Genomic DNA, 55,734 nt, shown 5'->3' with positions numbered 1-55,734 from the left:
CAATTTTCTCGCTCTACTGGAGCGGAAGATTTGTCACCACGGACCTGAGTGTGTGTATGGATTCACGCTTCGACAAGATCATGCAAAAGGCATTGAATGAGAAAGTGTCTATCGAAGCGGTTTGATTGTTTCAGGTGAATCGAATTTTGGCGGGGCATGAGGATCTGATTCAAGTGCGCGGGCTAGTGCGTTGAAAACAGATTCAAATTTGCTGGTCGGGGGAGGTGGTCATTTCAGGTGAATCGAAATTTCCTCGCGCAATCTGGTGTGAGTGCGCGAGGTTGTTTCAGGTGAAATGATCAGGAATGAGCTGCAACAGCAGCGCGGATTTTCTCTGCGTTTGCTTTGAGCTTCTCGCTGTCTTCCATCTCGCCGGTGTGTGGGCGCAGGGAGATGCCTTCGGTGCGTGGGATGACGTGGAAGTGGGTGTGGAACACCATCTGTCCGCCAGCGCCTTCGTTGAACTGGTGAATGGTGATGCCATCAGCATCAAATGCCTGCTTGAGCACGCGTGCCATTTTCTGCGCAGTCTTTACAACTGCGGTCAGTTCGGCTTCTTCGATATCGAGGATGTTGCGGGAACCCTTCTTAGGAAGAACCAGTACGTGGCCATCTGCGCGTGGCATGATATCCATGATAACAATGGTGTTTTCGTCTTCGTAGACCTTCTCGGAAGGCAGTTCGCCGCGCAAGATCTTGGCGAAGATGTTCTGGTCATCGTAGGACGGGCTGGTCATCTTGATATCCTCTGAACTGGAACATGCTTGCGTTCATTTGCATTCACGCGCCATGTTCCTAATTTTGCTTTAGTGCGTATTCTTATCCGCAAACCGGAGCCACTTTTCGGGAATACGCTCTATCATTTTACCGGTGTATCCGTTGTGAGCGAAATGGCTCACTGGTCCTTGCCGGTAGTTAATCCGATTCATTGACCAAGATCACTGGAGAATCAATGTGTGGTTTGGGTGGAGTTGTTGAGAACCTGATCGTACTTAAGAAACTGATTCAAGTTTGGAAGGATTCATGAGTCTCTTCAGAGTCTTGAATCGATGTCTTGAAGTAGGTTCTAGCTGCCCTGCTGGCGGAACGGGCCGTGTTCCGACAGGATTTTCTGTTCGTGCAGAACGGCTTGGCGTTCCTGTTCCAGATAGTCTGCGACTGCATTCCTTAAAGAAGGGTGTGCAATCCAATGGGCGGAGTAGGTGAGGCTCGGCATGTAGCCGCGTGCCAGTTTGTGGCTGCCCTGCGCACCAGCCTCAACCCGCTGCAGACCGCGAGACAGGGCGAACTCGATGGCCTGATAATAGCAGATCTCAAAGTGCAGGCAGGGGTGGTTTTCGATACAGCCCCAGTTGCGACCATAGAGCGTGTTGCCGCCGATCATGTTGAGCGCGCCGGCAATATAACGGCCTTCGCGTTTGGCCATGATCAGCAGGGTGTGGTCGGAGAGCCTTTCCCCCAGTAGCGAGAAGAACTCGCGGTTGAGGTAGGGAGAGCCCCACTTGCGGCTGCCGGTGTCCAGATAGAACTCATAGAACGCGTCCCAGTGGCTTTCTGTCAGGTCCGGACCGGTTATCCACTCGACCTCTATATCGTTCTCCAGCGCGGTTTTGCGCTCCTTACGGATGCTTTTGCGTTTGCGGGAGGAGAGTGCCTTCAGAAACTGCGCAAAGTCGCTGTAGCCGTTGTTCTCCCAATGGAACTGTTGGTCTGTGCGTAGCAGGAAGCCTTCTTTGCCGAGCTCGGTCCATTCCTGTTCGGTGAGGAAGGTGAGATGGGCGGAAGAGCCTTCAATACGGACCGTCAGTTCTTTCAGGCCCTGCGTGAGGATCTTGATGGTCTCCGGACGATTGGCCTCCGGTGATATCAGGAGGCGCCGACCCGGGACGGGCGTGAACGGGATGGAGCATTGCAGTTTGGGGTAGTAGTTTCCGCCTGCACGATGGAAGGCGTCAGCCCATGCATAATCGAAGACGTACTCGCCCTGACTGTGGCTTTTGGCATAGGTCGGGATCGCGGCGATGGGTTTGCCGTCTTGCTCCCACCAGATGTGCTGGGGGATCCAGCCTGCTTCCCACCCAACGCATTTGCTTTCTTCCAGTGCCTGTAAAAAGGCATGTGAAAGCATGGGGTTAAACTCAGAAACTTGAGAGTTTGATTCAGTTTCTGAGTTTGGGTTGGATTGGGTCGTTTCAGGTGAATCGATCCAATCCTGCTGGTCATAAAGGATTGGCGATGTGCCGGGATTTGCCAGTGCGTCCCAATCCATGCTGGGGATCTCATCCAGAGAGGAGAGGACTTTCAGAACGGGTGATGGTGGTACTGACAAATCGATAGATCCTAGAGGGGCTCTTTGTCCGGATTGAAGCCTTCGAAAACAATCTGGTCCGCATGCTTGGCAGCATTGAGACGGTCTTCTTTGGTTCTGACAGTCCATGTCATCACCGGCAGGCCATAAAACTCACGCAGGAAGCTTGGGCCGTCTGCTGGCAAATCCTTTACGAAGAACGAAACGAAATGCGGATCGGTGCCAGCCATGTGTACCATCCAGGAAATCTTCTCGATTTCGTGCTCTGTCAGGTTCAGGTGATCGTTTTCGCTCAGCGTGGTCATGGAGATGCAGCCACGTGGGATTTGCGGTGCAACGTCCTTCATGGTCCGAAGCATTTTCGGGTCGAAGGATTTTATTGCTGCCGGGCCTTTATAATCGCTGAGGATTTTGGCGATGGTTTTAATGAACTCATCCTGACCTTCTGGACGGTTCAGGGTTTTGATTTCAATAACCAGCGGCACTTTGCCGTCAACCAGCTCCAGCAGTTCCTGCAGGGTCCAGATTGGGTCGTCAGAGCCACGCATGGACAGCTTGCGCAGGTCAGCCAGGTCGAAGTCAATCACGTTGCCTTCGCCGTGGGTGAGGCGCTCAAGGTTTGGGTCGTGGAACACGATGACCTGACCGTCCTTGGTCTCCTGCAGGTCAACCTCAATGGCGAAGTTGTTCTCTACAGCAGCTTTGACTGCGGACGGAGTGTTTTCAAGAATGCCTGCTTCTTTGTTATGAAAGCCGCGGTGAGCGATCGGACGGGCGGTGAGCCAGGAAAGATCTTGCATGGATTTTCGAAACTGCTTCTTCAATAAAAGGAGATGTGTTCTGCGGACAGAGCGGGACTAGTCGGCAATTTCGAAAATTGCTTCGATCTCAACAGCGGCGTTGAAAGGCAAGGAGCCTGCGCTGACAGCGGAGCGTGCATGACGGCCAGCATCACCCATGGCGGCAACCATGAAATCAGATGCGCCGTTGATGACTTTAGGCTGATCACCGAAGTCGCCATTGGAGTTGACGAAGCCAACGATTTTGACGAGGCGGACGACTTTGGACAGGTCGCCGGTTGCCGCTTTTGCCTGTGCCAGCAGATTGATTGCGCAAAGGCGTGCAGCTTCCACACCATCTTCGATGCTCAGATCCGCGCCAACCTTGCCGACTTTTGCGATCTTGCCGTCCTGCATTGGCAGCTGGCCAGAGATGAAAAGCTGGTTTCCGGTTTTTACGAAAGGCACGTAATTGGCAGCAGGTGCAGCAGCTTCCGGCAGTGTGACGCCAAGCTTTTCTAGGTTTTGCTGGATTGTGTCAGACATTCGGCTTTCCCTCCGGTTCGGAATGTTCTTTTGCAATAAGTGATGCAATTCCACGAAAACTCAAGAGTTTATCTCTTCACGAAGCCGTGGTTTGCAAAGTGATGCGCAGACTCACATTAGAATCACCAGAGTTGCAAGGGTGCATGGAGCGTTGTCTACGTGGGAAACGTGTATCCAATTTGAAAGATTTACCCTAGCTCTGATTTCCTTGGCGGAATGTTTGCGTTGGAACGGGCGTTTATGCACTCTTTGGGAATGGAAGAGAGGCATGCCCACGTGTCTTTTGTTCCGACATGATCGGAGGTTTTATGCTGAAACTACGCTTCGGACACGGATCGGGGAGGCTTGCTCTTCCCGCAATTGCTGGGTCTTCTCTCTCCCTCTGCTTCCTTCTTACTCCCTCCATTGGCAATGCTGCTGACCTCCAGCCTCACCGCGCCGTTTATGATATGAGACTTTCCAGTGCCCAGAGTGGTGCGGATATTGCTGATGTGAACGGGCGTATGGTCTATGAGCTTTCCGGCTCGGTCTGTGATGGCTTTAATGTGGATCTGCGGTTTGTGGTGATGAGTATTGATGAGGAGGGAGAGGAAACGGTCACCGACCTTCGCAGTTCCTACTTTGAAGCGCCGGATAACTCTCAGCTCTCCTTTGCTTATCAGACGTTCATTGGTGATTTTCTGGCGGAGCAGGCACAGGGTAAAGCAGAGCATCAAAGCTCTAAGGTGGATGTGGATCTGGGTGGCCCGGACGGTAAGTCGCTGAGCTTTGATGGGTCTATCATGTTCCCTCTGCAACACCTCCACAGTGTGATTGATGGTGCTACTCTCGGAAAGCACTTCATGGTTTCCAAGCTGTATGACGGCAGCGTGACCGGGGAGCAGTTGTTTGAGGCGACCACTGTCGTGGGGCGTAAGCTGGCTGATCCACTGGATCAGCGGTCTGATCAGATTTCACTGCCCAAAGCGTTAGGCACCGCTGATGCGTGGCCGGTTTCCATTGCTTATTTCAACCTGAGTGATGGTGTGCGTGGTGAGCGGGCGCCTGACTATCAAATGCATACGGTTTTGCACGAGAACGGCGTCTCCAGAAGCATGAACCTGAACTACGGGGTGTTTGAGTTGGAAGGGGCTCTGGTTGAACTTGAGCTGAAGCCGATGATACCTGCAAGCACTTGCGGTAGTTCTGTTGCTTTGGAAGAAGAGGTGAGTGTGCCGTTTGATGGCAGGCTCAAAAAAGAGCAGCTGCGCTGAGGCTACCTTTTGTCCGGTGTTTTGATAGACCTGCCGAGAGAGACGACTGAGCTGTCTTTGAACTTTCCGCGTAAAACATCCATGGCGCGTTCAGCTTTGGCGCGTTTTCCTGCCTGTTCATCCAGCAGATCTTCCGGGTCGGCCTGATCGGCAGGGCCCAGATCTCCAATCCCGACACCAATGAGACGGAAACGCAACTTACCATCGGCAACGTTGTGGAGCAGGTCGTCTGCTGTGCGGAAGATCTTGTCGGCCAGCTGTGTTGGGTCATGCAGCATGCGGGAGCGGGTGATGGTTTTGAAGTCCGCTGTCTTGAGTTTGAGTGTGACTGATCTGCCGGACTTTTCTGCTTTTTTGGTGCGGTAAGAGACTTTCTCAGTCAGGGCCCACAGACTCTTGGAGAGCTGGGTGACGTCTGAGATGTCTGTGTTGAACGTGGTCTCACCGCTGATGCTTTTGGCGCCGCGGTTGGAGGAGACGTTGCGATCGTCCTCTCCCTGGCACAGCTTAGCCAGACGCAAACCCATAGCACCGTACTTGCGGGCTAGGTCGGTCGGGTCTTTTTGCTGAAGCTGGCCGATGGTTCTGATGCCATCACGTTCCAGTTTGGCCTGAAACACCTTGCCAACGCCCCAAATGACGCTGGTTGGTTGTTTGGCGAGGAAGTCTTTCTTCTCCTCGTCTCCAATCACTGAGAAGCCGCGGGGCTTGTCGAGGTCTGAAGCGATCTTGGCGAGGAACTTGTTGGGCGCAAGGCCCACAGAGACGGATAGTCTCAGCTCTTTCTGGATCTTGATCGCGAACTGTACGAGCAATTCTGCCGGTGTTGCGCCGTGGAGTTTTTGTGTGCCGGACAGGTCAAGGAAAGCTTCGTCGATGGAAAGCGGCTCTACCAAGGGGGTGAGCTTTTCCATCTCTTCGCGGATTTGCCTGCCGACCTGTGAGTAGAGATCCATGCGCGGTTTGATGACCACTGCGTCCGGACAGAGTTCTCGTGCCTTGAACATGGGCATAGCGGAGCGGACGCCGTAGATGCGGGCGATGTAGCAGGCTGCGGAGACAACGCCGCGCTGGCCGCCGCCTACGATGACGGGCCGATCTGCCAGTTCAGGGTTCTCGCGCTTTTCGACGGAGGCGTAGAATGCATCACAATCGATGTGGGCGATTTCGAGGGTGTCCAGTTCTGCATGGGCGAGGATGCGCGGGCTGCCGCATTTGGGGCATCGCGTCAGGTCTGCGCGGAATCTGTGTGAGCAGTCCCGGCAGAGTGCTTTGAGAGGTGTGGTGGCCTCAGTCGCCATGAAGTCAGAGCTCCGATCAATTGCAGCTTTCTCGTGGACAGGGCTTTAGCATGAACTACTCCTCAGTCTCCCATGAAATCCGTGCACCGGCCACATAAAACACAGAGCTGCGCATCTGGTCCTTGTCCCATTCCTCAATGGTCCAGTCCTTTGAGTTCACTGGATCGAAATTGAGGAAGAACTTGTCCTGCATAAACATGCCGACAATGGGGTGTTTGATGACGGTATTAGAGCTGTCGCTTGGTTCTTTAAGATTGAACTCGACGCTCTCTTCCACCTTGATCCGCAATGTGCTCAGGGAGTCTTGTGGAGCTGCTGCCGGGCGCTGGCAGTCGTGGGCGGCAAACTCCAGCGTCACAGCGCCGGGGCCATCTGCTTTTCCTGAAGTGAACAGGGCGCTGCGCAATACGGCCCCGTTTAAATGTCCAAAACGCTCCAGAAAATACTGGAGCGACGTGCTTGAAAGGTGTTCCACGCTTGGGTTCTCTGGGTTGGTGTAAGGTTCACTTGCAGCCTGAGACCTTACTTTACAGCAGCGACCAACAAATTTTCAATAAAGTCGCCGGTTTCTTTCCAGCAATTGCTTTTGAGTGCCACGTTGGGCAGGTCGCTGGATGTTGCGTAGAAGCGTGGGTCGGCGATGAAATGCACCAGCTGGACGTGTGGCGTGCTTTTGCCGACTGAAAGGATGTTGGTTGGGCTGTCATCTATAAAGATAACCGGATGATGAGCGCGCTCTGCACAAAGAGCTGCAACTGCGCCGCCTTTGGGGCCGTCATTGGTCACAAGAGGGTAGCCCATGCCGAGGCTTTTTAAGAGGCTCTCGCGGGTAGGCTTGTTGTGAGTGCCGGGCAGGTTGGTCAGGATGACGATGTCGCAGAGTTTCGACAGGCGCTCCAGCTGTTCAGCCGCATGAGGCACTGCTTCCTGTCTGCCAACTTCGCTTTCGAAGAAGTCATGAATGATGGCCATGCAGGCATCATCAGAAAGGTTTTCGCCGGACTGGGTGTAGACCATGTTGGCTTTCAGGCGATAGGCGGTTTCCTTGAAGGATATGCCATTGTCAGCCATGAAGCGTTCAAGGTGTGGGATGAATTGCAGGAGCACCTCGTCCACGTCGCAGATGAGGAGAGGGTGGGCGCGCTTTTCGATCAGGCTGATCTGCTGCAATGTGCTCGCGCTTGCTGTGCTAATGGTGGGCAAAGTAATCAACGCCTCCGGCAAGTTTCAGGTGAGCGGCTGCAATCATCGTTGGGCGAATGCCTGCGCTTTCGGTGTAAGCCAGCAAAAGCTGCTCGTCCTGCATTAAAAATTCCAGAACCCCTGCGAGGAAGCCCGGCTCGGCTGCTGCATCGCGAATCTCCTGAGGTCCAATCCCGGCCAAAGACAGGAAGCGGCCGAGCTGTTCCGGGTCGCTGCTAAGAAATGATAGGGCACCAATTGCAATTTCCTGTGCAGTATCTTCGGTCAAACTGCCGGTTTTGCCTAAATTCATTGGTGTTTGCCTTTCTGAAACGAATCCGAATTAACTATGTAGCAGGAAATTTAGTGTGGGACTTGTTCCAATGCCAGTCGCAGGGCGGCTGCATCACACCTTTATTTATGGCTAAACCATTTTTGGGGCAGCATTCTGTGCAGGACTGAACTGATGCAAAAGACCGTGCTGATTGTTGAAGACAACGAACTCAACATGAAGCTGTTTAACGATCTGCTTGAGGCTCATGGCTACGCGACCTTGCAATCTCGCAATGGGATGGAGGCGCTTGAGCTTGCTCGTGCACATAAACCGGATCTGATCCTGATGGATATTCAGTTGCCCGAAGTTTCGGGGCTTGAAGTGACCAAATGGATCAAAGAGGATGATGAACTTAAGATCATTCCTGTGATCGCGGTAACGGCTTTTGCCATGAAGGGCGATGAGGAGCGCATCCGTCAGGGTGGGTGTGAGGCTTATATCTCCAAGCCGATCTCCGTGGGTAATTTCCTTGAGACCGTTTCAGGCTTCTTGCAGGACACATAAAACAACCGTGATTATTTTTGATTGTGGTTAATTGGTAAATTGTGTTCAGCTAGAAGTTGCAGGTTCGCAAATCAACGGGAAGCAACGCTTTAGTATTCTGCTTGAGATTGTCAGTTTTCACTGGATGAAAGACTCACATCAAAAGTCGTAGGTCTTTGAAACTAGATGAAATCACCGAGTGAGTCTTGCGGGAACTGCAGGGTTTCTGTGTGGTTGCCTCTTGAAAAACGGCGGTTTCTTTCCTTTTGTTGTGTATAGGTCAAGAATCCCCTCCATTTTCAGGAGCGCAATTACCTTAAAGCTTTACTAAAGTCGTAAATGTTGCGATGGTGATATACGATATCATCTGCTTCATGAAATTAATGACTGCAAGATCGCAGTATTGGCTCTTGGTTGATTGAACAAATCCCAGCAATACTGCCAGATAGACTCCCTACGGAGCGCTCAGGTCCGCCGCATCTCCTGGGTCCGTGGGGTTGGCCGGCGAGTAAACGGGTTCTGAGTGGCCTCCTCGTGTCATCCGGTTCTCGCCGGCCACCAATTTTCTTCCCTATCAGCAGAATGAGACATTGCTGTGCAAGCGCATGCTGTGCGCTGGGCTGTGTTCGCCTGCGCGGATGAGATGGTGTGTGGTGAGAGCAAGATGGGTTTTAAGGTGGTGTGATCCGTCATTCAGTCTGGGGCAGTTCGTTATGTGTCAAAGTTTTTGGTAAGGCCAATTCTCTTTGAAATTGAAGCGGAAATGACCGTGTTGACGGGACTATACTCAGTCAAAATCCTCTTGTGTGAGGAAATGTTGTCTACCCCTGACAATTGAGTGGGGTGGCGCACGAGCGCGCGAGCTAGTGGAGTGCTTTTACTTCTGAAAACCACAGTTTTAGGAAGGGTATTCCGCCTGATTATCGGTGCTGTGCATACAAAAAAGGCGCTTGCAAAATGCAAACGCCTTTTTTGAAAATTCAGCTGAAGCCAAGACTTACTTGATCTTGGTTTCTTTGAACTCAACGTGCTTCTTTACGACTGGGTCGTATTTACGCTTCACCATTTTTTCGGTCATGGTGCGGGAGTTCTTTTTGGTCACGTAGAAGTAGCCGGTGTCCGCAGTGGACTGCAGCTTGATCTTAATGGTGGTCGCCTTGGCCATCGCTAAGGATCCTGTCTGTTTTCGGCCTTTTAAAAGTGGCCGGTTGTTTTGTTTGTCCCGGTGGCACCCTCACACCTTCGCTTCGGGGTAGGGTGCGCTTCCGGTGAAACTTTGGGAATTCAGCGCGCACATTACTAATCACAGGGCTAAAGTCAAGATGCATTAGCGGGCTGCGCCCAGTCTTGTCCCCCTTATCAGGCATATAATTACGTATGCGCCCAAGAATCCTGCAAATACCAGTGGTAGTCCATCGGCTCCCCACGTGGAAAGAGCAAGGCCCGTAGAGGCAGGCCCGACTAATTGTCCAATGGAATACATGAGGACAAAGGCCGCATTTGCGGATGCTAGATTAGCGCCGTCAAAGCGTGCCCCCAGATGTGTGAGGCCAACGGTGTAGAGGCCCGCAACCACGCCGCCCCAAACGAAGAGAAGGGCGCAAATGCCATAGAAACTGCCGGATAGCGGGATCATGAGCAGCGCACCAATGACGCCAAACGCACCGCAATAGATGAGCAAGTGGCGGCGGTTCATACGGTCCGACAGCATGCCTAGAGGGATCTGCAGCACCATGTTGCCAGCGGCCATAGCGGAGACGAGCAGGGTGGCTGTTTCTGCTGTCAGGCCGATCTTGAGGCCGAACAGCGGGAGCAGGGAGATGCCGGATTGTTCCACAGCTCCAAAGACAAATCCGGCCAGGGTGGCTGCTGGAGCTATCCACAAAAAGGCGTAGAGCTTTGAAGTTGCTTTGCTTTCGATTCTCGGCGCAGCGTTGAAGCCGACGAGAACGGGCAGGGCAGCAATAATGATGCCGGCGCCTGCCAGAAGGAATGGAAGCGCGCCTGTCGTGCCAGCATAAGCGAGAACCAGAGGGCCTGAGGCGAAGCCGAGCGCAAGCACTGTTGCATAGACGCCCATCAGGAAGCCTCTGTGCTTTGACGGTGCTAATGCGTTGATCCAGAACTCTGAGAGAATGAAGGCGGAGGTGGTTGCGCCATGGAACAGCAGGCGCAGCGGGAACCATGCCCAGAAGTTTTCAAGCACAAAGAAGAAGGGCAGTGAGAAGCCTGCAACCAGTAAGCTGATCAGAAGGGCCTGAGGTGTGCCCAGCTTACGGGCGAGATACGGACCGACTGGGGTGGCGACAATGGAGGCAACGCCGGAGAAGGCGGTGTTGATGCCGATCCAAGTGTCACTGATGCCGCGATACTCAAGCGTGAGTGCCAGAAGAGGAAGGCTTGCGGACAGGGAGAGGCCAACAGCTGTAATCGCTGCGATGGCGGCAATGATGCCGCGGACCTGTCTGGGGGAGAGGGAGCTGGCTAGCGTGCCCGATAACTGAACCATTTACATAACTGCATTCTAAGCTCGATATGAGCAAGTGATTTGCAGCATAATGAGCTCATATGCACTCGCACATCATGCATCAAATCATTTTCATGCGCATATTCTTATCCGAAAACCGAAATCACTTTTCGGGAATATGCTGTAAATGCTTCTATCAGGAAAAGTGCAAGGCGCAACACATAGTATCACAGTGATATATGTTTGTTGCGCCTTGGGTATTCTGAATTAGATTTCTTCGCGCGCGAAGCCGTCGTTCTTCCAGTAGTAGTATGGAACCGGTCCATTCGGGGAAAGCTCAGGGTCTTTCGCCAGTCGGTTCTCCAAGTCTGTCAGAACAGCCAGAGTGATGCGTGGTAAGTCCAGCTCTTTGCACTGCTCAATTGGCAGCCACTGGAGTTCTTCCAGTTCTTCCGTTGGGCCGATGCCTGTTTCCAGCTTGTGCGCGATCTGGTCAGCCCAGACAGCAAAGAAGCGCGCGTCAAAGCGACGTGTTCTGCCTGGAGGAGTGATTGCACGTGCTACGAAGCGCAGTGGCTCAAGATCTGGCTGGATGCCCAGCTCGTCGAATGCCTCAAAGCCTGGACCAACAGGTTCGCTGTTGCCCTCGGTTTTGGTGCCAACGAAAAGGCCCGCTTCCTCATAGGTTTCGCGAATGGCGGCAATTGCCAGTGCGCGCAGGCGGCTTTCCGTTTTAATCTGCTTTTTGTCGTAGTTCAGTTTGGCCAGTACGTCTGGATGATAGTCGCGAACATATTTTACGCGGCTGTCTTCGGAATCAACGCGGCCACCTGGGAACACGAACTTACCCGGCATGAACTTGTGCGCCATGTGGCGTTTGCCCATGAGCAGGTGCAGGGAACCATCTTCCTTGCGATCCAGAATAAGTAGTGTGGAGGCGTCTTTCGGCCTCAATGGTTGAGCGCTTGGATCGTTGTTTTCTTCCGCTCGCTCAACTTTGACTTCTTTCGTCAGGTCTTCCGTGGACATTCCTTACCTCTGATTGGCGCGTGTTGGGCCAAAACTAGGTGCTTTGCCTGCAGTTGCAAAGCCATCCATACGTAGTGCCCATTGCAAACCAACCAGAGCGCCCTTGATGGGGCGTAAGAAGGCGAGAGACATGATGAGGGTCAAAGGCAGCCAGACAGCCATGTGAAGCCACATTGGGGGTACGTAGGCCATCTCTACCCACATGGCCAGCGCAACAACGACGTGGCCAACGATAAAGATTGTGAAATAGGGCGGGGCATCATCCGCGCGGTGGTGGTGAAGCTCCTCACCACAGTTGTCGCAGGATTGCTTCACGCTCAGGTAGCCGTTGAAGATGGAGCCAACGCCGCAAGAAGGGCATTTGCAGCGCATACCGCGCAGCACCGCTTCTCCGGTATTCCGATCTTGATGGGTATTCATTTATACCTGCCTTTCCCGTCCCGTAAATGCAGGGGAGCGCACGTAAATTACCTACGCTTCCGCTTATTTCCGTCTTTTGACCGGCGTAAACCTTTTGGCTTGCTTTTGTTTCTTGCTTGCCAACCCTTGTGCTTAGCAACCCGTCCCGCTGCCTCGCCCTTGGATTTGCCTTTCGACAACATTTCAAACCGCAAAGCCCCCGCAAATGGGGCGGCTTCTACCAGTTTGACCTGCACAGCATCACCAAGTTGGTAGGTTTCACCAGTTGCTCTGCCCACAAGGGCATGAGCTGATTCTACATATTCGTAGTAATCCATACCAATGGTAGATGCAGGAATGAACCCGTCTGCGCCATTTTGTAGCAGCTTGACGAACATGCCTGATTTGGTCACTCCGGCAATTCGCCCGGAGAATTCCGCACCAATCCGTTCGCACAGATACAGAGCAATCAGGCGATCTATAGTCTCGCGTTCGGCCAGCATTGCCCGGCGTTCTGCGGCAGAAATCTCGGCTGCGATGGCTGGTAGCTTCTCTTCGATGCCGTAGGGCAGACCATCATCTCCAAGGCCGAGGGCGCGGATGAGAGCGCGGTGCACTATCAAATCTGCATAACGACGAATAGGAGATGTGAAGTGTGCATAACGTCGAAGGTTCAGGCCGAAGTGGCCGATGTTGTCGGCGTTGTACTCTGCCTGTGCTTGTGAACGCAGCACAACCTCGGACACCATGGTCGCGCTGGCTGTGTCCTTGAACTTGTCGAGGATGTTGTTGAACACCGATGCGCGCAGACCGCCAATGTGAGGTAGCTTGACGTCCAGCGTGGAGAGGAAGTCCCGCAGGTTCTCCAGCTTTTCCGGTGTTGACGCGTCATGCACGCGGTAGAGTAGGGCAGACTTGCGTTTTTCCAGCTCTTCGGCTGCAGCCACGTTGGCCTGAATCATGCACTCTTCGATGAGCTTATGCGCATCCAGACGATCCGGGACGACGATCTGGTCGACGGTGCCGTCTTCTTTGAGCAGAATGCGGCGTTCCGGGATGTCTAGTTCCAGCGGCTGGCGCTTGTCACGACCACGCTTGAGGATCTCATAAGCTGCCCAGAGCGGTTGGAGAACCGGTTCCAGAAGCGGTCCGGTGACATCGTCTGTGACGCCATCAATGGCTTTTTGAGCCTGCTGATAGGACAGCTTGGCTGCGCTGCGCATGATGACGCGGTGGAACGAGTGAGAGATCTTCTTACCGTTCTTGTCGAAGACCATCCGTGTCGCCATGGATGGGCGGTCTTCTTTTTCGCGCAGGGAGCACAGGTTGTTGGAGATGCGCTCTGGCAGCATCGGGATAACGCGGTCCGGGAAATAGACCGAGTTGCCACGCAGCAGTGCTTCCTTGTCCATCGGGGAACCGGGCGTCACGTAAGCTGCCACGTCTGCAATGGCGACGTAGACGATACAGCCGCCTTCGTTCTCTGGATTGTCGTCCAGCTGCGCGTAGACCGCATCGTCGTGGTCTTTTGCTGTTGCCGGGTCGATGGTGATCAGAGGGATCGCGCGCCAGTCTTCACGACCTTTGCTGCCGACAGGCTTGATGTTCTCAGATTCTGCGATCACCGCACCCGGGAACTCATTGCGAATGCCGTGGGTGTGGAGCGCGATTTCGGAGACAGCCATTTCTGAGGTGGTGGAGCCAAAGCGTTTGACGATGCGGCCACGCGGTGTGCCGTATCTGCCAACTTTGTGGACCTCCACTTTGACGAGGTCGCCGTCTTCAGAGTCCAGCAGCTCGCGTGGGTCTACATCGATCTCACGCTGCTTACGGTCGACTGGTTCCAGTGTCGCGGCTTTGGTTGCCTTGTTGATGCGCAGGATGCCGAGGATGTCGGTGTCGTGGTTTTCAAGGCGTTTCATCACGCGCACGACGTGCTGGGCTTCTGGTGATCCATCCAGATCATCCATCAGCTTTACGAGGGCGCGGTCACCAATACCCGGAACCGGGTTGAATTTGTTTTTGTTCTTTTGCGGCAAGACGAGGACGTTCGGCGGCTCACCATGCTCTTCATCCCAGTTCATCGGAATGCCGAGGAGCTCACCGTCGCCAGTTCTGCCAGTTACTTTTACTACGAAGACTGGAGGAAGGTCGCCCGGACGCAGCATGCGTTTCCGGCGTTTCTCGATGTGACCGCTTTCGGCCAGATCTTTCAGCATTCGCTTGAGGGGGATGCGCGCTGCGCCAACGATGCCAAAATGGCGGGCGATTTCGCGTTTGCCAGCTTTGCCGGGATTGTCGGCAATAAACTTCAGAATGTCTTCGCGGGATGGCATCTCTGCCGGTCCCTTGTGTCTTTTTTCAGCGGCCTTTTTTCGGCTCAATGTATCTCATCCAGTGCAGCTTATGCGCTGCGAAAAGGGGCTCCCGATGATCGGAAGCCCTCGTGTTTCGTTATCCGGAGAGTAACGGGGGGATCTTAACCCTTCTTCGCGTTGATCAGCTCAATTGCCTGTTCGCGGGTTACCGTCTCCGGGTCTGTTCCTTTTGGCAGGGAGACGAACTCCTTGCCCCATTTGATCCGGACACCGAGGCGGCCACTGTCACGCAGCTCCATCGCTCCACCATCCGGATGGTCGCCAAATTCTTTCAGTGCCCCTTTAGGCGCTGCTTTCTTGGCGGTTGTTTTCTTTGCAGCTGCCTTCTTGGCAGGTGCTTTTTTCTTTCCTTTGGTTGCTGCTTTCGCGTTCACAAGCTCAATGGCCTGCTCCAGCGTGACAGCTTCCGGTGCAACATCCTTTGGCAGGGTTGCGTTGATCTTTTCCCACTTCACGTATGGGCCATAACGACCGCTGTATACGTTGATGGCGCCGCCATCCGGGTGGTTGCCCAGCTCTTTGAGTGGTTTTGCAGCAGCTCCGCGGCCTCCACCCTTCGCGCGCTTTTCAGCAAGCAGGGTTACGGCGCGGTTGATGCCGACAGAGAAGACTTCGTCCGGGCTATCCAGATTGGCATAAGTGCCATCATGCAGGACGAACGGACCGAAACGGCCCAGACCTGCGGAAATGGTCTTGCCATCTTCCGGGTGTGTGCCGACTTCGCGTGGCAGGGAAAGAAGCTGAAGAGCTTTTTCCAGATCCAGATCGGCAGTGCTCCAGCCGCGTGGCAGGGAAGAGCGCTTTGGTTTTGCTTCTTCGCCTAGCTGTACATATGGGCCAAAACGGCCGGTACGCAAGGAGACTTCCAAACCTGTTTCCGGATCGATACCCAGAACCTGAGGTCCATCTGCTGCTGCACCTGCATCAGAATCTCCACCAGAGGTGAGCTGACGGGTGTAATCGCAGTGCGGTGGGTTCTCGTTTGGCTCTTTGCCGTCTTTTTTGTCTTTGTTGTAGTTGGAGCAGCCAACAAACGCGCCGAAGCGGGAGACTTTCAAAGACAGGCGACCGGTATCACACTTCGGACACTTGCGTGGATCAGAGCCATCTTCCTTATCCGGGAAGACGTGTGCTTTGAGGGTTTCGTTCAGAGCATCCAGCACTTCAGTATTAGAGCGCTTGATCACCTCATCACAAATTTCGTGGAACGGGTTCCAGAAGTCACGCAAAACGGCTTTCCACTCCAGATCACCGGCAGAAATCTTGTCGAGCTGGTCTTCAAGGCTCGCGGTGAAGTCGTACTCCACGTAGCGGTTGAAGAAGTCCTCAAGGAACGCAGTTACCAGACGGCCTTTGTCCTGTGGGATCAGGCGCTTTTTGTCCAGTTCCACATAACCGCGATCACGCAGGGTTTGCAGTGTTGCTGCATAGGTGGATGGGCGGCCAATGCCGAGCTCTTCCATCTTCTTCACCAATGTTGCTTCGGTGAAGCGTGGTGGAGGTTCAGTGAAGTGCTGGTTGGCTTCAATGCCTTTGCGACCAAGGCTGTCGCCTCGTGTCATTGGTGGCAGGCGCTTGCTTTCCTCGTCTTCCTCATCATCTTTACCTTCCTGATAAAGGGTGAGGAAGCCGTCGAAGCGAACAACAGAGCCAGATGCGCGCAGGGCAGCTTTCTTGGCGCCGTTTACAGCATCAATGTCTACGGTGGTGCGTTCCAGAACGGCAGATTCCATCTGGGAGGCAATAGTACGCTTCCAGATCAGCTCGTAAAGACGTGCGCCGTCTTCGTCGAGGAACTTTGCCATGTCACGTGGGTGACGGGTCAGATCAGTTGGGCGGATCGCTTCGTGCGCTTCCTGAGCGTTTTTCGCTTTAGAAGAGTACATACGCGGCTTTTCAGGCACGTACTCATCGCCGTAACGTGATGCAATGACACCGCGAGCGCTGGTAATAGCTTCTGGCGCAATCTGCACACCATCAGTACGCATATAGGTGATCAAGCCAGTGGTTTCACCGCCGATATTCGCGCCTTCATAAAGCTTTTGTGCAACCTGCATGGTGCGTGCTGCCGCAAAGCCGAGCTTGCGGGAGGCTTCCTGCTGAAGGGTGGAAGTAGTGAACGGCGCGTATGGATTGCGGCGTTGTGGCTTGCTCTCGACATTAGAGACAGAGAAGTTTGCACCATCAAGCATTTGCTTGATTGTGGTGGCTTCCTGCTCGTTCTTGATGTCGAGACGTGTGATCTTTTGACCGTCAAAGCCAGTAAGGCGGGCCTGAACCGGAGCGTTTTCCGGAGTGTTCAGGTTTGCCAGAATGGACCAGTATTCCTGTGAAAGGAATGTCTCGATCTCGTTCTCACGCTGACACACAAGGCGTAATGCAACAGATTGCACACGACCAGCGGAGCGAGCGCCCGGCAGCTTGCGCCACAAGACAGGTGAGAGAGTAAAGCCCACAAGGTAATCAAGTGCGCGACGGGCCAGATAAGCATCTACAAGTGGCTCATCCAGCTCGCGCGGATTTTTCATCGCTTCCAGAATGGAGCTTTTGGTGATCGCGTTGAAAACCACGCGCTCGACCTTTTTATCCTTCAGGACGCGTTTCTTTTTCAGTACTTCCAAGACGTGCCAGGAAATGGCCTCTCCTTCGCGGTCGGGGTCAGTTGCGAGAATAAGGCGATCAGCCTCTTTCACCGCGCTGGCGATATCCGACAGGCGCTTTTGAGATTTGGAATCTACAGACCAGGACATGGCAAAGTCGTCATCAGGCAGCACGGAGCCGTCCTTCGGAGGCAGATCGCGCACATGGCCGTAGGACGCCAGAACTGTATAGTCCTTGCCCAGGTATTTGTTGATGGTCTTGGCTTTCGCCGGTGATTCCACAATGACTACGTTCATTGATTTCCTGGCTTTCGCGTAAATCTCGTCTTGGAATTGATAAATCAAAAACCGTTTTATGAGTCGAACCGACACAATCTCGGATGACTTCGCGGCTGTCAAATGGCCTTTTCAGATCAATTGGTCAAGAGCGGAAAAGCCACTCCCTTAATTTTCCTTGGGTCAGATTTTGGTTGTGCTTGATAATTTATGCAACCTAAGGTAATTGCATTAACTGCTATAACCCTCAGATTGCAAAGCGCTTTTTGCCATCTGAGGCTTGTGTCATGGTTGCATAAGAAGGTTAAAAAGCTTGCATAATTACCCGTTGCCGAAAAATGACAGAACAATCGAAACACGTGACGTAGCCGAGTACTGCGCCAAAATGTGTCGTGAATTGAGTGACATGGCGCGAACTCACAGGTTGGATCTGCTTGGGTACTTATTGCTGCTTGCGCAGAAGGAAGCTGAAGCGCGGTCTGGTAAAGTTTCAGAGGAAGATGAGCCCACTGAGCTGACCGATGCAACTTTGGACGCGGAGTGATCACCCACATTATTATGTGGTGCCTGCGTGGATCATGGAAAGCTTGTTGGGCTTGTGCCGTTCCAGTCGCCCAGCCAGTTCGATTTCCAACAGGATGAGCTGAAGCGTTTGCAAGGAAACGCCTGTGAAACGCAGCAGTTCGTCTTGATCTATGGGTGTTTCGCTTAAGGCATCGATGACTGCTTGCCTGTCCTGTTCGTTGGCGTTGAGCGGGGGAGATGGGCTGTTGGTGTCAGGGCTGTCCAGCTCGGGCCAGTTGATTGCAGGCTCCTCAATGCCCTGATGTAAGGGCAGAGACATGGAGATTTTGGGCTCCATGATATCCAGTACATCATCGACAGATTGTACAAGAGCAGCGCCTTGCTGGATTAGTTTATTGGCGCCCACAGAGCGCGGATCCAAAGGTGAACCGGGGACTGCCAGGATTTCGCGGTTTTGCTCCAAGGCGTAGCGGGCGGTGTGGAGAGAGCCGGATTTTTCAGCGGCTTCAATTAAGATGACACCCAATGACATTCCCGAGATTAGACGATTGCGGCGGGGGAAATCTCGTGCTCGCGGCTGCCAGCTGATGGGCATTTCGGAAATCGCGGCACCATTGGTGGCAATCATGGATGAAAAAAGTTCCAGATTTTCTTTGGGATAGACGGTGTCGATGCCGCCAGCGAAGGCTGCGATGGTGCCGGATGACAGTGCGGCATGGTGTGCGGCGCTGTCGATGCCGCGGGCAAGGCCGGAGATAATCGTGAAGCCTTGAGTTGATAGTTCACCTGCTAGCTGGGTAGCAAACTTGGCTCCAGCCGCGGAGCAGTTGCGGGCGCCGATGATGGCAAGAGTTTTCTGCGTTCCGGTGAGTTCTTGCTGGAGCGGATCTCTGGCCCGAACAGCCAGTAAAGGTGGCGGCGCGTCTATATGCCTGAGGAGAGGTGGGTAGGCTGGCTCGCCTAAAGCGATGAGGCGAGCGCCAATCTTATAAAGAGCAGCCAGTTCTGCTTCGGCTTTGTCCTTTGAAAAAAGGCGATAAGATTTCTTACCGCCTCTTCTTGAGAGTTCTGGCAGGGCATCGAGTGCTGCCTGTGCTGAACCGAAATGATTGAGAAGCTCACGAAAGGTTCTTGGACCTACATTTTCGGAGCGTATAAGACGAAGCCACGCGAGCCGTTGGGTGTCACTTAGGTGTGGTGCCCGGCTTTTGGTGGCTGTCTCCATTCAACTCATCCCTTGGAACCGATCTTGCTTTCCTTGCCTTTCAGCAGGCGGGCAATGTTCTCGTGATGTTTTGCCCATAGCAATATGCTGAGTATTCCCATCATTTGCGCAATTTGCCATTGATCGAAAGCCAGCAGAATAAAGGGAGTGACAAGGCTTGCTACCAGTGCTGACAGGGATGAGAACTTGGTGATGTAAGCGGTGGTGATCCAAATGGCGATGAAGATAACGCCAACGGGCCAGAAGATGCCAAGCAGGATGCCGATATACGTTGCAACGCCTTTGCCGCCTTTGAACTTCAGCCAAACTGGGAAAAGGTGGCCGAGAAATGCGCCGAGACCTGCGATCAGGGCTGCATCATTGCCCATGTAAAGGCTGATGAGAACAACGGCGACCGTGCCTTTGAGGGCGTCGCAAAGCAGGGTGAGGGCAGCCAGTTTTTTGCTGCCGGTGCGCAGCACGTTGGTGGTGCCGATGTTGCCAGAACCGATGTTCCGGATATCGCCGTGACCTGCCATTTTTGTGAAGAGCAGGCCAAACGGAATGGAGCCTAGTAAATAGCCAAAGGCCAATGCAGCCAGATAGTAGGGTAAATCAAGGGACCAGCTGATTGGATCAGGCACGGGTGTTCTCCAGTTGTTGCATTAAAGCAGTGTGCCTTGCCGCCTGGCTGAGCACACTGCTTTAAACTTTCTTGCGTAACGCGGGATCTGTTCTGAGCTTTTGAGGCTGTTCAGAAGAGCGCGTTAAATTGCGTCATGATCTAGGATGCCGCCTGCAACAATGGTTGTCAAAACCCGGCCTGTTAAAGTTTCATCCTCGAAAGGCGTGTTCTTTGAACGGGACCGAATTTTCTCTTTTTCTACAATCCATGGCTTTTGCGGATCGAAGATGATCAGGTCCGCTGGTGCGCCTTTGGAAAGGCGACCGGCAGGAAGACCAAGACGGTCCGCTGGATTGCAGGTCATTGTTGCAAGCAGTTTGGAGAGTGAGATGTCCTCATTCAGAACGAGGCGCATTCCAGCTCCAAGCATTGTTTCCAGCCCTAAAGCACCATCTTCGGCTTCTGCAAAGGGGTGACGCTTAGTTTCCACATCTTGTGGGTTGTGATCGGACATAATGATGTCGATTGTGCCGTTTGCCAGTGCCTTGACCATAGCCTGACGATCATCTTCCGTACGCAGTGGAGGCGACATCTTATGGAAGGTCCGGTAAGGGCCGATGTCGTTTTCATTAAGCGTCAGGTGGTTGATGGAGATGCCTGCCGTCACATTCAGGCCTTCATTCTTGGCTTTCTGGATGGCTTCTGCACTTTGCGGGCAGGAGATCAGGCGGGCGTGATACTTGCCCTTCGCCATGGCAACGAGGCGCATGTCACGTTCGATTGCGACGAACTCGGCCTCGCGTGGGATGCCGCCCAGACCCAGCCATGACGCGCGCAAGCCTGCGTTCATGACACCGGAGCCTGCCAGATCCTTGTCCTGCGCCTGATGGACCACCAGCGCGTCGAAGTCGCGGGCATAGGTCAACAGGCGGACCAGAACGGAGGAGTTGGTGATTGGCAGTCTGTCGTTGGAAAAGGCAATTGCGCCTGCTTCCTTGAGAAGGCCCAGCTCGCTCATGTCCTTGCCAGCGAGCCCTTTTGTGAGGGCGGCCATTGGGTGGACGTTGACGATGGCTGTGTCGCGGGCGCGGCGGAGCATGAAGTCCACCAGAGCAGGGTCATCGATCACCGGGTCCGTGTTTGGGCTGGTGAGGATGGTGGTTACGCCGCCGATGGCTGCGGCGCGGCTGGCGCTTTCCAGCGTTTCGCGGTGTTCTGCGCCGGGTTCACCAACGCTGACGCCCATATCGATGAGGCCAGGAGCGACGACAGCACCGTTACAGTCGATGGTTTTTGCGCCTTCCGGAGCGCCTTGATTGAGGGCATCTGCACCAGCGGCGACGATGTTTCCGTCCTGAACGAACACTGCACCGGCTTCGTCAACACCGTTGGCGGGGTCAATGATGCGGGCGTTTGTCAGGACCAGCGGGTTCACATTCTTGATCATGCGCTTGTCCTTCTTACACGTTGTCAGGGAGGTTTTGAGCGAGAGCTTCAAGCACTGCCATGCGAATGGCAACGCCCATCTCCACTTGCTCGCGGATCAGACTTTGCGGGCCATCCGCGACTTCTGCTGAGATCTCCACCCCGCGGTTCATTGGACCGGGGTGCATGACCAGAGCATCAGGCTTTGCATAGGAGAGCTTTTCTGCGTCCAGACCGTGGTAACGGAAATACTCACGAACAGATGGTACAAAGGCGCCGCTCATACGTTCGCGTTGCAAACGCAGCATCATGACGATGTCGCAGCCCTTAAGTCCTTCGCGCATGTCTGTGAATACTTCTACGCCCATACTATGAATACCAGAGGGCAGTAGTGTAGAGGGAGCTATGACACGCACGCGGGCTCCCATATTGGAGAGAAGGATGATGTTGGAGCGCGCGACGCGGGAATGGCGGATGTCGCCGCAAATGGCTACTGTCAGACCACCGAGGGTTCCTTTGTGGCGGCGGATGGTCAAGGCATCCAGCAGAGCCTGAGTTGGGTGTTCGTGAGGGCCGTCACCGGCGTTGACGACCGCGCAACCGACTTTGCGAGCCAGCAGGTGAACTGCACCTGCGGCGTGGTGGCGAACAACCAGCAAGTCAGGACGCATTGCGTTCAGGGTTGCAGCTGTGTCGATCAGGGTTTCCCCTTTCTTCACCGATGAGGTGGAGACCGACATGTTCATCACATCCGCGCCCAGACGCTTGCCTGCAAGCTCAAAAGAAGATTGGGTGCGGGTGGAAGCCTCAAAGAAGAGGTTGATTTGCGTTCGCCCACGCAGAACAGCTTTCTGCTTTTCTACCTGTCTGGAGACTTCGACGGCTTCGTCGGCAAGGTCCAAAAGGTAATTAATGTGGGGAGGCTGCAATCCCTCGATACCGAGGAGATGGCGATGCGGGAACGCTGAGGATCGATGTGTGATATTCTTGCTCATCGAAGACCCTTCTATAGGCAGAAACACCGAGTTCGTAAAGAGCTCAACGGATGTATAGTTTTTATTGTGCAAATCGCAGTTGCAACGTGCGCGGTAACCTATCAAAATCGCTGGGGCAACTCGCGGGAGGAAAAATGGATAAAGTTTCACAAGCCACTATGACGACAGGGGTGATCAATCAGGCCCCGCCATATTGTGGGTACAACCTTGCCGAGAGTGATCCAATTCTCCTTGCTGATTTGGGTGGTACAGGGTCCAACGATTCTGCACGCGAAGAGCTTATCAAGTTTGGTGAGCAGTGTGGAGCCGCAGATGCACTGGATCTGGGCAGATTGGCAAATGTTAATGAACCGGTGCTTAAAACACACGATCCATATGGTCGCCGCCTTGATGTTGTCGAGTTCCACCCTTCCTACCATGCGCTGATGCGCCGCTCGTTTGAAGCTGGCCTGCACAGTGCGTCCGTCGAGTCCATGGAGCCGGGTGGAGATCGTGCGTTTTATAACCGCGCCCGCAAGTATTTCGTGATGAGCCAGGTGGAAGGCGGGCATCTTTGTCCGGTGACCATGACCAATGCGTCTGCCATGGCGCTGACACAGGCTCCTGAGCTTGCCAAAGTCTGGAATGAGCGTATTTTAAGCCGCAAGTATGACCAGCGTTTCCGGCCTGCCAGCCAGAAGATGGGCGTCAGCCTTGGTATGGGTATGACCGAGAAGCAGGGTGGTTCTGACCTGCGCCAGATCATCACTCGTGCGGAAAAAGTTTCCGACGATACTTACGTGATCAATGGCCACAAATGGTTCTTCTCCGCACCTATGTGTGATGCGTTCCTCGTGTTGGCGAAACTGGATGAAGGACCGACCTGTTTCCTCGTGCCGCGTATTCTTGAAAGCGGTGAAGTGAATGGGCTGGACTTCCAGCGCCTGAAGAACAAACTTGGCAATAAGTCCAATGCGTCTTCCGAGGTTGAGTTCAATAATGCTGTCGGCTTCCTTGTTGGTGAAGCTGGTAAGGGCATTAAGACCATTTTGAAGATGGTGACGCCGACCCGTGTTGACTGCTGCATTGGTTCAGCTGCGCTTATGCGTGCGGCGATTTCAAGAGCGGTTCATCACACCTCCAACAGGAGTGCGTTTGGTGCGCGTCTGATTGAGAAGCCTTTGATGCAGCGTGTTCTGGCGGATATGTCGCTCGATATGGCAGCCAGTGAAGCGCTTGCGCTTAAGCTGGCGCATTGCATGGATCAGGAAGGTGAGGACAGTCAGGCAGCTGACTTCCTGCGGATCATCACACCAGCGGCTAAATACTGGATCTGTAAGAGCGCAGAGAACGTTGCGGCTGAGGCGATGGAATGTCTGGGTGGTAATGGCTACGTGGAAGACCACGATATGGCCCGTATCTACCGTGAAGCTCCTGTGAACAGCATCTGGGAAGGTTCCGGCAACATCATGGCGCTGGATCTGCTGCGGGCAATGCATCGTACACCAGACAGCTTCATGAACGTTCTGGGCATGCTGGAAGCAGATCTCGGACCTGCTGGCAAGGTTTCTGTTGAAGTGCTGCAGGCTGCTGCGCGTACCTGTCTCGAAGACGAGGGCGGTGCACGTTTGCTGACTGAACAGCTGGCGATTACAGCTGCTGCAGCAGCGCTGAAGGAGGTTGCTCCTGCTGCGATTGCCAATGCGTTTATCGAAACCCGCATGGCAGGCCAGTGGCGTTCAAGCTATGGCATGCTGGATGCGCGTTATGATGCGATGGGCATTCTGGAGTGGCTTTACCCAATCAAGTAAGCCACGACCAATAACCACGCTGGAATAGTGATTGCGGCGGCGACTGTCTGAAGGGTCAGAATTTCGGCCATCAGTTTAGCATCGCCGCCCATTTTTTTTGCCAGAACATAACTCGCGCCAGCTGCTGGAACTGAGAAGACCAGCGTGACGATGGTTGCTGAGATTTCGTCAAGCCCAAGTGTGAGTGCGAAGCTGAGAGCAATGCCTGGTGCGAGTACATTGCGTAGAAGCAGCGCGGATGTGAGCGCTGGGCCGGGACGACGCAGAGCGCCCAGATCCAATGCGGCGCCGACACATAGCACTGCAATCGGTAGAGCAGCACTTCCCAGAAATGTCAGGTAGTTGGCGATCACTTCAGGGATCTGGCCGCCAGAGGCGTTGATCAATCCACCCGCTGCCACACTGATGATGAAGGGGTTCTTGATCAGCTCTCTTCCCAGCAATTTGGGAGAGGGTGCAGAGCCACCTGCATAGATGGACAGGATCAGCACGCAAAGCAGGTTTGCCGCCGGGATCATAATTGCCATGATCACAGCGACTAATGCCACACCTTCATCCCCAAAGCTGTTGGCTGCAATCGCCATGGCGACGAACCCATTCCAGCGCACGACCCCCTGAAAGATTGAAGTGAAGCGAGGGCCCGAGATCTCAAATTTCTGTTTAAGGACTGGCTGTAAAACGAGGCAAAGCACAGCCAGTATTGAGAAGGTTCCCAGCACTGAGATGGTGATTTCGATGACCGGCATCGCTGAAAAGTCAGAGGTTCCCACGTTGATCAGGATGATGGCGGGGAACAGAACCCAGTAAGCCAGATCTTCCATGCCGCTCCAGCGTTCTCTTGGAATGAGGTTGCGGTGGCGGAGGAACCATCCTGTGGCTGTGAGGAGCAGGACAGAGATGATGGCTGACAGGGCAGAAAACATGCGTGTGCTTTTCAGGCTGTTGCTCAGACGAAAACTGTCTTAGCAAGTGGATGGAGAAAGAGCGCGTTGATGCGCGTATCCGTCTATTCACGTAGCCTGAAAAAAGCAGAGTGGTAAAGCGCAGGGCGCCTTAAATTTTCTCAAGTGTTGTTGCCGCAGGTGCTCACTCTTCGTCGAAGAGCGAGGTGCCGCCGTAGTTTACGCGGTCGAGGAAGCCCTGCAGGATGTATGTGGCGGCCATCTTGTCGACGAGCTCTGCGCGGCGGGCGCGGGAACGGTCGGCTTCGATGAGTGTGCGGGTCACAGCTGCTGTTGAGAGGCGTTCGTCCCAATACGTGATTGGGATTTCCGTCTTCTGGGCGAGGTTGCGTACGAAGGCGCGGGTTGCCTGACAGCGTGGGCCTTCGGTGCCATCCATGTTGAGGGGGAGGCCGATGACAAGGCCATAGACACCGTGCTCATGACAAAGATCGAGCAGACGCTCGACATCTTGCGTGAATTTCTTGCGCTTGATGGTTTCCAGCGGTGAAGCGATCTGACGACCGGAATCGGTGAGAGCAAGACCAATGGTTTTGGTGCCAAGGTCAATGCCGATCAGGCGATCATCGTCGTAAAGCGCGTCGCAGAAATCTTCGAGAGAAAGTGAAGGATCATTTGCCATGGCGGCGAGTTAGCACGGCTTGCGATCAACGCCAAGCGGGTAATCCATATTTTTCTCGGGGACATGCTGTTTCCAGAAGAACTGATGGGCGGCTGTTCTGGTAAAGGTATGGGCACAAGACCAAGGAACAGGTGGAGACAGGTGTGACACAGGTGCAGTTTGAAGCGGGATGGCAAGGTATTTTGGCTCCTGAGATGGAGAAGCCATACTTTCAGAAGCTTCAGGCCTTTCTGGATGCGGAAGCTGCTGCAGGCAAAACAATCTATCCTCCTGTTGCGGACTGTTATGCAGCCTTTGAGGCTGCTGCGCTGCGTGATGTGCGCGTGGTTATTCTTGGGCAAGATCCTTATCACGGAGAAGGACAGGCGCATGGGCTTTCCTTTTCGGTTCGCAAAGGCGTCAAGCTGCCTCCGTCTCTTCGCAACATCTACAAAGAGCTGGAGAGTGATCTTGGATTTGCTCCGGCCTCTCATGGCTGTCTGACCCATTGGGCAGAGCAAGGTGTGTTGTTGCTGAACACGTCTTTGAGCGTGGAGGAGGCGAAGGCTGGATCTCATGCCAAGAAAGGATGGGCGCCGTTCACAGATGCTGCGATCAAAGGCCTTTCAGAAACACGGGAGCATCTGGTTTTTATCCTGTGGGGGGCACATGCGCAGAAGAAGCTGGAGCTGATTGACGAGAGCAGGCATCTGGTTTTGATGAGTGCGCATCCATCTCCACTTTCTGCCCGGCGCGGCTTCTTTGGGTCAGCACCTTTCTCAAAAACCAATGCGTACTTGCAGGAACATGGCCTTAAGGAGATCGACTGGCAGATCTCTTAGAGGCATTGTCGGTGTTTTGCCTTTGATTAGTTACATTTAAGGGTTGTGTAACCAAATCCCTACTAGTCTAGATAATATTTTAGTCATCATGGAGGGCGCCGGTTTTTGGCGTACCGCATAGGGGGATTGGTAGCATGGATTTACAGTTTCTGGGCCATTCTGCTTTCAAGGTTCACATTCCCGGGGCAACATTGCTGATTGACCCGTTCTTGTCTGGCAATCCGAGCTTTCCTGAAGGGATGAGCGTTGAGCAGGCCAGTGAAGGTGTGGACCACGTGCTTTTGACCCACGGCCATGATGACCATGTGGGCGATACCATCGAGATTCTGAAAGCCACCGGTGCGACACTGACCGCAAACTGGGAAATTTGCATGTGGGCGCAGGATAAGGGGATTGAGAAGATCAATCCCATGAACCACGGCGGCTGCGTGAACATGGGGCCATTCGGGGTTGCGCTAACTAACGCAGTGCACAGTTCTGCTTGTTCTTTTGATACTGAAGGCAGCATTGCGGATGTGTATCTGGGGAACCCGGCAGGTGTGGTGGTGATGGCTGAGGATGAGCCAACACTGTTACATATGGGGGATACGGATATCTTCTCCGATATGGAGCTGATCAACGAGATTTACCGGCCTCAAATTGGTATCGTGCCGATTGGTGATCGCTTCACCATGGGAGGGCGGACAGCTTCTATGGCCTGTCAGCGTTACTTTGAGTTCCAGACTATTATTCCTTGCCACTATGGCACCTTTCCAATCCTCGATCAGAGTGCGGATCAGTTTACTGAATGTATGGGAGATGATGCGTTTCGTGTGGCTGAGCTGAAGCCGGGTGAAACGGTGACGGTGAATAACAATGTGACAGCGTCCTGACTGGTTACGCACTGCTTAAACAAGAAAAGGCCTCAGCGTGAACTGAGGCCTTTTGAGTTTGAAAGGGACACATTCCGCGTTTTTTTGCTTTCACCGCGGGGTCACGCTTTGTTGGGGGCACGCGTGACTGGAATGGGCCTTCAAGGGAGCTTGGGTTGGGTTCGCTTAAAGGTCAGCTTCTGGCGTGTGAATGATCGTTGGCCAGTTTTCATTTGCCCGGGCGATGGAAGCGTTCGGGTCTTTGAGGAAGTGACGCTGGGCACCTGCATGGGCATTCAGGTAAAGTTTGCCGTCAACGATCTTCCACTGCTCTGGCTGGATCGGAATTTTCACTCCGAAGCTCACACCAGTTGCACACCAGCCACCGTACTGAGGCGCGTACTTAGCCGGATCCTTTTTAAACTTGTCGAGGTTTTCTGCAGATGAGAACAGCCAGGTCACATCCTGATACTGCGTGGAGTACTCTTTTTTGCCTGCGACTGGCTTGCCTTCAGTGAAGTAAGCAACAGGGTCTGTTCCTTTGATTGCATAACCTTCTTCCACGAAGTTGGTAATTTCATCGGCCATTGCCGTCATCGGAACAGTTACAATTGCTGACAGGGCAAGTCCAACTGCAAGAACTGAAGATTTGATCGGCATGGGCAACTCCTTCGGGCTGATATGTAAAGCCAAGTCTGGCCTGTTTGGTTTACCAGGTGCTTATGGGGAGGCACCTGTTTTTATCTATGTCTTGAATTCAATATGCGGGAATGGCGGGAGGAAGGCCAATAACGCTTCATCACCGTTTTGCGAACTGGTTGTGAGACCGTGGATTACTCGCTGCAAGGCATTTGCGGAACGGGGTAACTTGCTGAAGGTGCTGAGCAATTTTGTGAGGTTGGTTTCTTCGAGGAACAGGTCTCAAAACGAAAGAAAGCCACAGAAGATCTGCGGCTTTCTCTAGGGCTCAACGCATATGCTGCCATGAGAATTGGGGAGATATCGGAATAGGCGCTAGGCATCGCCTACCTGCAGCATATGCGCTGATGGAAACTTAGAGTTTGTCTGCAGGAACGTCGCGGATATCAACCCAGTTCGCATCTGCATTGGTGATGGTTTCGATTGTGCGGGACTGCATGCGCTTTACTGCACCATCGTGAGCGTTGAGGTAGAGCTTGCCGTCAACGATGTCCCAGAGCTCTGGCTTGGTTTCAAGCTTGCTGCCGAAGGACGCGCCAACTGCACACCAGCCGCCGTACTGAGGAGCGAATTTGACTGGGTCAGCAACGAACTTGTCGCGGTTTTCAGCGCTGGAGAATTTCCAGGTTACGCCGTCGTATTGCGCGGTGAATTCTGCTTTACCCTGAACAGGCTTGTTTTCAGTGAAATATGCAACTGGATCGGTGCCGCCAATTGCGTAGCCACCAGAGGTGTAAGTGGAGATTTCATCAGCGAATGCACCGAATGTGCTTGCGGACAGGGCAGCGCCTGCAATGGCTGCTGCAACAGCGATGGATTTGATTTTCATTATATTACCCTCAATGAAACAATGAATTTCGCCGCACAAACAAAGCTAGGTCAGGAAGAATGCTGTGTTTGCTCGACAACCTCGGCCCGCGGAAATTGCCCGTTCTTGCGAGGTGCAATCTTATTGCCTCAGGAGGGTGTACAAGTGCCAATCAAGTGTCTTCACCAAGAGGAGAGCGGCTTTTACTTTTTATGATCGGCTTATAACGCTCTGAATTAACTCTGTAATTTCACGTAGTGACGGTTTTCTTCCACGGACGAGGCTGGTGAAAAACACAAAACCGAGCAGTTGGTCGATGCTCGCCTCCATAGATGCAGTGGTGTTCCAGTAGACGAATATCTGTCTGAAGTGGGTGCGTTGCTCGCCCTCAATCAGGGTAAGTTCCTCCGCTAACGAAGGTTCTGCCAGCAAGGTGAGCCATGCAGTGCCCAAAGGCGTATCGTGGAGGGCTGTCAGAATGCCAGTGACTGCTTCCAGCAGATCGTTCTGAAAAGACGACATGCCCGGATAGACTGGTGGCACTTGCCGGAACCCGTAGCGCAAGGCTTCAAGCGCCAGTGCTGCCTTGTTGGGCCAGCGGCGGTAGAGGGCCTGCTTGGATGTGCCAGTCAGCTCTGCAATCTGCTGGGTAGAGGTGCCGTGATAGCCGTTTTTTGCCAGAGTGTTAAGGGTTGTGCTGAGGATCTGGCGTGTGAGCTCTGTGTTTTGCGGCCGACCTCGCTTGGTGGTTTGCTCTGGCATCAGGAGAACCTTTCCACGTACTCAGAGGGCGTGATGCCGAAGTTGCGTTGGAAGGCGCGGCGAAGGTTTTGAATGTGACCGAAACCAGAAAGATGAGCTGCCTGTTTGATAGAGCTGCGTTTGAGTAAGGCGGTTCTGGCAAGGTCCAGTCGCAAGCGTTCCACGAACTGGGCTGGTGTGGCGCCAATATCTTCTTTCAGACGGCGATGCAGTGTGCGGGTTGAAACACCGGCGGATTGTGCCATTTTCTCGATGGTCCAATCTGCTTCCGGCTCGGACAGGATGATTTCTGAGAGTTTGGCGATGTTGGACTGTCCGGCGGCTTGCAGGGAGAGAGCGGAGGAGAACTGAGCTTGTCCACCATTGCGGCGCAGATAGACCACCAGTTCTTGAGCCGTTTTCAGTGAGATAGCTGAGCCAAGGTCTTTCTCTATAAGGTGCAGAGTCAGGTCGATGCCTGCTGTGACACCTGCTGAAGTATAGATGTTGCCGGAGTTGACGAAGAGCTGATTGAGCTGCCAGTCCACATCAGGAAACTCTGATTGTGCTGTGGATGCGCGGCTCCAATGGGTGCTGGCTTGTTTGCCTTCCAGAATACCGGAGTCTGCCAGAATGAGAGCACCCGAGCAGATGGAGATGATGCGCTCTCCATTTGTTCTTGCTGCAGCTTCTTTAAGCAGTGGGCGGAGGGGGCCACTGCCCAGCTCTTTATCAATGCGGCCACCGGGGATGAGGAGGTCTGCGTCTGGGTTCCAATCGGCAAACGTTCCATCAACTGCAATCTTGATCCCGGGCTGCGTTTCTATAGGCTGTCCGTCAGCGGAAAGAATCCTGAGTTTATAATTGGGTCGATAACTGTCCGCCGTCCAGAAAGCCTGCATAGGGCCCGCCAGATCCAGAAGGTTGATACCGTGATACACGAGTGCATCAATATGACGATGTTGCTCTAGGTGCGTGTTTGGCATGATTTGAAGCTTGAATGTCCTAACTGCCAATTGTTGTAGGCGGTATTGTCAAGGCCGTCAAAGTTTCTTCGAGGAATTACTATGGGACTTTCTGAGGTGGCGGAGCAGGGGGCAACGTATAGAGCCCGCAACTTTCCGCTCATTTTGATTGCAACGGCAATCCTATCCATGCAGATGCCTATTCTGATTGCGATCAGCGCGCTTGCTGGGTCGTATCTTGCGCCGCATCCCACCATGGCGACTGTACCACTGGCGCTGCAGATGTTCGGCAACTTCCTGTTTGCTACACCAATCTCATTGTTTATGGGGCGCTATGGTCGGCAGAAAGGCATCTTGCTGGGCGTTGGCTTAAGCATTGTTGGCTCGTTGCTGTGTGTTTATGCGCTCTATGCCAATCTGTTCGTTGTTTTGCTGGCCGGTCATGTTCTGCTGGGGATCGCGACCGCGGCTTATACCTTCATGCGTTTTGCTGCGTCTGATAGTGCCAGCGAAAAGTGGAAGCCCATGGCGATTTCTCTGAGCATGTCCATGGGGCTGCTCTCAGCTTTGTTGGGGCCAAGCCTTGTTGGGGTTGTGAAGGATGTTGGCGGCGTTATTCCGTTTGTTGGCAGCTATATGGCCTTAGCGGGTGTTGCCGTGGTTGGTGCGCTGCCCGTTTTGGGTTTACGTTTGCCGCCGGTCTTGAAAAACTCTGGCCAAAGCAAAGGATTTGTGGAGTCCTTGAAAGTGTTGCGCAGACCTGCGGTTTGGAGTGCAACAGCCTGCGCCGGGCTATCCTTTGGCTTTATGACCATGCAGATGTCTCCTACACCACTTGCCATGGAGTACTGTGGGTTCTCCGTTGGGCAATCCAGTGATGTGATCCGCTGGCATTTGGTGGCTATGTTCGGGCCGAGCTTTGTGACGGGCTATATCATCCGCCAGATCGGAGCGACTTCCGTGATGGTGTTGGGTCTGCTGATGTTGGCGGCAGCTGGCGTGATTGGAGCGCTGAGTGTTGAACTGTGGGCGTTCTATGTGGCCTTGATCCTGCTCGGTATTGGTTGGAACTTCGGGTTTATTGGGGCAACATCTCGCTTGGTTGAAGTTGTGGCTCCGGAAGATGCGCCTCTTGCGCAAGGCGCCAATGACTCTGTGGTGGCATTGGTCTCCGCGATCTCTGCTCTTTCAACGGGTATCTTGTACAGCACGGTTGGTTGGGAAGGCCTTTCACTCTCAGCCCTACCGCTGTTGCTTGCACTTGCGCTGTGGCTTGTGGTGTCGGGCGTTCGCAGTAGATCACCTGCATATGCTACTCAATAATCGGTACTATTCAGTTCCGTAATGATGAGAATATGAGGGATGAACAGCAGGGCAGTGATTGTTCTGCTGTTTTTTTGTGTTTATAGCTCATTGCCAGAGTTCGAGGAGGGCAGTCTTTTGCCCCCGTAATTTCGGAGTGAAACATGTCGGTTGATCTGAACACCGTAAAACGTGTTGCCGGATTGGCTCGCATCAAGGTTGATGACGAGCAGGCAGAGAAAATGACTGGTGAGCTGAACGCGATCCTTGGTTTTGTTGAGCAGCTGGACGAAGTGAACATTGAGGGCGTTGAGCCAATGACCTCTGTTGTTGAGCAGTCCATGAAAAAGCGCGCAGATGGCCAGACCGATGGCGGTTATGCGGACAAGGTTGTTTCCAACGCTCCGGTACATGAAGACAACTTCTTCACCGTGCCTAAAGTTGTTGAATAAGCGCCCGATTTCACAAGGATAATGACTGTGACTGATCTTACCAAACTGACGATCGCAGAGGCGCGCGACAAGCTTGCTGCCCGCGACTTTACCGCAACTGAACTGACTGAGAGCTACCTGGGTGCTATCGAGTCCGGCAATGAAGCGCTGAATGCGTATGTTGCTGTGACTGGTGATATTGCCCGTGAGCAGGCTAAAGCGTCTGATGCAAAAATCGCTGCTGGTGAAGCGCGTCCGCTGGAAGGTATTCCTCTCGGCATTAAAGACCTTTACGCGACCAAAGGTGTTCACACTCAGGCGTGTTCTCATATCCTTGATGGCTTCAAGCCAGAGTATGAGTCCACCGTAACGCAGAACCTGTTTGACGACGGCGCTGTGATGCTGGGTAAGCTGAACATGGATGAGTTCGCGATGGGCTCTTCCAATGAGACTTCCTTTTACGGCAATGTTGTAAACCCTTGGCGCCGCAATGGCACTGAGACTGCGTTGGTTCCTGGTGGTTCTTCTGGTGGTTCCGCTTCTGCGGTTGCTGCGCACCTTTGTGCTGCTGCAACAGCTTCTGATACCGGTGGTTCCATTCGTCAGCCTGCAGCGCTGACCGGTACTGTTGGCATCAAGCCAACCTATGGCCGTTGCTCTCGCTGGGGTATGGTTGCGTTTGCGTCTTCTCTGGATCAGGCTGGTCCGATTGGCCGTACTGTGCGTGACAACGCGATCCTGCTGAAGTCCATGGCTTCTGTAGATGCAAAAGACACCACTTCTGTTGATGCGCCTGTGCCGAACTACGAAGAGTTCGTTGGCAAGTCCATCAAGGGCATGAAGATCGGTATCCCTAAAGAGTACCACATGGATGGTATTCCAGCGGAGATCGAGGCGCTCTGGCAGCAGGGCATTGCATGGCTGAAGGAAGCTGGCGCTGAGATCGTCGAGATTTCTCTGCCGCACACCAAGTACGCTCTGCCTGCTTACTACATCGTTGCACCAGCGGAAGCTTCTTCCAACCTGGCGCGTTACGATGGTGTTCGCTACGGTCTGCGTGTACCGGGCAACGACATTGTAGAGATGTATGAGAACACTCGTGCAGCTGGCTTTGGTGATGAAGTGAAGCGCCGCGTGATGATTGGCACCTACGTTTTGTCTGCAGGTTACTATGACGCGTACTACCTGAAGGCGCAGAAGGTTCGTACCCTGATCAAACAGGACTTTGACAATGCGTGGGCAGACGGTGTGGATGCAATCCTGACACCAACCACCCCAGATGCTGCGTTTGCTCCGGGTGAGATCACTGATCCAGTGACCATGTACATGAATGACGTGTTCACCGTGACTGCGAACATGGCTGGCGTACCAGGCATGTCCATCCCAGCTGGCCTCAACAAAGACGGCCTGCCACTGGGCCTGCAGCTGATCGGTAAACCATTCGACGAAGGCACCCTGTTCCAGGTTGGCGAAGTCATCGAACAGGCCGCTGGCCGCTTCGAGCCTTCCGCCAACTGGTGGAGCAAATAAGCCTCAGCGCTTGCTGTTGTGAAATAAGAAAGGCCTCGGAGAGATCCGGGGCCTTTTTAACATTGTTAAAGCGATGGTTTTCGATGCTAATTTAGTGACTTGGTCTGATAAAGACACTCACTTTTAATCCGTCTTTCATGCCTGATAGGTCGCTCTCTAACCCTGTTGGATTTGTAATCAATTCTTCAGGGTCATAAATAAAGCAAATGAGGTGATTGCAATCGTGGTGAGCTTTGTATCTAGCGATGTCAATCAGTAGCTCCTCTCCGATTTTTTTATCTTTCAATGTGTCTCTTGTCTTTTTAACTTCAATGACGATCTTTTCGTCCTTGAGAAGAAAATCCATTCTTGCGGAGCCACCTGCATAACTGGGAGTCCATTCTTCATTTCTAATGTCTTTGTAAAAAAGCTTTAGGAGCGCGTGTAACGCATCTTGCACATCATATTCGTCATCGATTTTGATTGTTGCGCGATTGTTGTGCCGACGTCTTAATTGACGAGCGAATTTGTGGAAGCCGTCTATCAGCATCTCAACTGGATCTTGTGAAGCTTGGATAGGTATTGCAGTTGAGCTTTGAGGTTCGCTATCTTCCCAAAACTCCACAATTTCATCAACGAATGCTGCCAAGGTGTTAATGGCTTGGCTCAACCCATCATTCCTCGCCTCCGCCCAAATAGATGAGGGGGAACTAGTTGTTATCACCATTGGAGAGTAACTAATGCTCTCGAACCGCCTTAAATGACTATCGGAACTAGGAAACAAGTTCTTAATGAGCACCTTGGTCGTATGTTGCCATGCTTCAAATTTATCATCTTGATATGACTTGGTTAGTTTACGAGCGGTGTCTATTTTTTCATTTAGTTTTGTGATTGCGGGCTGCTTGTTCATTCTGGTGCCTTGCAAGAGTTTGCTTGCATTGCAACCTATAAGTGTGTTGAGCTAATTGCAATCTCGGGCCTCGCAATCATCAGCCAGACGATCCCAAGAATTGCTATGAAAGCGGGAAAACCACAGGCGAACCAGATGCGGTAGAGGGTGTGGTAGCGGGGTGGTAAAGGCGCCCCTGTCTCGACTGCTGTTGCGGCGAGGTTTCTGAGTTGGATTTGTATCCAGACCACTGGCAGCCAGAATGCGCCAATAAGCACGTAAAGTGCCAGTGAGAGCAGGATCCAGCCCTCGGTTAGTGGCCAGCCAACGTCTTTTGCCAGCAGATATCCGGTGATGGGTTGAACGATCACAGCTGTGGCGGTGAAGAGTGTGTCGGCGATGACAACCGTTCCTGCTGTGTGCGCGATTGCAGCGGCGTTCAGCGTTCTGGCGGCGATTACCATGAAGAACGCAATGCCTGCCCCAGTTCCGATGAGGACGCACGCACCGATGATGTGCAGGAATTTGAGGAACTCGTAGGTCATCTTTCCTCCAGCAGCAGAATGGGAAAGAGGGCAAGGATCATGGCGGGGATCGTTTTGACATAGGGGCCAAGCGGATCAGCCCAGAGGTCAGTTGCCCATATTGTTCCAGCGCCCAGATAGCCGAGTGTCACAGCGATCATGCCGAGGCAGGCTAGGCGTGTGTTTTTGCGGAACAGGATTAAGGTTCCAAGGGTGATATCAGCCAAACTGCCACCTAAAACGAGAAGCAGGGTGAACGTTGGCAGGAATCCTCTTTCCAGCAGGACACTTTGTGCTTCATTGAGTTGGATGGCTCCGATGATGCCGGAGGCAAGCCAGAATAAAGAGAGGCAAGTGATGGTCAGTGGGAGCAGGAGATAGAGCCTTGCGAACCAGCGCTCCTGAGTGGAGCTGGGTAGATCGGTGAGTGTTTCCTGAAGTGTTTTACAGGTGAAGCCGCCAGCATTTTTCCAGTTTGACGTGTCGGCGAGAATGCCATCCCGCAGTGTTTCAACGGAGGTGCTACGCAGTGGAGAGCGCCAGCCGAGGTGGCCGAGCATGTCTGCCAGTTTGCTTGTCACTGTCAGAAGCCAGTTTGGCGTTGTTACGGCATAGCGCCATTCTGGGAAACCTTGCCAGCTTCTTATTGCTTTTGTGAGTTGCCAGAAGCTTTGCGGTGTTTCTTCTGCGAGGTCTGCCGTTGTGCCATCGGGAATATTGCCAAGGGCGCACTGGGTGACGGCTTTGGCCAAGTCATTCAATGAGATGCATTGGATCTGACTATCGGGAAACACTTTAAAGCCAATCAGTGGCATTGCACTTGCTGCTCGCAGGAGGGCCGTTCCGCCGTAGGCTTGTGGGCCGATGACGAGAGCTGGGCGCAGAATGAATGCGTGGGGGAGTTGCTTCTGGATCTGAGCATCTCCTTTTGCTTTGGTGCGGAAGAAATGGGTGGAGGCCTCAAGGCTTACACCTGCAGCGGAGATTTGGATGAAGCGTTTATCCGTGTCTTTTAACGTCTCACAGATCCGCTCGATCGCCTGAACATGAATTGCCTCCAGATTGTCTCTCGCAGAATCCTGAAGAGCGCCGGAGGCGTTGATAATGATGTCTGCACCTTGGAAAATCTCTTGCCACTCTTCGGTGGTGGCTTGGGCGATGTTGAGGATGTGCCACGGGATGTCCGGGAAGGTTTGGTGTGCTGCAGATCGTGATCGGCCAACGCCGGTGACGTGAAATCCTGCTGCTTGAAGGTGTTTGACGCAGGCTGCGCCGATGAAGCCGTACGCGCCGAGGACGACTGCTGATTTTCGGGTGGTCATGAAAGAGCTTTAAGTAAACGAAAAAGAGACTCACACATTACACAGGCAGCCTAGCACGAGCATTTGCAGTGCGCTTACATCTAATTTGTCAACTGAGTTGACAGAATCAATATTGGGTGGTTTGGTGAGGATATGGAAGAGCATGAGTTGAAGAAGCGGTCTGGGCTTGCTCAAACCTAATTTGGAGGCGTGGATGAGTGTTTGGAGTGCGGTTGGGCTTGTGGTTCTGGTGCTTGCGGTGGGGCTTGGCTACACTGCGCAGCGTTTGATGCGTCTGCAGGGGCCGATCCAGGGTGAGGTGATTGATAAGGTGCAGCGGGATCAGGCAGCCTTGTTGGTGCTGGATATGCAGGAAGACTTCACTCAGAACACCAAGGCGCGGCAGTGGCCGATGTCGTTTGTTGATGAACGGATTGAGCGGATTAACAGGTTGGCGGCAGAGGCGCAGGCTCGGGGTGAGGCTGTGATCACCACGCGGCTTATTTATGAAGGGAGCTACACCAACTTCCTGATTGGTTTGCTTGGAGAGGGGCTAGGCACTAAAGGCTCAGAGGGATTGGTGTTGGACAAGCGACTTAGTTTTCAGCCGGATGCGGATATTGTGAAGAGTGTGGGGGATGCGTTTGCTAGTGAGGAGCTGGTGGCATTACTTGAAAAGCATAATGTGGGGCGATTGAAGATTGCCGGGCTTGATGGGTGTTACTGTGTGAAGAGCACGGCACTTGGGGCGTTGGGCCGAGGCTATGAGGTGGAGCTGGTGGAAGACGCTGTGCTCTCCATTGATCCGAAGGCCTGGGAAGGTTGCCGGACAGAGTTGGCTGGAAAGGGCGTGCGAATGGTGAAGTCGGTGGAGCTTGCAGAGACCCACTGATGCAGTTTGCCTAGATATGCTGTAGGTCTCTGATTTATCTTTAGTGTGCCTGTTGCACATTATTAACATGCGCACTACATGTGCTCTGGAAAAGTCTGCGTCCCGCGCAGGCTTTTTTGTTTGTCTGTCCAAGCGGCAAGTCCGGTTGTGGATGAATGCGGATGGGCAGAATGCTGGTATATTATGCTGCCTACTAGATATTGGGTGTTTTGCCGTTTCAAGACATAGTGCCTCAAAATATACACATTTGCCTTGGGGATTAATGCGGGAAAGGCTGTGGGTATATTGTTTAGATTGCTGCGTAATGTGCTATGGGTCTGTCTCCCAACAATAAAAGAGCAAACAGGAATAGCATGGCAGACGTTGAGTGCATCGTAATCGGTGCAGGAGTTGTAGGCTTGAGCGCGGCATATGAACTGGCGCGCAGGGGACGAGAAGTTATTGTGCTGGAACAGCATGAGATCATCGGCTCCGAAATCAGTGCCCGTAACTCCGAAGTTGTCCATGCCGGGATTTACTATCCAAAAGATTCATTGAAATCAAAGGCTTGTGTGCAAGGTAAGGAGATGCTCTATTCCTTCTGTGAGGAATATGGTGTGCCTTATAAGCGCGTTGGCAAGCTGATTGTGGCGACTGAGGAAAGTCAGGTTTCCATGTTGGATGGCATTCGCGCACGCGCTGCCGCCAATGGTGTTGAAGATCTTTTGATGCTCAATGAAGCGCAGGCGCAGGGCTTTGAGCCGCATCTTGCGTGTAAGGGCGCCCTATTTTCTCCTTCCACAGGCATTGTGGATAGTCATGCGTACATGATGGCTCTTCAGGGTGGATTAGAAGCGCATGGTGGGCTTGTTGTTGTTGGGACAGAAGTCACTCAGATTGAAACCGGAATGCGTCCAAGTGAGTTGATGGGCGCCGACATTCTGGTGGAAGAAGATCTGGAAGCGGCTGATGAGCATATGGATGATGAAGAGCACGAGGAGTTTGCGGCCAAGAACTTCAAAGGCGACGGCTTCACCGTTCTTATGAAGGATGGCTATGCGATCACCTGCCACGAGCTGGTTATTGCGGCGGGTCTGCATTCCAACAAGATGCTCTCCAAGCTGGCGGGGCATATGCGCCGCGAAGTGCCAAAGCTCTACTACGCCAAAGGCAATTACTTCAGTCTTCCAGGCGATGCGCCGTTCTCTCATCTTATCTATCCTGTGCCAGAGCCGGGCGGACTTGGTGTTCACCTGACGCTCGATATGGGCAATCAGGCGCGGTTTGGGCCTGATGTGGAGTGGATCGACGAGATTGATTATGAGGTGAATGAAGCGCGCAGTGAGCGGTTCTATTCTGAAATCCGCAAGTACTACCCGGATCTGGCAGATGGCAGTTTGCAGGCAGACTATTCCGGCATTCGCCCGAAGCTGGTGCCTGCGGGTGCGGAAGCGGCTGACTTTGCGATCTGGGGTGAAGAGACACACGGTATTCCGGGTCTGCTGGCTTACATGGGCATTGAAAGTCCGGGCCTGACCAGTTCTCTGGCTCTGGGTTCCATGGGCGCTGATCGTCTGATCGGCGCGTGATCCATTCCTTATAATCCTCTCGAAAATGCTAGGGAAATGTAGGCGTTCCGTGCCTTAAGCTGCTCTTTTGATGTGTGGAAGAGCAGGTGCCCCATGAAGCTGAGCCGTCGAGACTTTGTGAAAACCAGCGCAAGCGGCGGGCTTGCGGCAGGTGCGGCGACATTCATTGCGGGAAATGCCGGGGCGCAACAATCACAGCCCGTTCTCCCTCCAGCTTCCGTTCCTCCTGAAACCGGCTGCGCCAAGTCTTTGCTTGGGGCAGGTGTTGCCAAACCAGATTACACGCTGGTCGTGGATGAAAAGCCTTATTCGCAATATGGGGTTGATCTGCAGGGCATGCTGGTTGGGGGCACATGGCCGGGCACGCCCATCCGCTACACAGAAGGGGATATGTTCCGGGTGCTCATCAACAACCGGATGACCCAGCCAACCTGCATTCATTGGCATGGTATTTTGCTTCCGTCCCTGCAGGATGGTGTACCTGAGATTGCACAGTTGCCGATTGAGGCCGGAACCTCGCAGTACTATGAATTCCCGTTGGTTCAGCAGGGCAGCTACTATTATCATTCTCACCTTGGTGTGCAGGAGCAGTATGGGCTTCTTGGTCCGCTTATCATTGATCCCAAGGACAATCCGTATTCCTATGATTATGATGAAGCTTTGATGTTCAGCGATATCCCCCCGGCAGAGGGGAAGGAAATTATTGAAGAGCTCAGAAGTGGGCGGCATCGGCCCGAGATCAAGGATGCCTATGAACCACCGAACACCAAAGACTTTGATATTGATGTTGTAAATGTTGGCTATACGCTGAATGGGCAGCCGAACTCTAAGCCGTGGACGCTGACTGTCAAAAAAGGCTCACGGTTGCGGCTGCGATTGATCAACTCTTCCGGCAGCTCGTTCTTTCGCATTTCCATTGATGGGTTGAAGTTTTCTGTCATCGAGGTGGATGGCAACCGGGTAAAGCCCATTGAAGGGCAGAATGTCATTGTGCCGACCTCTGCGCGCTATGATGTGCTGGTTGATGTGCCAGACAGTGGCAGTTACACGATCCATGCCGCAGCCTTAGGTGATGACAAGCAGTGCCTTGGAGTTATTCACACTGATGATGCGCAGGTATCTGTGAATGACAAACGGCCCACATTTGATGGGGTGACGGTTGATTTCCGGAGTTTGCAATCGCTCAATCCATCCGGTTTCGGTCGCAAGGTTGACCGGGTTTATGATGTGCTTCTTTCCGGCAAGATGAAGAAGTACGAGTGGATGATGAACAACCATTATTGGCCGGAGCCATTTGCTGGTCCTCATCCAGAAAAAACATATCTGGACATTCAGCAGGGAGAGGTGGTTCAGCTGCGCATGATCAACCGCTCACCGATGTCTCACCCGATGCATTTGCACGGCCATACCTTCCGCGTGCTTGGCAGTGCCGATGATGATTTTGCTCCGATTATGGATGCGGTCTGGGTGCCGAAAGGGGAGACGGTGACCATTGAATTTCTGGCCAACAATCCCGGCATGTGGGCGTACCACTGTCACAACATCTGGCATCTTGCCGTCGGCATGATGCAGCCGGTGCGCTACGTGGTGGATGAGCGTGAGTTGCTGAGGCAATAACCTGCGGTTTTTAATGGGCTAGAGCTTTGGATGTGTTCACGCTGTTACTGATTTCAGCTGCGCATCACCAAGTTTGCTGCGTCTTCCTTTTGCCCGAAGTTTCGGGGAAAGGAAGAAATAATGAAAATCGGAAAGTTTATGAGTGTCTGTTTGCTGACACTGGGAGTTGCTCTGCCGAGTGCGCAGGCTGATATTTATTGGGCCGCTGAACCTGATAAGCTTGTTGGCAATGCTACCTTGAACTCGCGATCAAGTTTTACCGGTCCAACCGTTCGGCAAGTGTTGAGCGAGTCCTACAATACCAACATTCAACGTGCTTATCGCAATGCGGAAGGAACTGACGGTTTGTACCTGCGCCTGCGTGATGAGAACGGCGTGTGGCATCCCGGCGGAACCCCATCTGCAACTCATATTACCGTCGAGCTGTGGGATCGGGGATGGTATCAAACTACCTGTCATGTTTATCCATTTCGCGAAAAGAAGGATCGCAGGTTCTTTTTCACGACTTGCTGATGGCCAAGCTCATCTGTGGAAGTGAGTGCCAGCCCTTGTAGTGCGTAACTGCGGGGCTGGTTGGTTAGAACGGTGCAATCTCATCTCCCAGCCATTTCAGGAAGTCTTTTATCGCTGCTTCATCGCGTTTGCAGTAGGACCATTTCAGGTGCTTCTGGGCTGTTATGAAACCAGCCTGCTTGAGGATGTCCAGATGCCTGCTGGCTGTGGGTTGGGCAATGCCTAAAGCTTCTGCAATCAATGTCATGCACACGCCAAACTCAACCGGATCAGCGGATTGCTGATGGCTGAAGTGTTTTTGAGGCTCTGTGAGGAGGCGCAGAACTTTCAGTCTCGGCTCGCTGGAGATGGCCTTTATTTGTATTGCTCTTTCCATTTGAATATTCATATAGTCATTTAGCTAAATGTCAATGTGGGTCGTGTTATGCTTGAACTTCCATATACCTCCAACATTCATGGGAATGCCGTGCGCTGGGGCAAGGTGGGCGATGGGCCGCCGTTGGTGGCTGTTCACGGAACACCCTTTTCATCTCAGGTCTGGCGCAGAGTTGTGCCCCATATCATGGACCGCAGAACGGTCTACTATTTTGATCTGGTAGGCTATGGTCTTTCTGAAATGCGTGAAGGGCAGGATGTTTCTCTGGGGATGCAGAATAAGGTGTTGGCAGCTCTGTTTGAAGAGTGGGGTCTGACGCGTCCTGATGTGCTGGCGCATGATTTTGGCGGAGCAACGGCTTTGCGAGCCTATTATCTGGATGGCTTGCGTTATGGATCACTGACAATTTTTGATGCTGTTGCGCTGGCGCCCTGGGGCTCGCCACTGGTTCAACATGTTCGCAAGCATACAGCTGCCTTTGCTGAGATGCCGGAGTATATGCATAAGGCGATGTTGCGTGCTTACCTGCAAACTGCCGCGCATAATGAGCTTTCTGAAGAGGCGTTGGAGATTTATAGCGCGCCGTGGACTGGCCCGGTTGGTCAGCCCGCGTTTTACCGGCAGATTGCACAGATGGACCAAAAGTACACGGATGAGGTTGAGCCGCTTTATGGACCTTTGGATTGTCCGGTTTCAGTTCTCTGGGGTGCTTGTGATGAGTGGATTCCTCCTCAGAAAGGGGAGGCGCTCGCGCAGTCCTTATCTGGCCAAGCGTGTCAGTTGATCTCTGAGGCAGGGCATCTGGTTCAGGAAGATCGGCCAGAAGTTATCGTTGCTGCGGTTTTGAAGCAGATCTCTGATCATGTCAGATAGCGAGTAGTGAAGGTTTACCCCGCAGCCTGATGCTGCGGGGTGGTTTTGTCAGCGATTGTCGAGCTGGCTGCGGACGCGGGAGAGACCCAGTTTGGTGATCCGGTATGGACGGCCTCCTTTGGAGGAGATCAGGCGCCGGTACTTCAGCTTTCTGAAGATGTGTTCAGAAAGGCCGGCGTAGTACCATCCGTCGCGGGTGATGCAGTTCATTTCTTCCAGAGTGCCATCGTCGTCGCGGCGCAATTCAATGCAGCCGCCTTGTGCCAGCACATGCAAAATGCGCTGTTCAGCTTTCGAAATATCCATTGATGTCTTTGAGTTTTGAAGATGCACTTATCTCGTCTGCCCGCTCATGCGGTCAGTGAGGTTGGTTTCTATGTGCATGCCCTGTCTAACTTCGACAGGGCTTTACCGGGACTCTTGTCGAGCTCGCATCAAAACTCCATTGATTGATGGCCGCCTTATAGGCAAGGGCGCATTGTGATGCAAGGGAAGTGAGGAGGCGTGCTGCGCAGAGCTGAGCGAGTGTTGCAGATTTGCGCATGTGTGGGTGTCGCCGGGTGGTTTTGTTGGGTTTAAGTAATGTGAGGGTGCATTTTCGGGGATGCGCTCTAAGTCTATTGAGTAGTTCCTTGCAGAATGTGCTAGGGGAACTACGTAGCGCATATGTGGCGGTTCACAGATACCGCCGTCCTGATCTGAATGAGACTTAGATGACTGATGATATCTCCGTAATCCTGCTTTGGCCGGGGCTTTTGAATCCGTTTGCGATCCTGATCGCCGCTTATATGGGTTACTATTCCAATCAGAGAGCAAAGATCTTCATTGCCGGATTTGCTGCAGCTGCGCTGAGCCTGTTTTTGGAAGGTGCGATCAAGCTGGTGGGGATTCCGATGCCGTGGAACCCGGAGGTTGGTCCGCTGGCGCTGTTTCCGTTCCGCTTTGCAACGGGCCTGATTGTAAGTGCTATTGCTATGAAAATTGGGGCACGCCGTCGCCGCGCAAAGTGATGGGTGAGGGCGCTGACTTCAGCGTGGGTCAAGCTTGGTACGTCTGAAGATGACTTTCTACAGGCTTCTCCCCGAAATTTAGGCACTCTGCGCAAAAAACGGGCGAAGATTCACTTGCCATTGCGGGGTTGATGGCCTACCCAACACCATTGAGAAATTAGGTGGTCTTCGTGGCCGTGCATTTGCGTGGCCGATTTTTATGCGAAGACTTTAACGAACACAGGATATTGATCGCATGACGCTTGTCGATACGCGGACGCCAGACCCGAAGAAATTCATTAAGGGTGCAACAGGCGACTGGGAAATCGTAATCGGCATGGAGGTTCACGCTCAGGTGACCTCTGAGGCCAAGCTTTTCTCGGGCGCTTCCACCAGCTTTGGCAGCGATCCGAATAATAATGTGAGCTTGGTTGATGCAGCGATGCCGGGCATGCTGCCAGTGATCAACGAAGAGTGTGTGCGTCAGGCGATCCGTACCGGTCTTGGCCTGAAAGCAGAGATCAATCTGAAGTCCGTTTTTGACCGCAAAAACTACTTCTACCCAGATCTGCCGCAGGGCTACCAGATCTCCCAGTTCAAACAGCCGATCGTTGGTGAAGGCACCATCCATCTGGATATGAAGGACGGGGAGCAGGTTGAAGTGGGCGTTGAGCGTCTGCACCTGGAGCAGGATGCGGGTAAATCCCTGCATGACCAGCACCCAACCATGTCTTTCGTGGACCTGAACCGTTCTGGCGTGGCGCTGATGGAAATTGTTTCCAAGCCGGACATTCGCTCCGCTGACGAAGCAAAAGCGTACCTGACCAAGCTGCGCACCATTCTGCGTTACCTCGGCACTTGTGACGGCAACATGGACCAGGGTTCTATGCGTGCGGACGTGAACGTTTCTGTTCGCAAGCCAGGCGGCGAGTTCGGTACGCGCTGTGAGATCAAGAACGTGAACTCCATCCGTTTCGTTGGTCAGGCGATTGAATATGAAGCACGTCGTCAGATCGGTATTCTGGAAGATGGTGGCGAGATCGATCAGGAAACACGCCTGTTTGATAGCGTGAAGGGCGAGACCCGTTCCATGCGCTCTAAAGAAGAAGCGCATGATTACCGCTACTTCCCAGACCCTGACCTGCTTCCGCTTGAGTTCACTCAGGCACTGGTTGATGAAATGTCTGCGAACCTGCCAGAGCTGCCGGATGAGAAGAAGGCACGTTACATCAACGAATTTGGCCTGACACCATACGACGCTGACATTCTGGTTGCTGAGCGCGTTTCCTGTGACTTCTTTGAGGAAGTTGCGAAGGGTCGTGATGCGAAGCTGGCTGCAAACTGGGTGATCAACGATACCTTTGGCCGCCTGAACAAAGAAGGTCTGGACGTTACCACCAGCCCGATCTCTTCTGAGCAGCTGGGTAAGATCATTGATCTGATCAAGGCAGGCACCATTTCCGGTAAGATCGCGAAGGACCTCTTTGAGATCGTTTGGACTGAAGGTGGTGACCCAGCGCAGATCGTTGAAGATCGCGGCATGAAGCAGGTGACTGACCTTGGTGCGATTGAAGGCATCGTGGATGAGATCCTCGCAGCGAACGCTGACAAAGCAGAGCAGGCGAAAGAAAAGCCAGGCATGCTGGGTTGGTTCGTTGGTCAGGTGATGAAAGCGTCCAAGGGTAAAGCAAACCCACAGGCTGTATCTGACATGCTGAAAGCGAAGATCGGTCTGGAATAAGCCGGTTTTCCAGCTTTAAAGAATTCAAAGGCCCGCCGATCTGGCGGGCCTTTTTTGTTGCGAAAGCTAGTTCACATCAACCCAACTGCCGGATTTGTGGGAGCGGCGGGCAGCGTCGACCACTTTGGAGACTTCAAGACCGTCCTTGAAAGTCGGCCATTTAGTTTCGCCAGTTGCGATGGCCTCCAAAAAATCGCGAGCTTCAATGATCAGCTGATCCTGATAGCCGGTGCCGTGTCCGGGGCCGAGGCAGAAAGCGGCGTAATCCGGGTGATGCGGGTTGGTGAGGATCTTGCGGAAGCCGGATTGCTCCGGACCGTCTTTCATGCGGTAGAGCCAGAGTGCGTTCTGGTCTTCCTGATCAAACCGCAGCGCACCTTTGGTTCCCGTGATCTCATAGATGATGCCCATTTTCTTGCCCAGAGCCACGCGGCTGAAGAGCAGGTGGCCGGTGACACCATTTTCAAAGGTGCACATGAACTGGGCGACATCATCATTGGTGACTTGCTCGACGATGTTGGGCGCGCATTGGGAAGGGCGGGATTTGAAGACGGTTTCGATCTGAGCATTCACGCTTTTGATTGCGCCGACCAGAACATGGGCGCAGTTGATCATGTGAGGGGAGAGGTCTCCCATGGTGCCGTTGGCATCTCCGCTGGAGCGCCATGTTGCTGGAGCATTCGGGTCTGCGAAAAAGTCTTCTGTATGTTCTCCGCGAAAGAAGGTGATGTCGCCAATGATCCCATCTTTGATAAGTTTGAGGGCCAGTTGGGTTGCCGGGGTGCGGATGTAGTTGAAGCCCACCATATTAATCTGGCCGGATTCTTCTGCGGCTTGTGCCATAGCAGTGGCATCAGACAGGCTGGCGCCGAGCGGTTTTTCGCAGAGGACCGGTTTGCCGAGCCGGAATGCTTCAAGGGCAATTTCTCTATGGGTGGTCTGAGGGCTGGCGATGACGATTGCTTCTACATGCGGATCGTTGACCAGTGTGCGCCAATCGCTGGTGGCGCGTGCAAACCCGAATTGTCTGGCTTTGTCCTCCGCTCCGTCTTCGGTGGTGGTGCAGATCATCTCCAGACGGGTGCGCAGCTTGGTGTCAAACACGGCACCGGCTGCGTTTAATGCCACCGCATGCAGCTTTCCCATATACCCGCCGCCGATCAGACCGATGCCAATTTTCATAGGGCCTCCTTCAGAACCTATGAAAAGGGTAGGGGGAGTGCCTTAAAAACTGCTCAGAGAAACTGATAAGAATGCGTGTTGTTCTGTGTAAGCATTACTGCCGTAGCGGCAATAGATAGCGCCGCGCCCAAGAAAAGTTGACTGGATATCATCTGAATTTGAGTGTCTGGGGTTTGCCAAGAATAGTCAGATCACAGCCTATGCAGGCAAAGAAGTTGACGAAGAGACGCGATTGCTTTTGGTGGGTTTGGGGTTAGAGCGTGGTGAAAACGTGTCGCCTGAATAAGTTGCCCCTAATATCTCAGTAATTCTAATGGTTTAGAGATGTTTCACAGGGTTAATTTTCGCTGTGAATCATCACCTCTCCGCCTAGCCACGACCACATCTCCGCCTTATTACGCTACGATAAACTTCAGGTGATCGGGCGTTATGGAGACTTGTCTGGTCTGAGATCTAGGCTCTGCTAGAACTTATAGTTGCGCAGTGTATGCGAACACTGCACTTTGTTGTATTTGAAACCTTGGGGGCGTCTCGTTGCTTAATCAACGAAGTAGTTTTCTTTCCAATATCGCTGTATTAGGCGTCATTTGCTCCAGTGTTGGGTTTGGGGCTTTCGCTTCTTCTGCAGCTGCTGGTGCAAGCGAAAGCTCTCAGTCTCAGATGCCATTTACCTTTGGCGCACTCGTGGCAAAGATGAAGGCACAGGCGCAGGAAGCCTATACAGAACCATCCGGAGAATTGCCGGAAGCGCTGGCTGCATTGAAGTACGATGGTTATCGGAAAATTGCCTATAAGCGTGACCGCAGCAAATGGAAGGACACCGAGAATTTCCGTGTTCATGCTTTCCATCCGGGTTGGCTGTTCAAAAATCCTCTGAAAATTCATGAGGTAAAAGAGGGCGCGGCTCAGCCATTTGTGTTTGAAGCTGCTGACTTTGACTATCAGGATGCAGAACTGACCGCATCTCTGAGCGATGTTTCTTTTCCCGGCGTGGCTGGATTCCGCCTGCTGAACCCACTGAATGTGGAAGGGCGGATGGATGAACTGGTGGCGTTTTTGGGCGCCAGCTACTTCCGTGCTTTGGGTGCCGGCAATGTTTATGGCTTGTCTGCCCGTGCGCTTGCTATTGATACAGCCAGCGGCAAGCCGGAGGAGTTTCCGAACTTCACCGCATTTTACCTTGGCAAGCCGGTTGAGGGTTCCGACAAGGTGACTGTGTGGGCGGAACTTGATAGCCCGAGTGTTACAGGTGCGTATCAGTTTGTCTTTGAACCTGGCCAGCAGACAGAAGTGGATGTGACTGCACATCTGTTCTTCCGCAGTGATGTGGAGCGGCTTGGGATTGCACCACTAACCTCCATGTACCTTTACGGTGAAAACGACCGTGTCGGGTTTGATGACTTCAGACCTGAGGTGCATGACAGTGATGGCCTGAAGCTGCGTTTTGCCAATGGCAAGACCTCCTGGCGGCCACTTTCCAACCCGGATAATCTGCAGCTTTCCTTCATTGGAGCACGTTCTCCAGCAGGGTTCGGCTTGATGCAGCGCGATAAAAATCTTGAGAATTATCAAGATCTTGAAGCGCGCTATGACAAGCGTCCAAGCCTTTGGATCGAGCCTCTTGGTGACTGGGGTTCCGGTGCTGTGATGCTTGCAGAAATTCCAACCGATCAGGAAATCAACGACAACATTGTTGCCTTCTGGTCGCCAAATGAAGCGGTGAAAGCCGGTGATGAACTCTCGTTCCACTACAAGATGTACTGGGGTGATGAAGTTGGTCGTTCTGAGCAGATGCTGATGCCGATTACCCAGACCCGTTCTGGTAAAGCAGGCCATTCAGCTTCTGAAGAGAACTCGCTGACCCGCAAGTTTGTGGTGGACTTTGATGCCTCTTTGTTTGCTGAAAGCGGATTGAATGGGGAGCAGCTTGTACGCGCTAAACCATTTATCGAAAACGCTGCTTTAAACGGCACAGTAGACTTTGCGGACGTTCGCTACATTGAAGAACTGGGTGTTTATCGTGTGTTTCTTGATGTTTCCCGCGATGACCTTGAAATCCCGGTTGAGTTACGCCTTCAGCTGACTGACGGCGAAAAAGCAGTTTCCGAAGAGTGGCTTTACCAGTGGGGGTGGAGCTCATGAGACCTATGAAATCTGAACTATTTTCTACACACGTTAACCTGAGCAGCGGCCCTGTTGCACCGCTTGCCATGCCAATACAGGACCTTTCTGCCGGTGACAGCTGGTTTGTTCTGATCTGGCGCCGCCTGCGGTTTGGGCGCAGCTACTCAGCTTTGCCAGGCAAGCGGACGAGTTTGCGAAAAGCCATTTCCACCTTCTCGGAGCGGTAATCCATGGATAAGCCGTTTCGCGACGGGGTAGGGCACCGCCGGGCTGCGGCTTTTGTCTTCTGTCTTGCATTGTCCCTCAGCTTTACAGGGTTGTTTTATGCAGCCCTGAGCGCTGATCACCTCAACATCTATGAGGTGGTTCGGATCGCGCTGCTGTTCATCAGCACGCTCTGGCTTTCCTGGGGTGGGGCAACTGTTTTGCTGGGCCTTCTTTATGGCCGCTCTGTTAAGCCTCTTGATGCTGATCCGCGCGCTCTGCCAGCTTCTGCCACTGCAATTCTGATGCCGATCTATCACGAGGATGCGCCTGAAGTTGCTGCGCGCCTTGCTGCCATGATGGATGATTTGCGCGCGAAGAATGCAACACACCTGTTTCACTGGCATGTGCTTTCTGACAGCCGCAATGATGAGATTGCGGTGCAGGAAGAACAGGTTGTTCGTCAACTGGTTGCGCGTTATCCGGAGCAAAAGATCTTCTACCGCCGCCGGACTGATAACCATGGTCGGAAGGCCGGGAATGTGGCCGAGTTTGTGCAGCGTTGTGGTGGTGCCTACCGTTACATGGTGGTGCTGGACGCGGACAGCCTGATGCGTGCTGACACATTGGTGCACATGGTTGGCCGTATGGAAGCGGAGCCAAACCTTGGCCTGCTGCAGACCGTGCCGATGCTGGTTGGTTTGAAAAGCTATTTTGGCCGTAGCCTGATGTTTGCCTCTGGCATGTTTGGCCGGGCCTATGCCTTTGGCCTTGCTGCCATGCAGGGCGAGTGTGGACCTTTCTGGGGTCACAACGCCATCATCCGTACTCGTGCGTTTGCCTCCAGCTGTGGTTTGCCGGAGCTGGATGATACAGCGGCGTTTGGTGGACACATCCTGAGCCATGATAGTGTGGAAGCGGTGCTTCTGGCCCGTGCCGGCTGGCAGGTGGAGTGTGATCCGCGGATCACCGGTTCTTATGAGGCCGCGCCCGAGAATATTCTTGGCTACGCGGCGCGTGACCGGCGCTGGTGTCAGGGCAACCTGCAGCACTCCCGCGTGATTGGCGCGCGTGCTTTGAAGCCATGGGGCCGGTTCTCCCTGATGCTTGGCATCATGTCTTACCTGAGCTCCCCGGTCTGGGCTGCGTTTTTGCTGGCCAGCCTGTTTGCTCCGCTGGATCTGCCTGTGCTGGAAGCTTACACCTTTAAGAACCATCTGCCGGTTCTGGGCCACATACCCATGAGTGCGGCGTATGAGGGTGCAGCTCTGTTGTTTGGTGTTGTTGCGCTGCTGGTGCTGCCAAAGACGCTTGTTGTTTTGAAGGAAGTGTTTTTGGGTGATCAGACAACCTCTCGCAAAGGTGTTCTGGGCGGTTTTGTCGAGCTGATCAGCTCTGCGGTTTTTGCTCCGGTTCTGATGGTGTTCCAGTGTCGCTCTGTGTTTGAGGTTCTGATGGGCCGTGACAGCGGATGGACCAATGCTCACCGTGATGCTGCGCGCCTTCCGCTACTGGAATGTTTGCGGTCTGTTTGGTGGGTGAGCGTGATTGGTGCGCTGGCCATGGGCCTGAGCTGGATTGGTGAAGCCGCGCTGTGGCTGTGGGTGATGCCGGTTGCGCTGCCGATGCTGCTGGCACCGTTCATCATCTGGGCAAGCTCATACAATGTGGGCAGTCGTGCTGCCGAGCGTTTGGGGTTTGTGCTTTCCTCTGATCAGAAGGGCGCGGCCCAACTGCTCGCCCATGTGGAAAAATACTCCGCAGATCTTAGGGTATAACCCGTTCATTTGTGCTTTGAGGGCCACATCCACCAGCTGAGCAGCTGGTATGTGGCCCTCTTTGTATCTGGCGTTTTGTCTTGTGTTTAAGCTTCCGGTCTGGGTCTCCATGGGGGATGAGTGAATGCCGGAAGAGACAGTTTCAACCCGCTTTTGGTGGCGACCGGCGGGCGTTGTTGTTCTGATTGCAGGCTACTTGCTGCTGCATTTGCTTTTGCGCGGCTACTTCTCTCCCACACTCAGCACGGATGACATGTTTGAGAACGTGTTTGTGCAGGAGCTGAAGCTTGGCTATCAGGTGCGCCAGCCTCCCGTTTACGAATGGCTGCTTTATGGCGTGCAGAAGATCTTCGGCCCGACCATCTGGAGCTTTCTGGTTCTCAAGTATTCGCTGGTGTTATGTTTTGCGTTGTTTCTTTACGGCGTGGCACGGCAGGCCATTGCCAATGAGAAGCTGGCGGCTTTGGCGGTGTTCTCCTGGGTGGCGTTCTACCAGATCGGCTTCAACCTGCATGAGGGGGTGACCCACACAGCGGTGCTGATGGCCGCCTCCGCCGCCACCGTTTACTGCTTCCTTTGGATGCTGCGGGACAAGACGGTTGGGGCGGCGGTGTGTCTGGGGCTTGCTGTTGGTTTGGGGATGCTCTCAAAGCACTCTTACGTTCTGGTGCCTGCTGCGATGTTTTTGGCCGCCTTAAGTGATCGTTACTGGCGCGGGCAGATACGGCTGCCGTTGCTGGTGGCCTCCGGCGTGATCGCGGTGCTCATGTACAGCCCCTACCTCTATTGGGTTGTCAGCAGTGAGCAAGCTCTTGTCGGTTCTGCGCTCAACGTGATGCGGGAGGGAGAGCAGGGCAGTGATGTGACCCGCATCCTGACCGGCGAACTGCGCCTGCTTACCAGCCTGCTTGGCTTCTCCGCCCCGTTTCTGCCTCTGGTTCTGCTGCTGTTCTTCCCGGCGCTGTTTGGTAAGGGGAAGGTGAGGGAGCGTACTGCTTCTGATGCAGAGGTGTATCGCGTCGGCCAACTGCTGCAACGCGCACTGCTGATCTCGCTGGGATTGGCGTTTACGGGCGTTCTGCTCAGCGGTGCGCAATACATCAAAGAGCGCCACATGCATCCGGTGTTGCTGCTGTTGCCGCTGGTGATCTTCTTCCAGATTTCGCGCAGGACCTATGCGGCGCGATCGGTGAAAATCTACAGCAGCGTTCTGGCGGTGCTGGTCCTCGTCGTCCTCGGCATCCGCATCTCCGGCTTTCTGGCCCCCGACAAAAAAATGTGCGGCGGCTACTGCCGGCATATGAAACCTTATGAAGACCTCGGCGAGCAGCTCAAAGCGCTATTCCCGGAGGCTGCACAAGCAACCATCGTCTCTCTGGATGAATACACCGGCGGTAATCTGCGCGTCACCTTGCCAGACGCCCGCCACATCATCCAAAGCTTCCAACCCAGCACTGACCAACGCTCAGATTGCTTTATCGTCTGGGATATGGGCGACGATGGTACCAATCGCGGAATGCAAAGCGCGCTCAGCAGTGGCGGGTTTGCGTCCAGCAAAGCTCCGGCACATGACGAAACATTGCATTCCCACCAAATCGATGTGAGCTGGCCTCATTTGTGGAAGAAGGAGAACTTCCGTAAAACCACATTCGGGATCGCCAAAGTGGATAGCGATTCTGAAATTTGTCGCTAGTTCCTACGTGGTGTTTTGATGTTGAAGATACGTGTCGCCCGGCCTGAAGACCTTGAAGCTGTTGTGCAAATGATGAACGGAGGGGCCTCCTCCCAGCGTGTTCATCTGGAAAGCGATGAGATTGACACGTACCGACCAGCGTTCCTCGCCATCCAGCAAGCGGCAGATACCGATATTTATGTTGGCGAGCTGGACGAGGGCGAACCGGTTGCTACGTTTCAGCTGTCCTTTCTGATCGGGCTGGCCTTTAACGGCAAACCGCGCGGTCAGATTGAAAGCATGCATATCCGCTCTGATATGCGCGGTAAGGGGCTCGGTAAGGCGATGCTTTCACATGCAGTTGAGTTGGCGCGTGAAAAGGGCTGCTGTATGGTGCAGCTCACATCCAATAAGGAGCGTGCCGATGCGCACCGCTTTTATAAGAGCAACGGATTTGTGCCGACGCACGAAGGCTTCAAGCTGGTTTTCTAACTGTTAACTGGCAGCGACATCGAGTGTTTCCTGCTGGCCAGTTCTGAAATAAGTTTCGTATCTGACCGGCAGTGCCAATCCCTTACTTCCGCTTTTCTTCTATTCTTGTTATCAGGTGACCCATGGCCGCAACGCAGACCAAACCCATTGAGCTTTATTACTGGCCAACGCCAAATGGCTGGAAAATTTCAATCATGCTGGAAGAGCTGGGCGTTCCCTATGATCTGAAACTGGTGAACATTGGGCGCGGGGAACAGTTTGATCCTGAGTTTTTGAAGATTGCCCCAAACAATCGCATGCCTGCCATCGTTGACCCTGAAGGGCCAGGCGATGAACCCATTTCCATTTTTGAGTCCGGGGCTATCATGCAGTATCTGGGGCGCAAGTTTGACAGGTTCTACCCGTCTGACGAGCGCGGCCGCGTGGAAACTGAGGAATGGCTTATGTGGCAGATGGGCGGTTTTGGCCCCATGCTTGGTCAGAACCACCATTTCCGTATTTATGCGCCCGAGAAAATTGAATATGCCATGACCCGCTATTTCAATGAAACTCACCGGCTTTATGGGGTGCTCAACAAGCGGCTTGCGGATCGCTCCTACGTGGCCGCCGGAGAATACACGATTGCTGACATGGCGATTTTTGGCTGGTCTCATCGTTGGGAGCGTCAGGGCATGGATCTGGATGAGTTTCCGCATGTGAAAGCCTGGCGTGAGCGGTTGCTGGCGCGATCAGCTGTGGTGAAAGGGCTTGAGGTTGGCAAAGCAGAGGCTGACAGCTCCAATATTGCGGAGGACAAGCAGGCACAATCTGTGCTGTTCAACCAGCGCTGATACCTGCAACGATCAGCAGTTTTAAGCTTCAATCACGACACCGGCACTTTAAGTTGATTTGAACCGGCGTGTCGCCAAACTTAGGCTCTCGCAGAATGATAAATTGAAATCACTTGTGAATGGACCTTGATATGATGCGGGCTCAAAAAATACTGCTGACTTCCCTATTTCTGGCTGTTTGGGCGCTGATCTCTCCCGTTTCAGCGGCTTCTTTTGAAGATCCAAAGTTCAGCCTTGAACTGAGAGATGCCAATGGCACGAAAACACTTGGTGAGGCTTTCACCAAAGGGCCAGCTATCTTGCATTTCTGGGCGACATGGTGTCCAAACTGCCGCGTTGAACTTCCGGCGATGGAGCGCTTCGAAGATGAGCTGAAAGCGCAAGGGCTCGATGGCCAGTTTGTCGTGGTTGCGCTGGAAGATGTTCCTTATGGCCGTATTCAAAGCTTCCTGCAGGATCGTCTGGGTCTTGAGCGCTTTACCAGCTATCAGGCTGTCGATATGCAGGCGATGGGCACTGCGTTCCAGGTTGCGGCCATGCCCTACACAATCTTTCTGGATGAAAACGGCGGTGTTCTTGGTGGAATTCCAGGATCGCTGGAGTGGGATGCACCACAGATCCAAGAGACCTTTATCGGCCACCTTCAGGGCAAAGGCACCATTGCCTCAGGGAACTGAGTGTACATATGAGGTGAAGTCACCTCAGACTGATAATGCGCCTATTTGGAGCCCGGCATGTTCGGGCTCTTTTTCATGCGGCTTGTGAGCGCTTCCATTGTGATGTCGATGGCGGGGAAGATTTGATCCAGCGGAGTTTCAAACTTGACCATCTGAATAATGCCTTCAAACGCCATCATGAAATAGTCCACCAGATGATCAATGTCTTCCGGCGTTTGCAGATCACTTTCAAATTTAACCAAACGCCTGCGAATTTCAGTAGCCCATTCAAGGCGCAGGGCGAGATATTCTTTTCCCAAAACGGGATCAAACCGGCCAATTTCTCCAATGGTCGACCAGTAAAGACTGCCTTCGATGCGGTTCTGCTCTTCGCAAAGCTCTGCAAAATCAGTCAACATCAGATACATGCAGGAATAGATATCGGCATACATGGCCGAACTGGAGCTGACCTGCTGACTGAACCGCATGAAGTACCAACGCATGGCCGGGGCGACGAGATCATGCTCTCCTTCGAACCTTTGCCTCAGCAGATCAGCATCAATATCAGCAGCTTCAGCCACTGCATCCATACTTGCGGCTTCGCGTCCCTTTCGCAGCAGTAGCTGGAAGGCAATCTTAAAAATCTCTTCCAGCCTATGCGGCGGGATTAAATCATCGGGATTCGTGTTGCTGGCCATGAACCGCTGAACCATCCTTAGATTTCTGCTCACGCAAACCAAAAGCAGATGCCATGCCTTTCTGGCATAATCTCGAAAAGTTCGTGCTCAGATGCCAGTCAGCAAGGTGTTCAAGGGCTTGTCCTTAGCATATAGCGGGAAAAGAACAGGAAACGAATGCTGCGAGATATGTCTCAATTTGTTGAGTTTTCGACGCTCAAGAGGGGAAAGGCTAGCGGCGTTGCCAATTGACGTTTTCGCAGAAGTTGAGGACGACTTTTTTGCAGCCTGTCATTCTTAAAAGACCGTTGGGCAGAAGGTGCAGATCTATGCGGACTTCGTATCCCCGCCGTGGGTCATACCCTTCTGCTTGCCATTTATTTTCACCAGCTGCTTTTATGTTCCAGAGGACTCTGAGGCCGAGAACTTTGCGTGTGCGTTTCGCGGTGTCGTGGTTTCGCAGATCCAATACGTCTTGTTGTCGTTGCCCATCAGGTGGCCTGAAGGACTGCAACCGTGCGCACATGGCTGTGCCGCACTGGGAAATGTTGATGATTGCTCCTTTTGCCGTTTGCCAGAGGCCGTGCAAATCGGAGCTATGGGCAGGAGCTGCCACCGGAGCCATGAAAAGAAAGAAGTAAAAGATGATGCCTGGACGGGTCATTTCCAACCTGTTTGCCTAATCACCTGCCTCAATCAAGGAGCAGGTGATTAGCTAACATAACAGGCCTGTCTCGGCTTGAGCCCTTTGAGCCTAAGGTAAATTTACTTTGTACGGGTCCAGGTGTCGCCTTTACAGAAGATCAGAACGCAGCCTTCAAGTTTTAGCTTGTTGTCAGAAACCAGTTCCATCTTACCAGAGTAGGTTTTGCCGTCTTCCGCGTTGTAAACTTTCCCTTTCCAGCTGTTTTTGCCATTTGGCTTCATACCAAGAATGGTTTTTGTACCGATCAGCGACCGATCACGCAGTTTCGGATCAGGGTTTTCGGTATCTTTGCGTGGCTTCTTCAACCAGACAATGTTGCCGCACAGATTGCCCCCACATTTGGAGATCTTGATTTTTGCAGTCCCATTAGCCCGCATCCAGGTGCCTGTTGCATCTGCAGCCAGAGCCGATGTGGTGAGGCCAAGCGAGAGCAGGGCGGCCAGAGATGTCTTCAAAAAGGGTGCTTTCATGGTTCCTCCCAAAACACTGAAGCTTTTAAGAATGACTTTACCTTATCGTA

General features: G+C 53.2%; 57 protein-coding genes (1 of these 57 cut by a window edge). 24 read left to right on the top strand and 33 right to left on the bottom strand.

Annotated features, from left to right (window positions below; genetic code table 11):
• Positions 1-125 carry the end of an N-acetyltransferase gene (locus PSE_RS18550; protein ID WP_014286250.1) on the top strand. It extends 670 nt beyond the left edge of the window, so the window shows 125 of its 795 coding nt (coding positions 671-795); its start codon lies off the left edge, out of view; it ends in the stop codon at positions 123-125.
• Between the two features lie 174 nt (positions 126-299).
• Here PSE_RS18550 and PSE_RS18545 read toward each other — a convergent pair whose 3' ends face one another.
• The 4 genes from PSE_RS18545 to PSE_RS18530 all read right to left on the bottom strand — a co-directional run bounded on the left by PSE_RS18545 (position 300) and on the right by PSE_RS18530 (position 3,633).
• Positions 300-737 carry an HIT family protein gene (locus PSE_RS18545; protein WP_014286249.1) on the bottom strand — a complete coding sequence of 146 codons (438 nt, stop codon included), beginning with the start codon at positions 735-737 and terminating at the stop codon, positions 300-302.
• Positions 738-1,066: 329 nt separating this feature from the next.
• Positions 1,067-2,269, bottom strand: coding sequence for a GNAT family N-acetyltransferase (locus tag PSE_RS18540; protein WP_014286248.1), 1,203 nt, complete (start codon positions 2,267-2,269; stop codon positions 1,067-1,069).
• 71 nt (positions 2,270-2,340) lie between these two features.
• Positions 2,341-3,108, bottom strand: a complete 768-nt coding sequence (locus tag PSE_RS18535) for a glycerophosphodiester phosphodiesterase family protein (RefSeq protein ID WP_041768671.1) — start codon at positions 3,106-3,108, stop codon at positions 2,341-2,343.
• A 57-nt stretch (positions 3,109-3,165) separates the two neighbouring features.
• The gene (locus PSE_RS18530) at positions 3,166-3,633 is read right to left on the bottom strand and encodes a RidA family protein (RefSeq protein ID WP_014286246.1); all 468 of its coding nucleotides are present in this window, start codon (positions 3,631-3,633) and stop codon (positions 3,166-3,168) included.
• A gap of 308 nt (positions 3,634-3,941) precedes the next feature.
• On the opposite strand from PSE_RS18530, the gene PSE_RS18525 reads away from it, so the two are divergent.
• A complete protein-coding gene (locus PSE_RS18525) occupies positions 3,942-4,886 on the top strand; it encodes an EipB family protein (RefSeq protein ID WP_083841633.1) in 945 nt (314 codons plus the stop codon).
• Positions 4,887-4,888: 2 nt separating this feature from the next.
• On the opposite strand, the gene PSE_RS18520 is transcribed toward PSE_RS18525, so the two are convergent.
• From PSE_RS18520 to PSE_RS18505, 4 genes are all read right to left on the bottom strand, one after another.
• Entirely contained in the window at positions 4,889-6,187 is a 1,299-nt protein-coding gene (locus PSE_RS18520; protein ID WP_014286243.1) for a DNA polymerase IV, read from the bottom strand.
• A 55-nt stretch (positions 6,188-6,242) separates the two neighbouring features.
• A complete protein-coding gene (locus PSE_RS18515) occupies positions 6,243-6,593 on the bottom strand; it encodes a hypothetical protein (RefSeq protein ID WP_014286242.1) in 351 nt (116 codons plus the stop codon).
• A 116-nt stretch (positions 6,594-6,709) separates the two neighbouring features.
• A complete protein-coding gene (locus tag PSE_RS18510) occupies positions 6,710-7,390 on the bottom strand; it encodes a hypothetical protein (RefSeq protein WP_041768670.1) in 681 nt (226 codons plus the stop codon).
• The gene (locus PSE_RS18505) at positions 7,377-7,682 is read right to left on the bottom strand and encodes a DUF3572 domain-containing protein (protein ID WP_014286240.1); all 306 of its coding nucleotides are present in this window, start codon (positions 7,680-7,682) and stop codon (positions 7,377-7,379) included. The genes PSE_RS18510 and PSE_RS18505 overlap by 14 nt, the downstream gene beginning before the upstream one ends.
• Positions 7,683-7,835: 153 nt before the next feature.
• On the opposite strand from PSE_RS18505, the gene PSE_RS18500 reads away from it, so the two are divergent.
• Entirely contained in the window at positions 7,836-8,207 is a 372-nt protein-coding gene (locus PSE_RS18500; RefSeq protein ID WP_008552987.1) for a response regulator, read from the top strand.
• A 976-nt stretch (positions 8,208-9,183) separates the two neighbouring features.
• Here PSE_RS18500 and rpmG read toward each other — a convergent pair.
• The 6 genes from rpmG to topA form a co-directional block, all read right to left on the bottom strand.
• Positions 9,184-9,351 carry a 50S ribosomal protein L33 gene (gene rpmG / locus PSE_RS18495; RefSeq protein WP_008552972.1) on the bottom strand — a complete coding sequence of 56 codons (168 nt, stop codon included), beginning with the start codon at positions 9,349-9,351 and terminating at the stop codon, positions 9,184-9,186.
• Positions 9,352-9,513: 162 nt separating this feature from the next.
• Positions 9,514-10,695, bottom strand: coding sequence for an MFS transporter (locus PSE_RS18490; RefSeq protein WP_014286238.1), 1,182 nt, complete (start codon positions 10,693-10,695; stop codon positions 9,514-9,516).
• Between the two features lie 225 nt (positions 10,696-10,920).
• Complete coding sequence (locus tag PSE_RS18485) at positions 10,921-11,682, bottom strand: NUDIX hydrolase (RefSeq protein WP_014286237.1); 762 nt, start codon at positions 11,680-11,682, stop codon at positions 10,921-10,923.
• Between the two features lie 3 nt (positions 11,683-11,685).
• Entirely contained in the window at positions 11,686-12,102 is a 417-nt protein-coding gene (locus tag PSE_RS18480; protein WP_008552989.1) for a DUF983 domain-containing protein, read from the bottom strand.
• 47 nt (positions 12,103-12,149) lie between these two features.
• Positions 12,150-14,417, bottom strand: a complete 2,268-nt coding sequence (rnr, locus tag PSE_RS18475; protein WP_014286235.1) for a ribonuclease R — start codon at positions 14,415-14,417, stop codon at positions 12,150-12,152.
• 143 nt (positions 14,418-14,560) lie between these two features.
• The gene (gene topA, locus PSE_RS18470; protein ID WP_041768668.1) at positions 14,561-17,356 is read right to left on the bottom strand and encodes a type I DNA topoisomerase; all 2,796 of its coding nucleotides are present in this window, start codon (positions 17,354-17,356) and stop codon (positions 14,561-14,563) included.
• 385 nt (positions 17,357-17,741) lie between these two features.
• On the opposite strand from topA, the gene PSE_RS27330 reads away from it, so the two are divergent.
• Positions 17,742-17,879, top strand: coding sequence for a hypothetical protein (locus PSE_RS27330; RefSeq protein ID WP_158309194.1), 138 nt, complete (start codon positions 17,742-17,744; stop codon positions 17,877-17,879).
• Between the two features lie 12 nt (positions 17,880-17,891).
• Here PSE_RS27330 and dprA read toward each other — a convergent pair whose 3' ends face one another.
• From dprA to PSE_RS18450, 4 genes are all read right to left on the bottom strand, one after another.
• A complete protein-coding gene (gene dprA, locus PSE_RS18465) occupies positions 17,892-19,085 on the bottom strand; it encodes a DNA-processing protein DprA (RefSeq protein ID WP_014286232.1) in 1,194 nt (397 codons plus the stop codon).
• Between the two features lie 5 nt (positions 19,086-19,090).
• Positions 19,091-19,708, bottom strand: coding sequence for a glycerol-3-phosphate 1-O-acyltransferase PlsY (gene plsY, locus PSE_RS18460; protein WP_014286231.1), 618 nt, complete (start codon positions 19,706-19,708; stop codon positions 19,091-19,093).
• Positions 19,709-19,831: 123 nt separating this feature from the next.
• A complete protein-coding gene (locus tag PSE_RS18455) occupies positions 19,832-21,136 on the bottom strand; it encodes a dihydroorotase (protein ID WP_014286230.1) in 1,305 nt (434 codons plus the stop codon).
• 13 nt (positions 21,137-21,149) lie between these two features.
• Positions 21,150-22,109, bottom strand: coding sequence for an aspartate carbamoyltransferase catalytic subunit (locus tag PSE_RS18450; RefSeq protein ID WP_083841589.1), 960 nt, complete (start codon positions 22,107-22,109; stop codon positions 21,150-21,152).
• 134 nt (positions 22,110-22,243) lie between these two features.
• Between PSE_RS18450 and PSE_RS18445 the strand changes: the two genes are divergently transcribed.
• Positions 22,244-23,899: an acyl-CoA dehydrogenase family protein gene (locus tag PSE_RS18445; RefSeq protein WP_014286228.1), complete on the top strand. Its 1,656-nt coding sequence runs from the start codon at positions 22,244-22,246 to the stop codon at positions 23,897-23,899.
• Here the strand turns inward: PSE_RS18445 and PSE_RS18440 are convergent.
• A complete protein-coding gene (locus PSE_RS18440; protein WP_014286227.1) occupies positions 23,884-24,822 on the bottom strand; it encodes an AEC family transporter in 939 nt (312 codons plus the stop codon). The genes PSE_RS18445 and PSE_RS18440 overlap by 16 nt on opposite strands.
• A 163-nt stretch (positions 24,823-24,985) precedes the next feature.
• Positions 24,986-25,483: a Holliday junction resolvase RuvX gene (ruvX, locus tag PSE_RS18435; RefSeq protein WP_014286226.1), complete on the bottom strand. Its 498-nt coding sequence runs from the start codon at positions 25,481-25,483 to the stop codon at positions 24,986-24,988.
• Positions 25,484-25,626: 143 nt separating this feature from the next.
• Here ruvX and ung point away from each other — a divergent pair, with 143 nt between their 5' ends.
• Together ung and PSE_RS18425 are read left to right on the top strand one after the other, a co-directional pair.
• The gene (ung, locus tag PSE_RS18430; protein WP_083841588.1) at positions 25,627-26,304 is read left to right on the top strand and encodes a uracil-DNA glycosylase; all 678 of its coding nucleotides are present in this window, start codon (positions 25,627-25,629) and stop codon (positions 26,302-26,304) included.
• Positions 26,305-26,438: 134 nt separating this feature from the next.
• The gene (locus tag PSE_RS18425) at positions 26,439-27,176 is read left to right on the top strand and encodes a metal-dependent hydrolase (RefSeq protein ID WP_014286224.1); all 738 of its coding nucleotides are present in this window, start codon (positions 26,439-26,441) and stop codon (positions 27,174-27,176) included.
• A gap of 165 nt (positions 27,177-27,341) precedes the next feature.
• Here the strand turns inward: PSE_RS18425 and PSE_RS18420 are convergent, their stop codons facing one another.
• The 4 genes from PSE_RS18420 to PSE_RS18400 all read right to left on the bottom strand — a co-directional run bounded on the left by PSE_RS18420 (position 27,342) and on the right by PSE_RS18400 (position 30,389).
• Entirely contained in the window at positions 27,342-27,815 is a 474-nt protein-coding gene (locus PSE_RS18420; RefSeq protein ID WP_008552977.1) for a YHS domain-containing (seleno)protein, read from the bottom strand.
• A 394-nt stretch (positions 27,816-28,209) separates the two neighbouring features.
• Positions 28,210-28,683: a YHS domain-containing (seleno)protein gene (locus PSE_RS18410; protein WP_008552995.1), complete on the bottom strand. Its 474-nt coding sequence runs from the start codon at positions 28,681-28,683 to the stop codon at positions 28,210-28,212.
• Between the two features lie 189 nt (positions 28,684-28,872).
• Positions 28,873-29,424 (bottom strand): TetR/AcrR family transcriptional regulator, encoded by a 552-nt coding sequence (locus tag PSE_RS18405; protein WP_014286223.1) that lies wholly within the window; start codon positions 29,422-29,424, stop codon positions 28,873-28,875.
• Positions 29,424-30,389 carry a GlxA family transcriptional regulator gene (locus tag PSE_RS18400; protein ID WP_014286222.1) on the bottom strand — a complete coding sequence of 322 codons (966 nt, stop codon included), beginning with the start codon at positions 30,387-30,389 and terminating at the stop codon, positions 29,424-29,426. Before PSE_RS18400 ends, PSE_RS18405 begins: the two co-directional genes overlap by 1 nt.
• An 81-nt stretch (positions 30,390-30,470) precedes the next feature.
• On the opposite strand from PSE_RS18400, the gene PSE_RS18395 reads away from it, so the two are divergent.
• The 3 genes from PSE_RS18395 (at position 30,471) to gatA (ending at position 33,631) form a co-directional block, all read left to right on the top strand.
• Positions 30,471-31,691 (top strand): MFS transporter, encoded by a 1,221-nt coding sequence (locus PSE_RS18395; RefSeq protein ID WP_014286221.1) that lies wholly within the window; start codon positions 30,471-30,473, stop codon positions 31,689-31,691.
• 143 nt (positions 31,692-31,834) lie between these two features.
• Complete coding sequence (gatC, locus tag PSE_RS18390) at positions 31,835-32,122, top strand: Asp-tRNA(Asn)/Glu-tRNA(Gln) amidotransferase subunit GatC (protein ID WP_008552959.1); 288 nt, start codon at positions 31,835-31,837, stop codon at positions 32,120-32,122.
• 27 nt (positions 32,123-32,149) lie between these two features.
• Complete coding sequence (gatA, locus tag PSE_RS18385) at positions 32,150-33,631, top strand: Asp-tRNA(Asn)/Glu-tRNA(Gln) amidotransferase subunit GatA (protein WP_086003622.1); 1,482 nt, start codon at positions 32,150-32,152, stop codon at positions 33,629-33,631.
• Positions 33,632-33,722: 91 nt separating this feature from the next.
• Here the strand turns inward: gatA and PSE_RS18380 are convergent, their stop codons facing one another.
• From PSE_RS18380 to PSE_RS18370, 3 genes are read right to left on the bottom strand one after another with little or no spacing between them, the layout of a single operon-like run.
• Entirely contained in the window at positions 33,723-34,520 is a 798-nt protein-coding gene (locus PSE_RS18380; protein WP_014286220.1) for a hypothetical protein, read from the bottom strand.
• Between the two features lie 35 nt (positions 34,521-34,555).
• The gene (locus PSE_RS18375; RefSeq protein ID WP_014286219.1) at positions 34,556-35,044 is read right to left on the bottom strand and encodes a DUF2269 domain-containing protein; all 489 of its coding nucleotides are present in this window, start codon (positions 35,042-35,044) and stop codon (positions 34,556-34,558) included.
• Positions 35,041-36,345 carry an SDR family oxidoreductase gene (locus tag PSE_RS18370; RefSeq protein WP_014286218.1) on the bottom strand — a complete coding sequence of 435 codons (1,305 nt, stop codon included), beginning with the start codon at positions 36,343-36,345 and terminating at the stop codon, positions 35,041-35,043. Before PSE_RS18370 ends, PSE_RS18375 begins: the two co-directional genes overlap by 4 nt.
• 193 nt (positions 36,346-36,538) lie before the next feature.
• Between PSE_RS18370 and PSE_RS18365 the strand changes: the two genes are divergently transcribed.
• From PSE_RS18365 to PSE_RS18350, 4 genes are all read left to right on the top strand, one after another.
• Positions 36,539-37,216, top strand: a complete 678-nt coding sequence (locus PSE_RS18365) for a cysteine hydrolase family protein (RefSeq protein ID WP_014286217.1) — start codon at positions 36,539-36,541, stop codon at positions 37,214-37,216.
• A gap of 353 nt (positions 37,217-37,569) precedes the next feature.
• A complete protein-coding gene (locus PSE_RS18360) occupies positions 37,570-38,784 on the top strand; it encodes an NAD(P)/FAD-dependent oxidoreductase (RefSeq protein WP_041768666.1) in 1,215 nt (404 codons plus the stop codon).
• Positions 38,785-38,877: 93 nt separating this feature from the next.
• On the top strand, positions 38,878-40,401 hold the full coding sequence (locus tag PSE_RS18355) for a multicopper oxidase family protein (RefSeq protein WP_014286215.1): 1,524 nt from the start codon (positions 38,878-38,880) through the stop codon (positions 40,399-40,401).
• A gap of 120 nt (positions 40,402-40,521) precedes the next feature.
• A complete protein-coding gene (locus tag PSE_RS18350) occupies positions 40,522-40,914 on the top strand; it encodes a hypothetical protein (RefSeq protein WP_041768665.1) in 393 nt (130 codons plus the stop codon).
• Between the two features lie 64 nt (positions 40,915-40,978).
• Here PSE_RS18350 and PSE_RS18345 read toward each other — a convergent pair whose 3' ends face one another.
• Positions 40,979-41,290, bottom strand: a complete 312-nt coding sequence (locus PSE_RS18345; protein WP_014286214.1) for a helix-turn-helix transcriptional regulator — start codon at positions 41,288-41,290, stop codon at positions 40,979-40,981.
• A gap of 48 nt (positions 41,291-41,338) precedes the next feature.
• Between PSE_RS18345 and PSE_RS18340 the strand changes: the two genes are divergently transcribed.
• Positions 41,339-42,163, top strand: coding sequence for an alpha/beta fold hydrolase (locus PSE_RS18340; protein ID WP_014286213.1), 825 nt, complete (start codon positions 41,339-41,341; stop codon positions 42,161-42,163).
• A 48-nt stretch (positions 42,164-42,211) separates the two neighbouring features.
• Here PSE_RS18340 and PSE_RS18335 read toward each other — a convergent pair whose 3' ends face one another.
• Positions 42,212-42,469, bottom strand: a complete 258-nt coding sequence (locus PSE_RS18335; protein WP_014286212.1) for a YjhX family toxin — start codon at positions 42,467-42,469, stop codon at positions 42,212-42,214.
• A gap of 407 nt (positions 42,470-42,876) precedes the next feature.
• On the opposite strand from PSE_RS18335, the gene PSE_RS18330 reads away from it, so the two are divergent.
• Entirely contained in the window at positions 42,877-43,173 is a 297-nt protein-coding gene (locus PSE_RS18330) for a hypothetical protein (RefSeq protein WP_008552962.1), read from the top strand.
• Between the two features lie 235 nt (positions 43,174-43,408).
• Positions 43,409-44,893, top strand: coding sequence for an Asp-tRNA(Asn)/Glu-tRNA(Gln) amidotransferase subunit GatB (gatB, locus tag PSE_RS18325; RefSeq protein WP_014286211.1), 1,485 nt, complete (start codon positions 43,409-43,411; stop codon positions 44,891-44,893).
• Between the two features lie 66 nt (positions 44,894-44,959).
• Here gatB and PSE_RS18320 read toward each other — a convergent pair whose 3' ends face one another.
• Positions 44,960-46,075 carry a Gfo/Idh/MocA family protein gene (locus tag PSE_RS18320; RefSeq protein WP_014286210.1) on the bottom strand — a complete coding sequence of 372 codons (1,116 nt, stop codon included), beginning with the start codon at positions 46,073-46,075 and terminating at the stop codon, positions 44,960-44,962.
• Between the two features lie 534 nt (positions 46,076-46,609).
• Here PSE_RS18320 and PSE_RS18315 point away from each other — a divergent pair.
• From PSE_RS18315 to PSE_RS18285, 7 genes are all read left to right on the top strand, one after another.
• Complete coding sequence (locus PSE_RS18315; protein WP_008552934.1) at positions 46,610-48,217, top strand: glucan biosynthesis protein; 1,608 nt, start codon at positions 46,610-46,612, stop codon at positions 48,215-48,217.
• A gap of 5 nt (positions 48,218-48,222) precedes the next feature.
• Entirely contained in the window at positions 48,223-48,426 is a 204-nt protein-coding gene (locus PSE_RS18310) for a hypothetical protein (RefSeq protein WP_014286209.1), read from the top strand.
• Between the two features lie 3 nt (positions 48,427-48,429).
• Positions 48,430-50,181 carry a glucans biosynthesis glucosyltransferase MdoH gene (gene mdoH / locus PSE_RS18305; RefSeq protein ID WP_014286208.1) on the top strand — a complete coding sequence of 584 codons (1,752 nt, stop codon included), beginning with the start codon at positions 48,430-48,432 and terminating at the stop codon, positions 50,179-50,181.
• A gap of 124 nt (positions 50,182-50,305) precedes the next feature.
• Positions 50,306-51,874, top strand: coding sequence for a glycosyltransferase family 39 protein (locus tag PSE_RS18300; RefSeq protein ID WP_014286207.1), 1,569 nt, complete (start codon positions 50,306-50,308; stop codon positions 51,872-51,874).
• An 18-nt stretch (positions 51,875-51,892) separates the two neighbouring features.
• Complete coding sequence (locus PSE_RS18295) at positions 51,893-52,345, top strand: GNAT family N-acetyltransferase (RefSeq protein WP_014286206.1); 453 nt, start codon at positions 51,893-51,895, stop codon at positions 52,343-52,345.
• Positions 52,346-52,467: 122 nt separating this feature from the next.
• Positions 52,468-53,175 carry a glutathione S-transferase N-terminal domain-containing protein gene (locus tag PSE_RS18290; RefSeq protein WP_014286205.1) on the top strand — a complete coding sequence of 236 codons (708 nt, stop codon included), beginning with the start codon at positions 52,468-52,470 and terminating at the stop codon, positions 53,173-53,175.
• A gap of 131 nt (positions 53,176-53,306) precedes the next feature.
• Positions 53,307-53,852 (top strand): TlpA disulfide reductase family protein, encoded by a 546-nt coding sequence (locus PSE_RS18285; RefSeq protein ID WP_208997985.1) that lies wholly within the window; start codon positions 53,307-53,309, stop codon positions 53,850-53,852.
• Between the two features lie 41 nt (positions 53,853-53,893).
• Here the strand turns inward: PSE_RS18285 and PSE_RS18280 are convergent, their stop codons facing one another.
• The 3 genes from PSE_RS18280 to PSE_RS18270 all read right to left on the bottom strand — a co-directional run bounded on the left by PSE_RS18280 (position 53,894) and on the right by PSE_RS18270 (position 55,684).
• Positions 53,894-54,529, bottom strand: a complete 636-nt coding sequence (locus PSE_RS18280; RefSeq protein WP_208997984.1) for a TetR/AcrR family transcriptional regulator — start codon at positions 54,527-54,529, stop codon at positions 53,894-53,896.
• A 211-nt stretch (positions 54,530-54,740) separates the two neighbouring features.
• Positions 54,741-55,172, bottom strand: coding sequence for a DUF2147 domain-containing protein (locus tag PSE_RS18275; RefSeq protein WP_014286202.1), 432 nt, complete (start codon positions 55,170-55,172; stop codon positions 54,741-54,743).
• 101 nt (positions 55,173-55,273) lie between these two features.
• Entirely contained in the window at positions 55,274-55,684 is a 411-nt protein-coding gene (locus PSE_RS18270; protein WP_008552976.1) for a DUF2147 domain-containing protein, read from the bottom strand.
• Positions 55,685-55,734 lie beyond the last annotated feature (50 nt).

Source organism: Pseudovibrio sp. FO-BEG1, assembly GCF_000236645.1.
GTDB lineage: Bacteria > Pseudomonadota > Alphaproteobacteria > Rhizobiales > Stappiaceae > Pseudovibrio.
Note: the sequence above shows the minus strand (reverse complement) of the source record. Positions and strands in the feature narration are given on the sequence as shown.

What these genes read in the sequence shown, in the direction of transcription:
- PSE_RS18545 (WP_014286249.1), bottom strand. Translation starts at nt 737, where the DNA reads ATGACCAGCCCGTCCTACGATGACCAGAACATCTTCGCCAAGATCTTG.
- PSE_RS18540 (WP_014286248.1), bottom strand. Translation starts at nt 2,269, where the DNA reads ATGGATTGGGACGCACTGGCAAATCCCGGCACATCGCCAATCCTTTAT.
- PSE_RS18535 (WP_041768671.1), bottom strand. Translation starts at nt 3,108, where the DNA reads ATGCAAGATCTTTCCTGGCTCACCGCCCGTCCGATCGCTCACCGCGGC.
- PSE_RS18530 (WP_014286246.1), bottom strand. Translation starts at nt 3,633, where the DNA reads ATGTCTGACACAATCCAGCAAAACCTAGAAAAGCTTGGCGTCACACTG.
- PSE_RS18525 (WP_083841633.1), top strand. Translation starts at nt 3,942, where the DNA reads ATGCTGAAACTACGCTTCGGACACGGATCGGGGAGGCTTGCTCTTCCC.
- PSE_RS18520 (WP_014286243.1), bottom strand. Translation starts at nt 6,187, where the DNA reads ATGGCGACTGAGGCCACCACACCTCTCAAAGCACTCTGCCGGGACTGC.
- PSE_RS18505 (WP_014286240.1), bottom strand. Translation starts at nt 7,682, where the DNA reads ATGAATTTAGGCAAAACCGGCAGTTTGACCGAAGATACTGCACAGGAA.
- PSE_RS18500 (WP_008552987.1), top strand. Translation starts at nt 7,836, where the DNA reads ATGCAAAAGACCGTGCTGATTGTTGAAGACAACGAACTCAACATGAAG.
- rpmG (WP_008552972.1), bottom strand. Translation starts at nt 9,351, where the DNA reads ATGGCCAAGGCGACCACCATTAAGATCAAGCTGCAGTCCACTGCGGAC.
- PSE_RS18490 (WP_014286238.1), bottom strand. Translation starts at nt 10,695, where the DNA reads ATGGTTCAGTTATCGGGCACGCTAGCCAGCTCCCTCTCCCCCAGACAG.
- PSE_RS18485 (WP_014286237.1), bottom strand. Translation starts at nt 11,682, where the DNA reads ATGTCCACGGAAGACCTGACGAAAGAAGTCAAAGTTGAGCGAGCGGAA.
- PSE_RS18480 (WP_008552989.1), bottom strand. Translation starts at nt 12,102, where the DNA reads ATGAATACCCATCAAGATCGGAATACCGGAGAAGCGGTGCTGCGCGGT.
- rnr (WP_014286235.1), bottom strand. Translation starts at nt 14,417, where the DNA reads ATGCCATCCCGCGAAGACATTCTGAAGTTTATTGCCGACAATCCCGGC.
- topA (WP_041768668.1), bottom strand. Translation starts at nt 17,356, where the DNA reads ATGAACGTAGTCATTGTGGAATCACCGGCGAAAGCCAAGACCATCAAC.
- PSE_RS27330 (WP_158309194.1), top strand. Translation starts at nt 17,742, where the DNA reads ATGGCGCGAACTCACAGGTTGGATCTGCTTGGGTACTTATTGCTGCTT.
- dprA (WP_014286232.1), bottom strand. Translation starts at nt 19,085, where the DNA reads ATGGAGACAGCCACCAAAAGCCGGGCACCACACCTAAGTGACACCCAA.
- PSE_RS18455 (WP_014286230.1), bottom strand. Translation starts at nt 21,136, where the DNA reads ATGATCAAGAATGTGAACCCGCTGGTCCTGACAAACGCCCGCATCATT.
- PSE_RS18450 (WP_083841589.1), bottom strand. Translation starts at nt 22,109, where the DNA reads ATGAGCAAGAATATCACACATCGATCCTCAGCGTTCCCGCATCGCCAT.
- PSE_RS18445 (WP_014286228.1), top strand. Translation starts at nt 22,244, where the DNA reads ATGGATAAAGTTTCACAAGCCACTATGACGACAGGGGTGATCAATCAG.
- PSE_RS18440 (WP_014286227.1), bottom strand. Translation starts at nt 24,822, where the DNA reads ATGTTTTCTGCCCTGTCAGCCATCATCTCTGTCCTGCTCCTCACAGCC.
- ruvX (WP_014286226.1), bottom strand. Translation starts at nt 25,483, where the DNA reads ATGGCAAATGATCCTTCACTTTCTCTCGAAGATTTCTGCGACGCGCTT.
- PSE_RS18425 (WP_014286224.1), top strand. Translation starts at nt 26,439, where the DNA reads ATGGATTTACAGTTTCTGGGCCATTCTGCTTTCAAGGTTCACATTCCC.
- PSE_RS18420 (WP_008552977.1), bottom strand. Translation starts at nt 27,815, where the DNA reads ATGCCGATCAAATCTTCAGTTCTTGCAGTTGGACTTGCCCTGTCAGCA.
- PSE_RS18410 (WP_008552995.1), bottom strand. Translation starts at nt 28,683, where the DNA reads ATGAAAATCAAATCCATCGCTGTTGCAGCAGCCATTGCAGGCGCTGCC.
- PSE_RS18405 (WP_014286223.1), bottom strand. Translation starts at nt 29,424, where the DNA reads ATGCCAGAGCAAACCACCAAGCGAGGTCGGCCGCAAAACACAGAGCTC.
- PSE_RS18400 (WP_014286222.1), bottom strand. Translation starts at nt 30,389, where the DNA reads ATGCCAAACACGCACCTAGAGCAACATCGTCATATTGATGCACTCGTG.
- PSE_RS18395 (WP_014286221.1), top strand. Translation starts at nt 30,471, where the DNA reads ATGGGACTTTCTGAGGTGGCGGAGCAGGGGGCAACGTATAGAGCCCGC.
- gatC (WP_008552959.1), top strand. Translation starts at nt 31,835, where the DNA reads ATGTCGGTTGATCTGAACACCGTAAAACGTGTTGCCGGATTGGCTCGC.
- PSE_RS18380 (WP_014286220.1), bottom strand. Translation starts at nt 34,520, where the DNA reads ATGAACAAGCAGCCCGCAATCACAAAACTAAATGAAAAAATAGACACC.
- PSE_RS18375 (WP_014286219.1), bottom strand. Translation starts at nt 35,044, where the DNA reads ATGACCTACGAGTTCCTCAAATTCCTGCACATCATCGGTGCGTGCGTC.
- PSE_RS18370 (WP_014286218.1), bottom strand. Translation starts at nt 36,345, where the DNA reads ATGACCACCCGAAAATCAGCAGTCGTCCTCGGCGCGTACGGCTTCATC.
- PSE_RS18365 (WP_014286217.1), top strand. Translation starts at nt 36,539, where the DNA reads ATGAGTGTTTGGAGTGCGGTTGGGCTTGTGGTTCTGGTGCTTGCGGTG.
- PSE_RS18360 (WP_041768666.1), top strand. Translation starts at nt 37,570, where the DNA reads ATGGCAGACGTTGAGTGCATCGTAATCGGTGCAGGAGTTGTAGGCTTG.
- PSE_RS18355 (WP_014286215.1), top strand. Translation starts at nt 38,878, where the DNA reads ATGAAGCTGAGCCGTCGAGACTTTGTGAAAACCAGCGCAAGCGGCGGG.
- PSE_RS18350 (WP_041768665.1), top strand. Translation starts at nt 40,522, where the DNA reads ATGAAAATCGGAAAGTTTATGAGTGTCTGTTTGCTGACACTGGGAGTT.
- PSE_RS18345 (WP_014286214.1), bottom strand. Translation starts at nt 41,290, where the DNA reads ATGGAAAGAGCAATACAAATAAAGGCCATCTCCAGCGAGCCGAGACTG.
- PSE_RS18340 (WP_014286213.1), top strand. Translation starts at nt 41,339, where the DNA reads ATGCTTGAACTTCCATATACCTCCAACATTCATGGGAATGCCGTGCGC.
- PSE_RS18335 (WP_014286212.1), bottom strand. Translation starts at nt 42,469, where the DNA reads ATGGATATTTCGAAAGCTGAACAGCGCATTTTGCATGTGCTGGCACAA.
- PSE_RS18330 (WP_008552962.1), top strand. Translation starts at nt 42,877, where the DNA reads ATGACTGATGATATCTCCGTAATCCTGCTTTGGCCGGGGCTTTTGAAT.
- gatB (WP_014286211.1), top strand. Translation starts at nt 43,409, where the DNA reads ATGACGCTTGTCGATACGCGGACGCCAGACCCGAAGAAATTCATTAAG.
- PSE_RS18320 (WP_014286210.1), bottom strand. Translation starts at nt 46,075, where the DNA reads ATGAAAATTGGCATCGGTCTGATCGGCGGCGGGTATATGGGAAAGCTG.
- PSE_RS18310 (WP_014286209.1), top strand. Translation starts at nt 48,223, where the DNA reads ATGAAATCTGAACTATTTTCTACACACGTTAACCTGAGCAGCGGCCCT.
- mdoH (WP_014286208.1), top strand. Translation starts at nt 48,430, where the DNA reads ATGGATAAGCCGTTTCGCGACGGGGTAGGGCACCGCCGGGCTGCGGCT.
- PSE_RS18300 (WP_014286207.1), top strand. Translation starts at nt 50,306, where the DNA reads ATGCCGGAAGAGACAGTTTCAACCCGCTTTTGGTGGCGACCGGCGGGC.
- PSE_RS18295 (WP_014286206.1), top strand. Translation starts at nt 51,893, where the DNA reads ATGTTGAAGATACGTGTCGCCCGGCCTGAAGACCTTGAAGCTGTTGTG.
- PSE_RS18290 (WP_014286205.1), top strand. Translation starts at nt 52,468, where the DNA reads ATGGCCGCAACGCAGACCAAACCCATTGAGCTTTATTACTGGCCAACG.
- PSE_RS18285 (WP_208997985.1), top strand. Translation starts at nt 53,307, where the DNA reads ATGATGCGGGCTCAAAAAATACTGCTGACTTCCCTATTTCTGGCTGTT.
- PSE_RS18280 (WP_208997984.1), bottom strand. Translation starts at nt 54,529, where the DNA reads ATGGCCAGCAACACGAATCCCGATGATTTAATCCCGCCGCATAGGCTG.
- PSE_RS18275 (WP_014286202.1), bottom strand. Translation starts at nt 55,172, where the DNA reads ATGACCCGTCCAGGCATCATCTTTTACTTCTTTCTTTTCATGGCTCCG.
- PSE_RS18270 (WP_008552976.1), bottom strand. Translation starts at nt 55,684, where the DNA reads ATGAAAGCACCCTTTTTGAAGACATCTCTGGCCGCCCTGCTCTCGCTT.